Genomic DNA, 56,841 nt, shown 5'->3' on the forward strand with positions numbered 1-56,841 from the left:
ATGGAACAGACGGATGAGTGGCTGCGCCACAGAATCCGAGCGGTGTACTGGAAACAATGGAAGAAGGTACGCACAAGATATAAAATGTTGCGGGCGTTACATTTACCAGAGTGGAAGGTGCATGAGATGGCGAACTGCCGAAAGGGAGTGTGGAGAGCGGCGGGAATGCTCAACTCGGCACTCACCAAAAGAATCATAGTGGACAGACTTGGTTATCCCGATATGACTGCCCACTATCTGAAAGTCCGAGTAAACTATTGAACCGCGTAGTACCGAACGGTACGCTACGTGGTGTGGAAGGGGAGGTTAAAATCTCCCCTATCCGATTGCACGCATTCCGAAGGACATGTATTGCACGTGAGCGGCCAAAATACGGCTGCTAAGTGTTCATAACTAGGAGGATAGGAAAATGAAACAGAATCATTTACTCAGTGTAAGGAATGTAACCGTCATGGCCATGTTTGGCGCTCTGGCGGCAGTGCTCATGATTTTTGAGGTGCCTCTTCCGTTTATCGCGCCGTCGTTTTATGGCATGGACATCAGCGAGGTGCCGGTGCTGGTGGGAACCTTTGCCCTGGGTCCTGTGGCAGGCGTTGTCATGGAGCTGGTGAAAATCCTGGTGAAGCTGATACTGAAGCCCACCAGTACGGGATTTGTGGGTGAGTTTGCCAATTTCTGCTTTGGGTGCTCCCTTTTGCTTCCGGCCGGTATCATCTACAGGCTTAAGAAGACAAAAAAAGGGGCTGTCATGGGAATGGCGGCAGGAACCGTAATTATGACAATCGTGGCAGTGATACTCAATGCAGTTGTCATGCTTCCTTTCTATTCCCATTTCATGCCCCTTGACACCATCATTGCAGCAGGCGCAGCCATCAATCCTGCCATCAGCAACGTATGGACATTCGTAATCCTGGCTGTGGGGCCCTTCAATATACTGAAAGGAGTTATCGTAAGCCTGCTCACCGCCCTGGTCTATAAGAGGGGCAGCGTCATCATCCATTCGGATTCAGGAAGACGGGCGGTTAAGGCTTCTTAAGGATAGGCGGCAGGATGGGCCTGCCGGTAAAGACCAGCGCCCTGTATTTTGCTCAGATGGTATTTTGAATAATTTGCCTGCCTTGCAATCCCGTGTACGTTCCTTGGTTACAGTGGGATGATTTCCCCGTCATCCGGCACCAGCAGGTTGCCGTGATAGTATTCCCTGCCCTCGGCCGTATAAAGGGATTTGCGCTCCGCCAGGTGTTTGTCCTCCGTATGCCATAGTACAAGGTTGGGGATGGAGAGTTCCTCCGCCAGCTCGCAGGCCTCCTTTACCGTGCTGTGGTGCTTTTCGTAGGGTTCGAAAATCTCACGGTCGCGGTACAGGCAGAAGGCCTCGTGAAGCAGCCAGTCACTGCCTTCCACGTAGGGGCGGCACTCCGCGTTATACGGCTCGTCGCCTGCGCAGGTGAACCGGCGGCCATTTTTCAGGGTGGTGGTAAATCCGAACTGCTTGGCCTTGGTGGACATGATGTCAAAGAAGGTGACGTCATAATCCAGGATATGGACTGTCTCGCCGTCCTCCACCGGCACCAGGAAAATGCGGCTTCCAATCATCTTATAGAACTTGCCCTGAATGGTCAGACGGCAGATGGTGGAGATGGTATCCACCAGCCCCTGGTGGCAGTAAATCTGCAGCTTGCCTTCATACTTTCCCTTTTTCATGGCGGCAGCCACCATGCGCACCATCCACACAATGCCCATGATGTGGTCCGTGTGCTCATGGGTGACGAAAATGTTGTGGATATGGCACAGGTCCACATTCATATCCTCCAGGATGCGCAGGATGCCGTTTCCTCCTCCTGCATCCACCATGAAATATTCATCCCCGCCCTTTATGGCAAAGCAGGTGTTATAGCAGCGTGTGGCCTGGGCGTTTCCTGTTCCAAATACGTATAATTCCTCCATTGGCATCTCTTCTCCTTAGAAAAAATTTAGATAATCTTAAACCTTTGTTCAGTTGGAAAAACTTTTCATTTCATTAAGAATATGTTACTATAACTTTAAATAAAATGCAATTGGGATTGGGGGAACATGATGGTGAGGGATTTGGCATATCTTAAGCTCCTGGCAAAAGAATACCCCACAGTTAAGGAAGCTACCAGCGAAATTGTCAATCTGACAGCAATTTGCAGCCTTCCGAAGGGAACAGAATATTTTTTCAGCGATTTGCACGGGGAATATGAGGCATTCATACACCTGCTGCGGTCTTCATCCGGTATCACCAGGGAGAAAATCAAGGAGACCTTCGGCCACCTGATTCCGGAGGAGGAGCAGGTACAGCTGGCTAACCTGATTTATTATCCGGAGCGGAACCTGGCCCGTATGATGAAGCAGGGGCACTACACCGAGGATTGGCAGAAAATCACCATCTACCGCCTGGTACAGAGCTGCAAGGAGGTGTCCTCCAAGTACACCCGCTCCAAGGTCCGCAAGAAGATGCCGCGGGAATTTGCCTACATCATTGACGAGCTGCTTCACGTGGACTACAACGACGATAACAAGAAACTGTACTATAACGAAATCATACATTCCATTATTGAGAATGATACGGCGGACAAGTTCATCATTTCCCTGTGCCATCTGATTCAGAACCTGACCATTGACAACCTGCATATCATAGGGGACATCTATGACAGAGGCCCCAGGGCGGACATCATTATGAATGAGCTCATGTGCTTCCACGATGTGGACATACAGTGGGGGAATCATGACATCTCTTGGATGGGAGCGGCCACAGGGAATCTGGCCTGTATCTGCAATGTGCTGCGCATTGCCATCAGCTACAACAGCTTCGATGTGCTGGAGGACGGTTATGGCATCAACTTAAGGCCCCTCTCCATGTTTGCGGCCAAGGTGTACCAGGACGACCCCTGCACACGGTTCATGCCCAGGATTCTGGACGAGAACATTTACGATGCGGTGGACCCTGGCCTGGCGGCCAAGATGCACAAGGCCATTGCCGTGATTCAGTTCAAGGTGGAGGGCGCCATGATTAAGCGCCATCCGGAGTATGAGATGGACAACAGGGTCCTGCTGTCCAATGTTGATTTTGATAAGGGAACCGTGGTTATAGATGGGAAGACATTTCCCATGATGGATATGAATTTTCCCACCGTGAACCCCAAGAATCCTCTGGAGCTGAGCCGCGGGGAGAAGGAGCTGCTGCGCACCCTGCAGGCGTCCTTTAAACATGGGGAACTGCTGCATAAGCATATAAGGTTCCTGTACTCCCATGGGGCTATTTATAAATGTTATAATTCCAACCTCCTTTACCATGGCTGTATTCCCATGAAAAAGGACGGTACTTTCGATACTATCACCATGAACGGGGTATCCTATGGAGGGAAGGAGCTGATGGACTTCTTTAACCAGCAGGTGCAGAATGCCTATTTCATGCCCGAGGGGACGCCCGGAAAGGAGACGGCCATGGATATGATGTGGTATCTGTGGTGCGGGGCAAAATCCCCTGTGTTCGGCAAGGATAAGATGACTACCTTTGAACATTATTTCGTGGAGGACAAATCCACCTATAAGGAAGTGATGAACCCCTACTACCAGCTGAGCCTGAAGGAAGAATTCTGCAACCGCCTGCTGGAGGAATTCGGGCTTCCCGTTGAGGGCTCCCACATCATCAACGGCCATGTGCCGGTTAAGCTTAAGGATGGGGAGAAGCCCATGAAGGCGGGCGGTAAGCTGTTCATCATTGACGGTGGTCTGTCCAAGGCCTACCAGAGCACCACGGGCATTGCGGGGTATACCCTGATTTATAATTCCCATCACCTGGCCCTGGCGGAGCACAGGCCCTTTGACCCAAAGAAGGAGAGCACGCCCAGGGTATCCGTGGTGGAAAAGGTAAAGAGCAGGGTGATGGTGGCTGATACGGATAAAGGAAAAGAATTAAAAGGACAGATAGCAGATTTGAAGGAGCTGGTAGCTGCTTACAGAGAGGGAACGATTAAGGAAAGGGTTGAGTAATGAGCAGGACAGAATTTTTGCAGGGACTAAAAAGTGAGCTGGAAGGACGGGTACCCTATTCCGTCATACAGGAGAATTTGCGGTATTATGACTCCTATATTATGGAGGAGGCTGCCAAGGGCCAGACAGAGGATGAGGTCATAGAGAGTCTGGGCGGCCCAAGAATCATTGCCAGGACCATAGTGGATGCTGCCCTTGACACCGAGGACAGGCCGGATGGGTTTGATTCCTTTGAATCAGAGTCCGCCTACCGGACAGGGGCAGCAGGAAGCAGCCAGGAAGAACGGGAACCGTTCAGGGGAAGAAAACCGGAGGTCCATTATGTGGACTTCAGCAAGTGGTATGTCAGACTCATTGCCGGGCTGGTAGTATTCCTGGTCATATTCCTGGTGATGACCGTGTTCTTTGGCATCATGGGACTAGCTGGCTGGATTCTGTCCTATATATGGCCGGTGCTGCTGGTTATGCTGGCCGTGTGGATGTTCAGGGGACCCAGAAGATAATCAGGAGCTGACATTACGCTGATATGGCAGAAGCATATGGCAGGGTGCATATGGCAGGAGCTGTTAAAAAACAGCTCCTTTTTCTTGACAAAAATGTGAATAAATAATATACTGATTTCAATAAACGTAATATTTGCGTAATATTTACATTATCAGGAAAATAGATAAAAGTTAGGAGAATCAGCGTGAACATAAGGGGATTAAGGAAAGGAATCATAAAGGCATCAGGGCTTATGTGCCTGTGTGTAGGACTGTGGGGGATGAGACCCATGGACAGCCAGGCAGCTGTAAAGCAGGCAGAGGTCCAGACTCGGTCCTCCTATGTAGTGAAGATAGAGGCGCCCTCCGTGGACGTACACAGAAGTGCCAGCCAAGATTCGGCCAGACAGGGCCAGGTCATGAGGGGCCAGACCTATGAAGTGCTGGGAAGAACGGAACAGGGCTGGGTCAAGATACGCACCGGCGGAAGAGAAGGATACATTAAGACCTCCGGTAATGCCACAGTGGTGGAAAAAGCCCATGAAACCGTGGATGAAGACGCCAAGATGCGCCGTCAGGTAGTGGAGTATGCCCTTCAGTTCGTGGGAGGACGCTACCAGTACGGCGGAGTGGATCCAAATAAGGGAGTGGATTGCTCCGGCTTCACCAGATACGTGCTGGGCAAGGCTGCTTCCATCAATCTGCCCCATTCATCCACCGGACAGTCCTCTTACGGAAAGGCCGTGACAGAGGACCAGATGCAGCCGGGTGACCTGCTGTTTTATGCCGGGGGCGGCGGTATCAACCATGTAGCCCTGTACATAGGCAATGGGGAAGTGGTACATGCATCCACAGAGAAAACGGGAATCAAGACCTCCCCGTATGATTACAGAAAACCAGTTAAGATTGTAAGCCTGCTGTCCTGAGACAGCGGGCTTTTTTGCGGTATGGGCCGGCAGAGGAGCCATTTGAGGGCGGGATTTCATTTTTAATTCAAATTACTACATAAAATGTTAAAATACTTAAGGAAATATTAAATATGTCTAAAATTGTTGACGTAGGACAAAATTGTGATATAATGCATTTGTAATGAATGTAACAATTATGTAATAAATAAATCTCCGGCTACATTTAGTATAAAACCATGATGGGAGAGTTTCTTCAATGAGAAAAATGTTAGGCAGCCTTTTAAAGGCAGGAGCTGTATGCGGGATGCTGATGGTCATGAATCCATTTACTTCCCTGGCTGCAATCGGTCCTGGATTCACAGCAGGTACATACGTTGCCACTATTACAGCGGAGAGCGTCAACATTAACAAAAGCCAGGACAGTGAAGAAGTACTGATGACAGCCAAGACAGGGAATGTATATGAAGTTCTGGAGGATATGGGAAACGGATGGATGAAGGTTCGGGTCAATGACTCCGAAGGATTTTTGCCTGTATCCGGTAATGCTACCGTGGAGCAGGTAGGAGAAAATGAGATGGCAGAGGTACAGCAGGATGCCGTTGAGTCTTCAGATACATATAAGCGCCAGCAGGTGGTGAATTACGCCATGCAGTTTGTAGGCGGAAGATACAAGTACGGCGGCAGCGACCCGCGTACAGGGACGGACTGTTCCGGATTTACCAGATACGTGCTGCAGAATTCAGCAGGCATATCCATGAACCGCTCTTCCGGCGGACAAGCCCAGCAGGGAATTGCCATCAGCGCTGACCAGATGCGGCCCGGAGATTTGATTTTTTACGGAAGCGGAAGAAGTATCAACCACGTAGCCATGTATATTGGCAACGGACAGATTGTTCATGCTTCAACAGAGAGGACAGGCATTACAGTGTCCAACTGGGATTACAGGAATCCGGTGAAGATAGTGAATGTGCTAGGATAGGATTTTCAATATAAATAAGCAGGGCCTGCCGGAGTAATCCGGCGGGCCCTTGTGCTGTCCGGCGGGTCTGGATTAAAGGACATAAAAAGGGACCGTTTACCCGCGTTTTGCGGCTGAGGTCAAGGAGAATTAAAAGGAAGTAACAGCAAAGAGAAGTCTCCGGATAGGGGAGCTATCCGGGGACTTCTCAAGGGGAGTATAAATAATTAATAAGGATGAGGTCATGGTTTAAGGGAAACCATTTTACCTCATATTATTTATAATATATTTTATGGAAAAAAGCAACCTTTTTCATCAGCAACGGTAAATTAATTTGATATGACGAATGTCCACTCCATCCAGACAGACCGCTCCTGCAGACACTTCATAAAATCTCGGTATCAGACTGCACAGAGTTGTATCCACTAACATACCGCTAAAAATTCTTGTGCTCCTCTTTTTTTGTTTTAACTACCAAACAGTTTTTTTCATCCTTGTACGTGCTCGGACTCATTCCAAAATGCTGCTTGAATACTTTGGAAAACGCAAGCTGATCCGTATAGCCTACCGCATTTGCTACTGCGCTGATGGATATATCTTGTTTTTTTAAAAGCACCTTTGCTTTTTCCATTCGCAGATTCACCAGGAATTCCTGTGGGGAACATCCAAACGTCTTCTTGAAGCTACTTGCAAGGTAACTTCTGTTTACACCAATATAATCTGCCAGTTCATTGATTTTTAGGCGTTCATTATAGTGATAGGTGATATACTCCATCGCATGTTGTGCATACAGCGCACCAGAATAATGATGAACCGTATTGGCTCCCCTTGCCGTTTGCTGATAATCACCGATCAATTCTGCGAGAACAAGTCGAAGGAAAGCATTTCGCCTTAATTCATTGGCATAGGTCAATTGGTGGGCTTCCAGCATCTGACTGATGTACGTCCACACCTTCTCTACACAGTTAATCTTACGAACCGGATTTTTCAGGCTAAAACCTGCACTACTGACATATTCCTCCGCATTAATTCCGATAAATCCGACCCACATATAACACCATGGTTCTTCCCAATCCGCTTCATACCACGCTTCCACTCCGGGAGGCAAGAAGAATGCATCGCCAGCTTTCAATTGGTATACCTTTTTATTGATTTCCAGGGTACCCTTTCCTTTCTGAATCACGTGCAATACACTGGACGCTCTTTGATTCGGACCGAACCTGTGGGCTGGGTTACAAGATTCCCACCCGCAGTACGTCAGGCACAGTTCAAGTGAACCTTCCTGCATATCCCCGAGACATTTATATGTTGCTGAATTCGTAAATTCTATTGTATGATTCAATGCATCTTCTCCTTTACACAAACAGAAGTTATTTTTCAGCCTCCTTGAGTACATAAATCAACGACGCGAAATCTCCTCCTTTTTTATTTAAACGCTCTCTGTCCAAAGGTATTCCGACATACATGAGTTCATCACCATACGCCTGATATATGGTTTCTTCACATTGTACATCATAGAGTCTTTCTTTGTCCAACCCTTGAAGCTTTAAACGCAGCCAAGACGCATTTACTTTATTCAACTTTTGATAAAATCCGGCAATCGCTTGTTTTTTGTCCTGTGAAACTACCATCCATGCTGTATCATTTCCCTCAAACGGGCTGCGTAATCTGTAGAAATCGCCATCCATTTGAATCAATTCTCTGTTCTCCTTCATGAATTCAATCTGTTCTTTGACCATCTCCATCTCTCTATCACTTAACAAATTGAGATCCAATTCATACCCGAATGTGCCAAAATATGCAACATTTGCTCTTGTTGAAAGCGGAGTAACTCTGTAAAGCTGATGATTCGGCACTGCGGATACATGGGTCCCCATACTTACAATTGGATATACATAGGAAGTTCCATACTGAATTTTTGTTCTTTCATTGCCATCTGTGTCATCACTTGTCCATGTCTGTGGAGCAAAGTACAACATCGCCGGGTCAAATCTTGCACCTCCACTTGCGCAGGATTCAAAGAGAATTTCCGGAAATTCTGTTGTAAGCCTTGTATATAAATCATACACTCCAAGGATATATTTATGCATGACTTCCCCTTGCGAAGAAGCATCCAATCCTCTGCTATACGGTTCTGTCATATACCGATTCATATCCCATTTGATGTAAGAGATTGAAGACTCCCGGATGATTTTGGAAACCATCGCGTAAATGTAATCCACTACTTCCTTTCTGGAGAAATCTAATACATGCTGATGTCTGGAATGCGATTCAAACCGCTCCGGAACCCCTATGATCCAATCAGGATGTGCCCGATACAAGTCACTGTCTTTATTTACCATCTCAAGCTCTACCCAAAGACCAAATTTTAACCCCATTTCTTCCACTTTGTGAGAGAGTCCTGAGATACCATCCGGCAGTTTTTCCAGATTCACATACCAGTCACCTAACCCTCTGTAATCATCATTTCGGGTACCAAACCATCCATCATCCAAAACAAAAAGCTCTACCCCTGCTTCTTTTGCCTTTGCCGCAATATTTAGTATTTTCTCTTCATTGAAATCAAAATAGGTAGCTTCCCAGTTATTTAGAAGAATCGGTCGCGCCTGATCTCTCCACATCCCTCGCATCAACCGTTTCCGGTACAATTTGTGATACGTCTGGCTCATCTTGTTTAATCCCTGACTGCTGTAGACCATAACAACTTCCGGTGTCTGAAACTCTTCCCCTGCGCTCAATTCCCAGTGGAATCCTTCTGGATGAATTCCCATCATAACTCTGGTTATATCAAAAGTTGAAACCTCTATTTGCGCCAGAAAATTTCCACTGTAAACAAGACTGAATCCATATACATCTCCCTGATCTTCTGTTGTGTGAGGCCGCTTCAGCGCAAGGAACGGATTGTGCTCTGCACTACTACATGTCCCGGTCAGACTCTGTACCGCCTGAATTCCCATTTCCAACTTCCTGTTTTTCACATAACGCTCTCTGGCCCAAGCGCCGGAAAGATGCACCATTTCATAGTCCATATCCGGAAATTCTACACTTGCACTCATCGCACGTTCCAGTACGATTTTCTGATTTCCTTTCTGAACAATCCTGCTATTTCTTGTAAGAACGGGCATCTCTGCAAATACTGTATAAGAAAGCACCAGATCGGTATCCATAAGAGAATCATGAAGCAGAATCTCTAATGTCTGTGCTTCCTCGTCGTTTTCAGTATAAACAGCCGGTAACGGTGTAAGGTTTTTTTTGCCACCATAGATTTCATGTGACCGATAGGTGAAATTTACAATTCTGCTTCCATTTTCTTGTCTTACCGACAATGCGGGACTTCTGTAATCCCCTGTCCCATATACCGGATATTCCTGCTTTGTGTAATGCATAGACAGCGTTCCCGGTTCCGGTATGCAAATCGACATATGCGAACGTATACATTCTTCGTGAAGATAAGTAAAATCTTCTTTATCCCGAACCGCCTTTCCATAGTACAGGTTCTCCAGTTGACCATTCTCCATAATATGGATAATATAACTCACTTCTTTGTTGAAAATGTGAAATGTTTTTGTTTTTTCATGATACTTTATCGCCATAATTCTCTCCTTGTTTAAAAAAAGGCTGACGTAATCACTGTTACGCCAGCCAAAAATGTCTACGGTTATAATTTACCACCGCTGGTAGCAATTCCTTCAATAAATTGTTTCTGGAAAATCACATAAATGATAATCATCGGTACACATGCAATCAAAGACGCTGCCATCAGTTCCGGGAACTTCGCTACATACTGTCCCTGCATCTTTGCCAGTGCAGAGGAAAGAACTAACATGTCTTTGTCTGTGTTAACAATCATCGGCCACATCAGGTCTTTGAATGCAAAAACTGCTGTAAAAATTCCAAGTGCCACCATGCCAGATCTCGTCAGCGGTGCCATGATATAAAGAAAGGTTTGACCGATGTTACATCCATCCAGTCTTGACGCTTCTTCCAGATCATTTGGCAACCCCATATATCCCTGACGCAAAAGGAACGTTCCAAATGCTGTTACCATACCTGGGAATACCAATGCAAAAATGGTATTCAGCATCCCCATTTTACTAATCATCAGATACTGCGGAATAATGAAAATTTGCACTGGAACCATCATCTGAAACAATACCAATGAGAAACAAAAGTTCCTTCCTTTAAAGTGAAGCCTTGCAAATGCATACCCTGCCATCGTTGCCGTCAAAACCGCACATAAAACACGGAAGAGGATTAACAGAAATGTGTTTTTATACAGCATCAGGAAGTTCATATTATTCAAAACTGCTGTGAACGCCTCTGTTCTCCATAACTTTGGAAAAATTACAAAAGGATTAATTGCGGTGGCTTCTGTGACCGATTTAAAAGATGTCAGTATCATCCATAAAAAGGGGACCATCATCGTAATCGATATAAGAACCAATACAATGTGTATTACAATTGTAGATATTTTTCTTTTTGTTTCCATACTAGCCATTCTGCCCCCCCTAATTATAGAATACCCATTTTTTCTGTCCAATCATCTGGAATACGGTAAGAATCATCGTAAGAACAAGAAGGAGAACAACAATCGTTGCGCCATATCCCATATTCTTATTAATGAATGCGTATTTATAGAATAAATATACCAGTGACTGTGTCTTTTCAAGTGCCGGATTCGTCTTATCTATTACCATGTAAATCAAGTCGAATACCTGAAGGGAACTAATTACGCGGGTTACCAGCACAAAGAAAATTGTCGGGGACAATAAAGGAATTGTGATGTAAAAAAAGCTTTTCACTCCTGTTGCCCCGTCAATTTCTGCCGCCTCATAATAATCATGGGGAATCTCCTGCAGCCCGGAAAGAAATAGTACCATGTTGTATCCAAGTATTGACCAGACACCAATCACTGCAATCGAAAATACCGCGATCCTCGGATCAGAAATCCATTTTACATGAATATGGAACAGATTATTAATCAATCCAAAATCTGAGTTGAATAACCATCGCCATACCATAGCCACTGCTGCCGGAGCCGCAACCATCGGAAGGAATATGATGGTTCTATATACAGAACGTCCTCTCATCTTTCTGTTCAGAAGAACTGCCAGAACCAGTGCGATAGCAATGGAAAACGGAACTTCCACAATCGCATATTTTAATGTATTAATCAGAGCCTGCCATACTTCTTTATCTCCGAATACCTTCACATAATTATCCAATCCAACAAAAATATTTCCTCTTCCAAAGTCCCCTGTTTTGAAGAAACTTTGGTAAATTGTCTGAAAAATAGGAATGAGATTCAAAATAATCAACCCTACCATCGTTGGCAAAATAAACAGCCAGCCCCATAGAAATTCACTGCGCTCTCTGCTTGTTCCCATAAGTTTTCTCTTTTTATCCATGCAAACCACTACTTCCTTTAATACAGGCAGATTCAAAAGAATCTGCCTGACAAATTGAAACGTTTTAATGTGCTTCTTCCTCTAGCTTATTGTTCATCTGATCTGCCATCTCTTTGCACACATCTGCCATACTCTTTTGGCCTGTGTAAACACTCTTTAACAACTCACTGTCCTCATTCTCCCAAGTTACGGTAGATCTTGAATATGGCCTGATTTCCATATCATCCATCATGTTCAAATAAGCCTGTAAATTGAAGTCTGCTGAATTTTTCCATGCGTCAGATGTTCCCTTGTATGCGGACATCGTAACACCAAGTTCTGCCTGTTTTTCCTGTGCCTCTTTGGAACCCAAATATTCAATTAACTTCCATGCATTTTCCGTATTTTTGCCGTTGGCTGATGCAGCCCATCCAAGCCCATTGTATACGGAAGCTCTTCTTCCTGTTGTTGCATTTTTCGGAAGTTCTACAACATCACAGTTCTCAGCCGTGTACTCATTAGACTTATAGGCTGGAAGCATCCAGGAACCCTGGCATACCATCGCAACTTTACCCGACTGGAACAAAACATCCTCACTGTTTTCAGACATCGTCTCCAGAGAAGGCATCACACCATCCTGAATCCAACCTTCTAATGTTTCCATTGCTTCAATTGTCTTCGGATCATCCCAGCCTGATTTTGTCCTGTCATCATTAATGATATACCCGCCGTTATCGAAAACCATATTGTAATAACCAGCCTGATTGGTGTCATTTCTCATTGCAAGCCCATACTGACTTCCATCTTCTTTTGTCAGCTTCTTTGCCGCTTCTGTCACATCGTCCCATGTCCAGTCTGCAGTAGGATATGCAAGCCCTGCTTCATCAAACATCGTCTTATTGTACCACAGAGCGATTGTATCCACGTCCTTTGGCACTGCGTAATATTTATCTTTATATGTGTACAATCCCCAAATATCCTCTGGATAATTTTCAGGATCAATGGTATCACTTTCCGCAATTTTATCTGTTAAGTCTAGAAGCATACCGTTAGACATGTATCTTTCACTTTCGTTCGAGTGCATCCAAAATACATCTGGAAGAGAGCCGCCCTGTGCACCTGCTTCCAGCATGGTCCAATACTCGTCCCATTTTACCACAGTAAGCTTTGTTTTAATTCCTGTCTCTTCTGTGAAATCTGCGAGAATCTCTTTGATTCCAGGCTCCTGATAAGAATCCCAGATAGAAACAGAGAGTTCTCCACTGTTTGATTTTTCCTTGTTGTCATCTGTACTTTCACTGTTTCGGTTTCCTCCGCATGCTGCCAGTGAAAGTGCCATAGCCCCTGCCAACACCATAGCCAACGCCTTCTTGAATTTCATATTTTTCCTCCCTTATTTTTTTGTCATATTACTTGATTTAGCATCTGTTTCATATGTTGTTTTTTATTATAATTTCACATGGAATAATGTTAAATGGAGATTTGTCTGCATTATATGGAAAAATGTTATTTTTATGTATTTTTTCTTGTTTCCATAACATTCTTCTTAATTTTTCAGCATTTTACCAATTACAATACCCTTTTTTTTGAATTACAAGATAATTTTTCAAAATCACCCCAACATTTTTCTATATTTCTTTTGCTTTTCTTCGTTCAGAACAAAACCTTTTGCAATCTGTACAAATCGATGTTAGAATACCTAATAGAATTGATGCTCATAAAAACGAGAAAGTCGAGGAAACCTATATGAATCTATTGAATGAAAACAACGTAGTCCATATCTTTTTAAATAAAATCGGCGATATTGTAATTGCGAATCTGCTCTTCCTTCTGTGCTGTATTCCCATCATCACTATCGGTCCCTCCCTTACTGCACTGTATCATTGTATGCTCCGTTCAATCAAGGGAAATGACTATGGAACAATCCGCACCTTCTTCCACGCCTTGAAGGAAAACTTTGTGCAGTCTTTGATTGTCTGGCTTAGCATGATTGCCGCAGCCTTTATCTTAATCACGAACATTGGATTTTTGTGGTCCTCCCCATCCATCACAGGACAACTCCTACTCTGCGCATCATTTGGAGTGGCTGTACTACTGCTCATTCTGGCGCTTTACATATTCCCAGTGATTGCAGTATTTTCTAACACTACCAGACAGCTTGTCAAAAATGCGTTTGCTTTCGCCTTTATGCACATTCCATCTACTTTAGCGATTGTGACAATTTCAACGCTCCCTATGATTATGACTTATTTAGACTTAAAACTTTTGCCACTTTATGCCTATTGCTGGTTCTTTTTTGGATTTGGTTTAACCGCCTACATCAATTCCCTTTTGTTTTACAGAATGTTCAGGCCTTACTTGTAAAAGAGTAGCGCAGCCTTGCAAAGCTTGGGCGGGATTGTCTAACTAAACGACATTATACAGAAAGCCGCCCCTTTCTTATTGGAAGCCTCTGTATAACATCCTTGAATCCTCAGACCTGAATGCTATGGTGGTCAATGCCCGCCATATGAAGGCTGTCCCCTCACGCCTGGCATCCATCCCGGAACCCATAACGCTGGATCCAATCACAGATATCCCGGATAATGGGCAGAGGAGTTCCCCGCCGGATCACAATAGTATTCTGGTAATGGAAGGGCGGATTTAAGCTGGAGCAGGCCAGGCCTGTTCCGCGCACCAGGCTTTTTGGGATCAGGGCGGCGCATTCCCCCATTTTGGCTAAAGCGATGGCGGAACGCAGGTCCTCCGGTTCGGCGTAGATGGGCATCAGCTGTTGGGCGTTCCCGCAGGCTTCGTCGGCCAGCTGACGCAGATGGGTGTCCGGTGCCGGGAGAGCCAGAGGGAGGGGAGCGCCTTCCAGGGCGGGGAGGAAGGCAGTGACCAGCTCATCCTCCTGCAAGGGGATGTATTTTAAAAATTTGTTTCGTTGCCGGGAGGCGAACAGGGCCAAGTCGATTTCGTTGTTTTCCAGCAGGTTGCGGACTTGCCCTAGCTTCGGGGTGACTGCGGTGACTTCCACATCCGGGTAAGAACGTTTCAGCCAAGGCAGGATCCGCTCATAGTATAAAGGCTGAAACAGCCTGCAGACACCGATGTGGATGTGGTGGATTTTTGCTTGGCTCAGATCCTTTAAGGCTTCTTGCGCATCCCCCTTGATTTTCAAAATGGAGCGGGCTCCGTTGATATAGATTTTCCCGGCATCAGTGAGCTGCATTTCTCCCTTGTGCCGGGTAAAGAGCGGCGGCAGTCCCTCGGCCTCCAGCTTGGAGAGCTGCTGACTGAGGGCGGACTGGGTGAGGAACAGTCGGTCCGCCGCCCGGGATAAGTTTTTTTCTTCTGCAATGGTAAGTATGTATTCTAATTGTCTGGTGTCCATCCATCTTCCTCTTCGAATTCTTTTACCAGCTCCATAGTAAGCTCATTAAAGTCCACTCCCCATGGGTTGACGGAAAACATCTGCGCTTTTGCGATCAGGTAAGCGAAATAGCGCTGGGGCCGGGTGAGCGGCTCATTTTTTCGGTAAATCGTTCCGATGGCGCAGGTCAGGGGCGGATTTAATGAAAAATACACTCGGTGCTGGTTCGGCCTGCAGTAAGCATCCGGCAAAAACCCCACCCCCACTCCACCCTGGATCATCTGGTCGATCAGAAGAACGTTATTGCTTTCGTATACAATGGTAGGTTCCATGCCGACTTCCGACAGTCGGCCCAGGACAACCTTCCGGTTGGTGGTGTCCGGCCCCCACATGACAAAAGGCGTATCCTGAAAACGTTCTACATTGATCTGGGCCTTGGGTGCCGTGGGCGGGCTTGCTAAGGAAGCCAGAGGGTGGAAATCGGGGACACAGAGATAAAGCTCGTCAATGCTGTTCTGCATGACATTGTAAGTAATCATATCCTCTTTCGTGACGGATCCTAGGACAAGGTCTGTCTCGTGGTTGTCCAGGGCCTGCAGGAGAGAAACCAGGTAGCCTTCTTTTATATCAATATAAATATTCGGATAGCGGCGATAGAATTGGGCGAAGGCCTTGCTGAATACAGTGCTCCCCCGGTGCGGGGTAACGCCGACCGTAAAACGGTCTGTGTACTGACTGCTTAAAGAAATCATGGACTGGTAGGTCCGGTTCTTTACCTGGATTATTTCCCGACAGGCTTCCAGATAGATCTGTCCAGCCGGGGTCGGGACAAATTCTTTTTTCTGCCGGGTGAAAAGTGTCTGTTTTAAATTCCGTTCCGTATTGCTTAAAAAGGAAGATAATGTGGGCTGGGAGATCCCTAGGCTGGCCGCTGCCGCAGACAGGTTCTTTTTTTCTGCAATCGCCACAATGTATTCGCAGGCTTTTGTATTCATCACACACCTCATCATAAGTTTGTAATGGATCAGTTCTTTTGTAGTTACATAAATTTTACTAATAGTATACATAGTTTTTTAATCCTTGTAAAATGTTTTTTTGCCTAATATAATAAAAATATCTTAGAAAGTAATTGTGCAATTCGCGGATTGCTTTCGAAAATTCTGCGCAGGGTTAGGAACAGTAACTGTTAAAAATACTAATAGTTCTATTAGAAAAATGTTGAGAACTATAAGAGAAATTAATGAAACTCAATACCAAAGAGAGGGAGAATTACTATGAAAAAAAGACATGTATTAGCGGCAATAATGACAGCGGCAATGGCAGTCAGCGCTTTATCCGGCTGTGCGGCGGCAAACAGCGCCCCCACAACTGCAGCGGCGAAGGAAGCAGCAGCTCCGGCAGAATCCAAAGCAGATGCGGCTCCGGCGGCAGAGGCTGGTTCCGGCACATGGCCCAACGGCGCTGTCCAGCTTTTGGTTCCGTCCAAGGCTGGCGGTGTAACGGATATTTATACCAGAAATATCCAAAATTATCTTCAGTCCGCCACCAATGGCAATTTCGCTACTGTAAACTATGATAATGAGACCGTAGGCTACGAGAATCTGCGTTCTGCAAAGGCGGACGGTAGCACCCTGCTGTTCCAGCACAGTACCATGATCTGCAAATACCTGACGGGAGCCATTGATTACAATCCCCAGGATAGCTTCCGGGTGGTAGGCGTTGCGGCTAACATGGGAAGTCAGGCAATAATCTGCGGGCCGGATGCTCCCTACAATACCTGGGCGGAATTTATTGAGTACGCGAAAGCAAATCCGGGACAGGTTACCACCGCAATTTCCACAAACGGTACCACCCATTTTATTTTCGGTCAGGTTCAGCAGAACTGCGCAGTTGAGTTAAATATGGTAGAATGTTCTTCCGAAGCAGATAAGCTGACGAACGTGGCGGGCGGCATTATTGATGTGGCAAACTGCTCTCTGGGCAATGCGAAGGAGTACGAGACGGCGGGCAAACTGAAAGTTCTGGGTGTCCTTGGCTCCGGCCAGCCGGAAGCGAATTATCCGGAATGGGAGCCGATTACGGATGTAATCTGGGAGTCCTATATTTACACCTTTGCACCGGCTGAGATGGATGATGCCACAGCGGAGGCTGTCAATGCAGCGCTGAAGGGGATCCCGGAAGATGCTGCCTACTGTGAGGCTGTGGAGAAGATTGGCGGAACAGCCATGTACCTGACCGTGGAAGAGGCCCAAAAGCATTTCGATGATACCATGGCATCCTTAAGTGAGGTGGCTGCGGGTCTTGGCATCAATATCCGATGAGCAACCAAACAAGGGATTTCCCCTTGCGCATAATAGAAGGCGGCGGCCTGGGCTTGCCCCTGCCGCCCTTTGTTCGTCTTTTCGGGCAATTAAGATGTCTCTTGCGGAAGTATTACAAGCATAAAATATCATGGAGGATGAGCTTATGAAGAACAAGGACCGGATCGGCGGTATTATCTTTGCTATTTTTGGGGCGCTGGTAACCAGCATGGCTTCAGGCATTCGTATGCCTGCAAATTTGAGCGAGCCGGGGCCAAGATTGTTTCCCTGCATCGCGGGCGTGGGCATGCTGATTTGCGGACTGGGGATGGCGGTTACCGCAAAGAGCAGCGGCGATGAGGCGCCTTTTTTGGAAAAGGCAGGCTGGAAGCGGCTTGGGATTGTGGCGCTTACCTTGGTTTTGTATTATTTTGGTCTGGAATATATCGGTTTTTTGATTATGACTCCCATTTTCGCCTTTGCCGTAATTATGATTCTTTCCAGCGGGAAGAAAATTAACAGGATTCTGGCGGTGATTGTGGCAGTCCTGACCACCGTTATCCTGTATCTGCTGTTCCAGAAGGTATTCGTGATCCTGCTTCCGGCGGGAAAGCTGATTTCATTCACATTGTAAAGGAGGATTTCCATGTTTTTTACACAGATGATAGCATTGTTTAATCCCCTGATGATTTTGATTATGCTGGTCTGCACCATTGTGGGCATTGTATTCGGGGCAATTCCGGGGCTGTCGGGCGGGCTGGCGGTATCCCTGCTTCTGCCGCTGACCTTCGGCATGGACGATCTGCTGTCCTTTGCCATGATGATTGCGGTGTGGGTAGGAGGGATTTCCGGCGGCTTTATTTCCGCAACACTGGTGGGCATCCCAGGCGCTCCGGCTTCCATCGCTACTTGTTTTGACGCATATCCCATGAGCCAGCGGGGCGAAACGGTGCGTGCCTTGGGTATCGGTATCCTGGCATCCTTTGCAGGTACGTTTTTGTCCTGTATCGTGGCCACATTCTTAAGCCCGTTTATTGCGGATTTCGCCATGAAGCTGGGGCCGTGGGAATATTTCTCCCTGTGCTTCTGCGCAATCACGCTGGTTGCCGCCTTGTCAAAGGGTTCTATTTTCAAAGGGCTGTTCGCAGCTTTTCTGGGTCTGTTTTTGTGCTGCGTGGGTGTAGCGCCTCTGGACGGCGCGTATCGCTTTACCTTTGGAAATATTTATCTGGGCGGCGGTTTGGATATGGTGGCTTTGATGCTGGGCGTTTACGCTATCAAGCAGGTTGCCTGCGATTATGCGAAGGGTCAGCAGGAGCTGCCGGATGTGAATGTGGGCAAAATTTCCGGCTTTGGCGTCAAAATCACGGATATTACACAAAATATCGGTATTATCCTGAAATCCTTTTTTATCGGCCTGTGGATCGGTTTCCTGCCAGGGATGGGCAGCGGGCTTTCGAATATGGTGGCCTATGCGCAGGCCCAGTCTGGCAGCAAGCATCCGGAAACCTTCGGGAAGGGCGAGCCGGGCGGCATCTGGGCATCGGAGTGTTCAAATAACGCCTCTGTGGGGGGCGCATTGATTCCGATGATTGCTCTGGGCATTCCAGGAGACGCGGTTACGGCGCTGCTGCTGTCGGGCCTGATGATTCATGGCCTGCAGCCTGGCCCTCTGCTGATTTCTTCCAATCCGCAGATCGTGTATCTGATTTTTGCGGCTGTTATGGTGTCTGCGGTTTTTGTTTTGGTGGAGCAGTTTTTCGGCATGAGGTGGTTCCCCATGCTGCTGAAGCTTCCGTATCATTATCTTTATGGCGTGATTCTGGTGATGTGCTTTATCGGCGCGTTTACCAGCACCAATACTACCTTTAACGTGCTCTGTGTGCTGGCCTTTGCGGCTCTGGGGGTGATGCTGGATGTGTTCAAGATTCCTGCCAGCCCGCTGATTCTGTCCTTTATTCTGGGCGGCAAGCTGGAAGAATATTTCCGCAAGGGAGTCAGCTATTCCAAGGGTGATTACAGCAGCTTTATCACCCGTCCGGTATCCCTGCTCTTTTTGCTGGTGGCCGTGTTCTGCGTGGTCAGCCCGTACATAAAGCCGCTGCTGCAGAAAAAGAAAACAGCATAAGTTCTGTATATACAGGATAAGGGAAGGGAGGATTTCTGGTATGGAAGAAAAAATGGAATTGACCGAGCTGAAAGCGGAGAAGGTGATGACCATCCGCGCCAATTGTCCGGACGATATGAGGATTCCGGTGGGGAAAAATGATTTCGGCCTTCTGCGGGCGATCTATATTACCGGTGGCGAGTTCCACGGCGCACGCATTAACGGGACAGTATTTCCTATGGGCGGCGCAGACTGGAATACGGGATTCGGCGGTGATGACCCAGAGCATTTTACCAGCGTGGACGTTTACGCGAGGTATCTGCTCCAGACAGATGATGGTGTGTTTATCGAGATACAGAATTCCGGGAAGCGTGATAAACGGGGCGGGCAGCCTTATATTGTAACAACGCCCAGGTTTTTTACCCCGGCGGGCAGGTATGAGTGGCTGAATTACGGTGCGTACGTGGGCGCTCTGTCTGGGAGCGTGAAGGATGGAGTTGGCGGCGTGGATATCGTCATTTACCGAATGCTGTGATTTGCCTGGATTAGGTGCTTGCCAACAGAATCTTACGCAAAATGCACAAGTGATTGATGGACAGTTCATTAGGAACAAGAGAAAGTGGAAAGCCGGTTTGCAAAAGCAGGCAGGCGAAGGAGGAGAAGCGAATGGCATTAAGTAAAGAAAGAAAAGAGCAGCTGGCAGAGCATTTGCGAGGAACCAGCGTTGCAAAGGAAAATATCACCCCGGAGTACCGAAAGAATCTGGAACTAGCGGACAAAGAGACTGTGATAATTCCGGTGGGGGAAAATGATGAGGTCACCTGCTATATTTTTACGGCGAAGAACCGGACGGCCAACTGCCCGGTACATATCAATGTCCATGGCGGGGGCTTCGTCCGTCCCCATGTGGAGCGTGATGAGATATATTCTGCCAAGGTGGCGGACGCGATCCGGGGGATTGTGGTGGATGTGGATTACAAACTGGCACCGGAATATCCGTTTCCCACGGCTTTTGACGAGACGTATGAGGTATGCCGCTGGACATTTTCCAAGCTGGGCGAATGGGATGCGGATGAAAAACGGGTTTCCATGGGAGGACACAGCGCGGGCGCGAACCTGACTGCGGCAGCGGTTCTGAAAGCGAAGCAGACTGGGGATTTCGCTCTGTGCCTGCAGGTGCTGGATTACGGCGCTTTTGATATGGCTACGGATCCCGCAGACAAAAAGGAAGCGAAAACGAACATGATCCCGGTGGAGCGCGGACGAATGTTCACCGAGGCATACACCGATGGGGAGCTTGAGAAAGCGAAGAATCCGTACTGCAGTCCCCTCCTGGCAGATGATGAGATGCTGAAAGGCCTCCCGGAGACTTTAGTGGTGGCGGCGGGTTATGATAATTTCCGCTTTGAGGATTTCGATTATGCAGTGCGCGTGGCGGCCATGGGAAATAAAGTAACACTTAAATGCTTCACCCAATCCAATCACGGTTTTATCATACACTGCACGGAAGAGTGGGAGGCGGGCCAGGAATTGGTGATTTCGGTGATTCAGCAGGCAAGGCTGAATTAAAGAAGGCGAAATAAGAGCAAGCCCTGAACCCAGCATAAACACTGGTACTATGGGGCTTTTATCATCATTTTGCGGAAAACGGGATTTTATGGAAAAAAGAAACCTTTTTTATTTTATCGTATAAAAGTGGTGCAATTCTGCCATACTAAGGCTGTAACTAAATAAGAATGTTTTTAGGAGGTATTGAAGATGTCTAATAGGAATAACTTCAACAACGACATGGAAAACAACTCAAGAAACTACAGCCAGCAGAATAACAGCCAGAACAACTCTCAGAACAGCTCCAGGAACAGTTCTCAGAACAATTCCCAGAACAATTCCCAGAACAATTCTCAGAACAGCTCCAGAAACAGTTCTCAGAACAGCTCTCAGAACAGCTCTCAGAACAGCAGCCGCAACAGCAGCCAGAACAACAACTTCTAATATTATCGAAAAGGCTGTAGCGCACTGAGTACAGTTGATGGAAGGAGCCTGCTTCGCATGACGCGGAGTGGGCTTTTTCTTGTCCTCACCCTGTTGAAATGCCTGCATATATTGGTAGTAGGACACATATGACAGACTTTGGCCAGGACAGAACGTGACAGAAAGGGAAGGTGAGTGGGAAATGACGACATTTCCAATGATATCATACAGACAGTTTGACCAATGGATGGAACAGGGAAAGATTGCGCAGCTGGTGGACCTGAGGGAACCCTGGATGTTTGAACAGGACAGGATATGGGGGAGCGTGAACATTCCCTATGATGAGCTTGAGGACCTGATGGGGGAAATCCGCAAGGACGGGACCATTGTATTTTACTGTGACAGAGGGGCCAAAAGCATGGTGGTCTGCCGGGACCTGTGGAGGATGGGTTATCATGCCGTGGACCTGGCGGGCGGAATGTTGAATTACAGGGGGAAATACATTGACAGGAGGCCGCTTTCGGCTTTAGAATAGAAACGTGATTATTCTATTTTAGAGGAGACAGACCCATGAAGATAATGTTTGCATCTGATATACACGGTTCTGCATATTATTGCAGGAGGATGCTGGATATATACAGTGAATCGGGAGCCGGACGGCTTGTGATTCTGGGAGACATTCTGTATCACGGTCCCCGCAATGACCTTCCAAGGGAATATGCCCCCAAGGAAGTGATTGCCATGCTGAATCCCCTTAAGAACCAGATATATGCAATCAGGGGAAACTGCGACACCGAAGTGGACCAGATGGTCCTGGAGTTTCCCATACTGGCTGACTATAGTCTGTTGGTATTGGAGGAGAAGGCTTTTTATGCCACTCACGGGCATGTATACAACCAGGACCACCTTCCGCCAATGCAGGACGGAGACATCCTGGTCCACGGTCATACCCATATACTGAAGGCCGAGACCATTGAGGCGGAAGGGGGCAGGCACATTACCGTGTTAAACCCAGGTTCTGTGTCCATCCCAAAGGGAGGCAATCCCAATACCTATGCCATGCTGGAGGATGGGGTGTTCTCCATACGGACCCTGGAGGGTGAAGTGGTCAAGGAACTGAAGCTGTAAAAAAGAGAGGCTGATTGAGAGGAAAATTGATTGAAAACATTCGAATTAATTGCCCCCTGCCATTTTGGGCTGGAGGCAGTACTTAAAAAAGAAATATTGGACCTGGGATATGAGATATCCCTGGTGGAGGACGGCCGAGTCACGTTTATAGGAGATGGCGAGGCCATTTGCCGCTCCAATGTGTTCCTCCGCACGGCAGAGAGGGTTCTTCTCAAGGCGGGAAGCTTTAAGGCGGAGACCTTTGAGGAGCTGTTCCAGGGCACCAGGAATATACCGTGGGAGGATTTCATACCGGAAGACGGGAAGTTCTGGGTGGCAAAGGCTTCTTCCATCAAGAGCAAGCTGTTCAGCCCGTCGGATATCCAGTCTATTATGAAGAAGGCCATGGTGGAGCGGCTGAAAAACCGTTATGGAGTCACCTGGTTCCCTGAAAATGGAGCCAGCTATCCGCTGAGGGTATTCCTCTATAAAGATATGGTGACGGTTGGCATTGACACCAGCGGGGAGTCCCTGCATAAACGCGGGTACAGGACACTGACCAGCAAAGCGCCTATCACAGAGACTCTGGCGGCCGCCCTGATTCTCCTGACGCCCTGGAACCGGGACAGAATTCTGGTGGACCCCTTCTGCGGAAGCGGTACATTTCCCATTGAGGCAGCCATGATGGCCGCCAAGATGGCGCCGGGTATGAACCGTTCCTTCCTGGCAGAGGGGTGGAGGAACGTGATCAAGCGCAAATGCTGGTATGAAGCCATGGATGAGGCGGGTGACCTGGTGGAAGAGGATGTAGAGGTTGATATCCAGGGGTATGACGTGGACGGTGATATTGTGAAAGCAGCCAGGTCCAATGCCCAGTCAGCCGGAGTGGACCATATGATTCACTTTCAGCAGCGCCCGGTCAGTGCCCTGAGCCATCCCAAGAAATACGGCTTTATCATATCCAATCCCCCTTACGGTGAGAGAATCGAGGGAAAGGAGAACCTTCCCGCGTTATACCGGGAGATAGGGGAGCGCTTTGAGGCGCTGGATTCCTGGTCCATGTACCTCATTACTTCCTATGAAGATGCACAGAAGTACATTGGGCGGAAGGCGGACAAAAACAGGAAGATATACAACGGCATGCTGAAAACCTATTTCTATCAGTTCATGGGGCCAAAGCCGCCCAGGCGCAGCCGGGAGAACGGTTCAAATTGAGAGGACGGCCATGGTTGTTGTATCAGATATAATTAGATATGCAATAAGGAAAAAAGCAGCGGTCCTGTTTCTGGTTGTCACGTTGTCTTTGGGGACGGCCGGATGCGGCCCGACGCAGAATCCTTCTGAGACACAAAACCCAGGGGGGACACAGAATACAAACGGAAGCCAGAATCCTGCCGGCAGCCAGAACCTTGGAGGAACCCAGAACCCTTCCGAAACAGAAAATCCCGCGGCAGCAGGAGGCCTGGGTACATCAGGGCACGTAAAGAATGCCGCGGAAAACGGCGTAGCCGGCGTGTACCAGTGGAACAGGCGGGATATGGCCAATGTAAAGCTTCCTTCTGCCTTTGACTACCGAAAGACGGGCAGGGCGCCCCAGATTGGAAACCAGGGATCCCTGGGAACCTGCTGGGCCTTTGCGTCCCTGACGGCCCTGGAATCCTCTCTGCTTCCGGGAAAGCCCATGACCTTTGCGGTGGACCATATGTCCATGCACAACAGTTTTCTCCTGGGACAGGACGAGGGCGGAGAGTATACCATGTCCATGGCCTATCTTCTGGCATGGCAGGGACCGGTGCTGGAAGCCCAGGACCCATACGGGGACGGAGTTTCGCCGGACGGCCTTACGCCCAGCGTACATGTACAGGAGATTCAGGTCCTTCCCTCCAAGGATTACGGGGCCATTAAACGGGCCGTGTACCTGAAAGGGGGGGTACAGAGCTCCCTGTATACATCCATGAGGGATTACCAGAGCCAGTCCGTGTACTATAACAGAGAAACCAACTCCTATTGTTACATCGGAAACGAAAAGCCTAACCATGATTCTGTCATCGTGGGATGGGATGATAATTACTCCAGGGAGAATTTTAATCTGGACCTGCCAGGGGACGGCGCATTTATCTGTACCAACAGCTGGGGAGAGGATTTCGGTGACCAGGGATATTTTTATGTATCCTATTATGACAGTAATATCGGTGTCCATAATATTGTATACACAGGTGTGGAGCCGGTGGACAATTACGACTACATTCACCAGAGCGATCTGTGCGGATGGGTGGGGCAGATTGGCTACGGGCAGGAGGAGGCCTGGTTTGCCAATGCCTACAGGGCAGATAAGGGAGAGAATCTGGCAGCCGCGGGTTTCTATGCAACGGACAAGAATACGGAGTACGAGCTGTATTTGGCCCGGAACCTGCCGGACGCAGGAGCCGGGGAAATGGAGCGTGCCCTGGATAAGCGGATTTTCCTGGCAAAGGGCAGACTGGACAATGCCGGTTATTACACGATTGTGCTGGATAAAAAAATCCCCTTGGAGGACAACGAAAAATTTGCTATAATAGTTAAAATAATAACGCCCGGCACCGTACATCCGGTGGCCATTGAATACGACGCAGGGGACGGCATTGCCCAGGTGGACTTAACAGACGGCGAAGGGTATCTGAGCCATGACGGAAAGGTGTGGGAACATGTGGAGGAAACACAATCCTGCAATCTGTGCCTGAAGGCATATACAAAGAAATAACAGAAGATTATAAAAGGAACAGAAGGCAGAGGGCTTTAGATATGGGACACAGAATTATATTTGCAACGGGCAATGAGGGAAAGATGCGGGAGATACGCCTTATACTGGCTGATTTGGGGCTTCCCATACTTTCCATGAAGGAAGCGGGCGCTGAACCGGAAATCGTGGAGGACGGTTCCGCCTTTGGGGAGAATGCCGAGATTAAGGCAAGGGCTGTGTGGAATCTGACCGGGGATATTGTACTGGCGGATGACTCCGGCCTGGAGGTGGATTATATCGGCGGGGAGCCCGGTATCTACTCTGCCCGGTATCTGGGCGAGGATACGCCCTATGAGGTTAAGAACCGGAGTATTATAGAGCGTCTTAAGGAGGCCAGGGGCCGGGAGCGCAGCGCCCGGTTTGTGTGCAACATCGCGGCCATTCTGCCGGACGGCCGGGTACTCCACACAGAGGCTGTGATGGAGGGGCTTATCGCCGGGGAGCCGGCTGGAAAGGGTGGTTTTGGGTATGACCCCATTCTCTATCTGCCTCAGTTCGGCAAGACATCCGCTGAAATCACCATGGAGCAGAAGAATGAAATCAGCCACAGGGGGAAGGCATTAAGGGCCATGAAGGAAGCCCTGGAAGGTGTGCTTAAGTAAGAGACGGAGAGGACGAAGGATGAGGATATTAATTGTCAGTGACACCCATAGAAGGGATGAAAATCTAAAAGAGGTGATCCGGCGCACCGGACCGCTTGATATGATGATTCATTTGGGAGACGCAGAGGGGAGTGAGCATGCCATTGCCACCTGGGTCAATGAAGACTGCGATTTAGAGATGATTTTGGGGAACAATGACTTTTTCTCATGTTTAGACAAAGAGAAGGAACTGATGATTGGAAGGTATAAGACCCTTCTGACCCATGGACACTACTATAATGTCTCTGTGGGGGCAGAGTACCTGAAACAGGAGGCCAGAGCCAGAGGCTTTGACATCGTCATGTTCGGGCATACCCACAGGCCCTTCTACGAGGTGGAGAAAAAGGAAGGGGATAAGGATTTGATTATGCTGAATCCGGGAAGTCTGTCCTATCCCCGCCAGGACGGACATAAGCCCTCTTTCATGCTCATGGAAATTGACAAAGAGGGAGAGGCTCATTTTTCGCTGAATTTTCTGTAGGATTTTTGTTGACATTTGTGTAGGCATAGTATATAATAATCCTTGCGTCGAGAGACGGGATTGGATGACAGGTTATACTATGCCGATGCCGGGGTGTGGCTCAGCTTGGCTAGAGCGCCTGGTTTGGGACCAGGAGGTCGCAGGTTCGAATCCTGTCACCCCGATTAAATAGATTGATTCATATGCAGGTGTAGTTCAATGGTAGAACACTAGCCTTCCAAGCTAGATACGTGGGTTCGATTCCCATCACCTGCTCTCTTTTTTTGTCAGGGAAGCCTTTTTGCATTGGGGCTTCCTTTTTTGCGCTTTTCTTTTTGTGCTTTCCTTTTTGCGCTGCCCTTTTTACGCTTTCCATTCATCTATGTTCTGCAACTGTAGCATGCGGACAAGCTCTGTTTGTCCGTATCCTTTTTGCAATCTGATTCGTCGAATATTACAGAGTGGAGCATGGGAGCATTTCCTGATGCTCCGCCCTGTCTCCTCTTTTTGCATGGAGCCGAGAACAGGAAGCAAATTTTGTTTTAAAAAATGGTTGAAATGCCAAAAAATATCTGATAGAATAGACGAATTCTTAGAAAAAACAGACAAAAGTTGTGGAGCGATGCGGAAAGGAGAAGGAAATAAGGGGAAATGGAACAGAAGTTTTTTTCAATCGGAGAAGTGAGTAAAATCTGCAATGTCTCGAGAAAGGCATTGCGCTATTATGATCAGATCGGGCTGATTTCACCAGACTATATCAACGAGGAGAACGGCTATCGGTATTACAGTGAGGACACTTTACTGTACGTACCGGTGTTGAAGTATTATAAACAGATGGGGTTTAAGCTCGAGGAGATGCAGGGGCTTCTCGATGATGTGGATTTTGCAGGAATCAGAAAGTGGTTCCCGGAAAAGATCAGGGAATTGATGGAGGAAGGACGCAGGATTCAGGAGAGTCTGATCTCGATTCAGGACTGGTATCAGCTGATTCGGGAGGCACAGATGGTTTTGCGCTACCAGACCTGTGAGATCTCCGTGAAATATTTTCCGGAGATGGATTTTTGTTACATGGATCAGGAATTTGCATACGATTATCCTCCGGCAGTTATCAACATTTCGTGGACGAATTATCTTGAGGCGCATGGGGAGGAGATCACCGGTGCGGTGATCTTGCACTATGATTCGTTCAAGGACAAGATGGAGGGCAGATGCAAAAGCATGCGGATTATGCAACAGGCAGTGAGACCGGATGCGCGGAGTCCGATCCAGTTAAAGCGGCGGCGCGGAATGGCGGCATGTGTGTATCACATCGGTCCCCATGAGACGATTGACGCGGAGTACGAGAGAATCCGGGAGTGGGCGAGAAAGCGGGGATGTCGTCTCGCAGAGGATTCGTATGAGCGTTTTGTGACGGATTACTGGTCGACGAAGAAGGCGGAAGAGTTCGTGACGGAGATCATGGTTCCGTTTGAGGAAGAAAACGAAGAATAACGAAAAATTTTTCAGGCAAAAACCTTCCCCCTAAGGGAAAGGGCAAAGCGGGCAGATCAGGGATGATTTTGTCCGCTTTTTGTATTTCTCCGGAAGAGAGGATAAAAATTTTGTTCAAAAGATTGGTGATTCTGCTGTAAAATTGTTCTTATATTTGTACAAAGTGCAAGAAAATCCGGGGGTGGAGGTAAAAATAAAAGTGTGAAAAAAATATCGAAAAAAGGGGTTGACATTCCGCTTTTGGGAAAGGGATATACTAAGTGTACAGAAAAGCATGAGCAAGAAAAATTTTTTTGCGCATGCTGCGCGCGCTTTAAATTCAAAATGAGCTCAGAAATTAAAGTTCCCAACCGCCCATGATAAATAGTTGGTGAGAAAGATCAGAGAGACACCTGAAAAACAGACAGGAAAAGTTGGGAGAGAAACGGAGAAGGAGAGAGACAACATGAAGTATGATGCACTTGGAATGATTGAGACAAAGGGTCTTGTGGCTTCCATCGAGGCAGCCGATGCAATGGTAAAGGCAGCAAACGTAACGCTGATCGGAAAAGAGAAGGTCGGTGGCGGACTGATCACTGTTCTGGTGAGAGGTGATGTCGGTGCGGTCAAGGCGGCGACCGATGCAGGTGCCGCTGCTGCCCAGAGAATCGGTGAGCTGGTATCCGTTCACGTTATCCCGCGTCCGCATGGAGAGGTAGAAACCATCCTTCCTGGTGGAAAAACAGAATAAAAAACATCAAAGGAATAACGTCAAAGGAGAAATGAATCGATGAACGGAGGAAACGCATCCGTAGCGGATGCCAAGATGAGACAGGTCAGCAAGAGTTTCCGCAAGACGGGACTGATGACCGGAGCACTTTCCGGCCTGACCTATGGAATTTACACCACGCTGGTTATGGTGGCTGGCTATTACGAACCACTTGCCGGAGCGGCTGGCTTCCTTGCAGCTCCCTATGTGTGTGCAGGTTTGAATGATCTGTTCGCCGGACTCTGGCTGTTGATCTACAACGCCAAGATGGGACGTCTGGCAGAGATCGGAAGAACCTTAAACACCTTCCCGGGAAAGATGATGCTTCTCGGTGCCTTTCTCGGTGGCCCGATTGCAAACGGAGCTTACCTCGTGGGACTTGCACTTGCAGGTGCCTACGCAATCCCGATTTCCGCAACCTGTGGTCTGTTTGGAGCCATCTTTGCATGGATCTTCCTGAAGCAGAGACCGACAAAGCGAGTAGTCGCCGGAATGGTGATCTGTGTGGCTGGCGCAATTGTCATCAACTGGGCGAAACCGGAAGGCGCTCCGAACTTTACACTCGGAATTCTCTGTTCCCTTCTTGCAGCGATCTGCTGGGGACTTGAGGGAACACTCTCAAGCTACGGCGGAGCCATGGTAGATACCGATGTGGCAACAAACATCCGTGAGCTCTTCTCCGGACTTGTCAACCTTGTTGTCATCGTTCCGCTTGTCGGCGGTCTGGGACTGCTCGGCGGTACCATGGCAGCCGGAATGCCGATCGTATGGCTTGTAATTTCCGGACTGAGCGCAGGTGCTTCCTACCTGCTGTGGTATCAGTCAAATGCGACCGTCGGATGTGCAATCGGAATGTCCTTAAATGTCACCTATGCATTCTGGGGAGTTCTCTTCTGCGTCCTGTTCTTAGGTCAGGCAGTTACCCCGACGATTGTGATCGGATCGATTGTAATCATCGCAGGTGCGATTCTGGTTACGATGAATCCGCTGGATTTCTTTAAGAAGGAGGAACACTAAGATGCTGCTTCCTGCAAGAATGGCTGTGCTGAATTATTTAAACAAAGTGAAAGATGCAAGCGTAGAAGAGATTATGACTGCCATGAAGCCTCAGTACGGCAGAGAGGGCCAGTTTACAAAAAAAATGTATCTGAATCACGCAATGGCATTGGAGGCAAACGGAATGTGCGATCTGGCTGGATATGAGCTGGATAAAAACGGACAACTCTTGATGCGCTTTGCGATTAACGAGGCAGGACGGGATGCCGTAAATAAGTATGTGCCTGCAAAGTTTCGGTAAGAAAGAGAGAACATGAGAGGATGCGGAATCGTTACGAGAAGGAGAATCGGAGAATGAGATATTACGGTGAAGAAGCCCTCGGTCTTGTGGAAACCCTCGGTCTGGTTCCGGCGATGGAAGCTGCGGATAAGATGCTCAAGGCAGCAGACGTCGAGCTGATTTCCTACGAGAATGTGGGTTCCACCCTTGTCACCATCATGGTGAAGGGAGATGTGGCTGCTGTGCGCTCAGCGGTTGAGGCGGGAGCCGAGGCAGCGGCGGCAATCGGAAAGCTGACAGCGAAAAATGTGATGCCGAGACCGATCCGTGCAGTTGGTGAGATCGTATCGGTCCACGATATTGATGCGTAAGATGCAGGAGAGAGAATGTATGGAGAGATATGAAGCCATTGGAATGATTGAAACCTTTGGTCTGGTATTTGTTCTGGAAGCGGCGGATGCGATGTGCAAGGCAGCAGATGTCGAGCTGATCGGTTATGAGAATGTTGCTTCCGGATACATTTCCGTCATCGTTCAGGGCGATGTCGGAGCGTGCCGTACCGCAGTGGATGCCGGAGCGAAGGCGGTTGAGAATATGGGAGCGGAAGTTTACAGCTCTGTCGTAATCCCGAGACCGCATCAGGATCTGGGAAAGATTGTGGCACGTTACAGCCTGACGAATCTGCTGCCGGAGGAGTAAAACACGCAGGAGGATCGTAAGATGAAATTTGTTGACAGAGACCTAATGGCGGTTCAGGAGGCTCGTGTTCTTATGGAAGAAGCGGGCGAGGCGAGAATTGCACTCGGAACATGGAAGCAGGAAAAGCTGGATCGGGTTGTCCGTGCGATGATGCAGGCATGTTCCGAGAGAGTGGAAATGCTGGTGCAGATGGCGGTCGGAGAGACCGGTTACGGAGATGTCTCCGATCAGGTGAAGATATGCCGGTTTCTGATCTCATCGCTTGAAAAGGCGTATGACGGAATGCAGTGCGTGGGGATTCTCGAGAGCTGTGAGAGTGTGGGCGTTTTGGAAATCGGAGTTCCGCTCGGCGTGATCGCGGTGGCGGTTCCGGCACTCAGCCCGGTATCGGCAGTGATCTTTACCGCACTCACTGCGGTGAAATCGGGAAATGCGGTTGTGTTTGCCCCGCATCCGAGAGCCGTCGAGACGACGAAGAAGACGGTTCAGATTTTAAGAGAATCGGCGCTTGCCGAAGGCTTCCCGGACGGAGCGATCTCCTGTATGGAGACATCGGCGAAGGAGGGAGCTCTTGAGCTCTTCACTCATCCGCAGACTTCGCTGATCTTAAACATCGGCGAGGAAGCGCTCTATAAGGAGACACCGGCGGGAAAGCCAGTGATCTATGGTGGAATCGTTCCTTCTCCGGTTTTTATCGAGAGAAGCGCAGATGTAAAGACGGCAGTGACAGACATTGTCGCAGGACGCAGTTTCAACTGCGGAATCGTCTCCGGTTCCGAACAGTATGTCGTTGCAGACAGCCGGATCGCAGAGACGGCAAAGAGGGAGATGGTCGCCTGCCAAGCTTACTTTATGAGTGAGGAAGAGGAACGCAAGCTGATCCGACTCCTTGGAATCGGGGAAAAGCAGGGATGTGCCGAGAAAGAGTACATCGGAAAGAGTGCAGAGTGGCTTGCGGGAAAAGCGGGATTTTCAGTTCCAAAGGGAACGAGAGTGCTTGTGTCCGAGCAGACCTACATCACGGATTTCAACCCATATGCGAGCGCCCTGCTTTGTCCGGTGATGGTCTTTTATATTGAGAACGACTGGATGCATGCATGTGAAAAGTGTATGGAACTGCTGATGGGTGAAAATCATGGAAATACGCTGGCGATTCACTCGACCGATGCCGAGGTCATTCGCCAGTTTGCACTGAAAAAACCGGTGGGACGGGTGCTTGTGAATACCTCATCATCCGCGGGAGCGATGGGAGTGACGACGAATCTCTTCCCGTCAGCGGTACTCGGAAGCCTGAGTGCCGGAATGGGAATCACCGCAGAGAATGTTTCACCGATGAATCTGATTTACCGGAGAAAGGCGGCCTTCGGGGTGCGCAGTTTCCAGAAGATGATGGAACAGCACAGATAATGCTGTTCTGGAAAGAAAGAGAGGAACCATTTTGGATATTCGTGAATTTTCAGATAAAATTGCAGAAGCCACCAAAAATATGACTCCTGAGGAGAAGGCTTCTCTGATGAAGATGTTTGAGTCGGTTTCTGAGGAGATCGCAAAAGACGATGCAGGAAAGAAAGCGGAGGAGGCAAAGAGCCTGGCTGATTTCCCGGCAGAGGGTACCGACATTCCGGACGGAATGACAAGAAGACTGAAACTGTTGAAGGAGAACTACTTAAAGCAGAAACCGTCGATCACGACTTACCGTGCGAGAGCAATCACCAAGATTGCAAAAGAGAATCCGGGAATGCCGAAGATCGAGCTGAGAGCAAAGTGCTTCCGCTACTGCTGTGAGACTGCTCCACTTGTGATTCAGGACAATGAGCTGATCGTCGGCGCACCGTGTGGCGCACCGAGAGCAGGCGCTTTTTCTCCGGATATTGCATGGCGCTGGATGGTGGACGAGATCGATACGATCGGAACAAGACCGCAGGATCCGTTCTACATTTCAGAGGAAGACAAGAAGATCATGCGCGAGGAACTCTTCCCGTTCTGGCAGGGCAAATCTGTTGACGAGTACTGCGAGGATCAGTATCGCGAGGCTGGTGTCTGGGAGCTGTCCGGCGAGTCCTTCGTATCAGATTGTTCCTACCATGCAATCAACGGCGGTGGAGATTCCAACCCGGGTTACGACGTGATCCTGATGAAGAAGGGCATGCTTGACATCCAGAACGAGGCGAAGGAGCATCTGGTAGCACTTCACTATGACAATCCGGAGGATATCGACAAGATCTATTTCTATAAGTCGATCATCGAGACGACCGAGGGCGTTATGATCTATGCGAAAAGAATGTCTGAGTACGCAAGAGAGCTTGCTGAGAAAGAGACTGATCCGAAGAGAAAGGCAGAGCTGTACAAGATCTCTGAGGTCAACGCAAAGGTTCCGGCACACAAACCGGAGACGTTCTGGGAGGCGATTCAGGCAGTGTGGACAATCGAGTCTCTGCTTGTTGTTGAGGAGAACCAGACCGGTATGTCCATCGGACGTGTCGATCAGTACATGTATCCGTTCTACAAGGCAGATATCGAGTCCGGACGCATGAACAACTTTGAGGCATTTGAGCTTGCTGGATGTATGCTGATCAAGATGTCTGAGATGATGTGGATCACAAGTGAGGGCGGTTCCAAGTTCTTCGCAGGTTATCAGCCGTTCGTCAATATGTGCGTCGGCGGTGTGACGAGAGCCGGTCACGATGCGACAAACGACCTGACCTACCTGCTGATGGATGCGGTTCGTCACGTAAAGATTTACCAGCCGTCTCTGGCTTGCCGTATTCACAACAAGTCCCCGCGCCGTTATCTGAAGAAGATTGTTGATGTCGTACGCGCAGGAATGGGATTCCCGGCATGTCACTTCGATGACACTCACATCAAGATGATGCTCGCAAAGGGCGTTTCGCTCGAGGATGCAAGAGATTACTGCCTGATGGGATGCGTAGAACCGCAGAAGTCCGGTCGTCTGTATCAGTGGACTTCCACCGCTTACACCCAGTGGCCGATCTGTATCGAGCTTGTGCTCAACCACGGTGTTCCGCTGTGGTACGGCAAGCAGGTTTGCCCGGATATGGGAGATTTAAGCCAGTTCAAGACTTTCGAGCAGTTTGATGCAGCAGTCAAGGAAGAGATCAAGTACATCACAAAGTGGACGGATGTTGCAACCGTGATCTCCCAGAGAGTTCACCGCGATTTAGCTCCGAAGCCTTTAATGTCCGTTATGTACGAGGGATGTATGGAGCACGGAAAAGACGTATCTGCAGGCGGAGCCATGTATAACTTCGGACCGGGTGTTGTGTGGTCCGGTCTTGCAACCTACGCGGATTCGATGGCAGCAATCAAGAAGCTCGTATTTGATGCGAAGAAATACACGCTTGAACAGCTCAATGAGGCACTGAAGGCAGACTTCGCTGGTTACGAGCAGATTCGCACCGATTGCCTGAATGCACCGAAGTATGGAAATGACGATGATTATGCAGATAACATCGCAGCAGATTTGATCAACTTCACTGAGCATGAGCACAGAAAGTACAAAACTCTGTACTCCGTTCTCAGCCACGGTACCTTGTCTATTTCAAATAACACCCCGTTCGGTCAGATGACAGGTGCTTCCGCAAACGGACGTCACGCATGGATGCCGTTGTCCGATGGAATCAGCCCGACCCAGGGTGCTGACTTCAAGGGCCCGACCGCAATCATCAAGTCGGTTTCCAAGATGTCAAACGACAGCATGAACATCGGTATGGTACATAACTTCAAGATCATGGCAGGTCTTTTAGACACTCCGGAGGGCGAGGAGAGTCTGATCACTCTGCTGAGAACTGCGTGCATGTTCGGAAACGGTGAGATGCAGTTCAACTACCTCGACAACAAGACGCTGATCGAGGCACAGAAACATCCGGAGCAGTATCGCGACCTGATCGTTCGTGTAGCTGGATACAGCGCATTCTTCGTTGAGCTGTGCAAGGATGTACAGGATGAGATCATCAGCCGTACCATGCTGACTCATTTCTAAGAGTCTCTCTGAAGATACAGATTTTCCTCTGTCTGGCAGGTCGGAATCCGATGAGAATGACCTGCCGGGCAGATGGAGATCAAACGGAGAAGAAGGAGAGAAAACATGGAGAGAAAAGCTCTGATCTTTAATGTACAGAAATATAACATGTACGACGGCCCGGGAATCCGGACGATCGTGTTCTTCAAGGGATGTCCGCTCCGCTGTAAGTGGTGTGCGAACCCGGAAGGTCTGGTGCGAAAGCATCAGGTCATGTTGAAAAAAAACTCCTGCGCAAACTGCGGTGCCTGCGTGGAGGTCTGTCCGCAGAACATTCATGTGATCGATCCGGAGACAGGACTCCATCGGGTTCGCCGGGATATAGACTGCATCGGCTGTCGGAAATGTAAGTGTGTCTGTCCGCAGACAGCACTTGAGATTACCGGAGAGACAAAGACGATCTCAGAACTTCTGAAGCTCGTCGAGGAGGATGCAGCATTTTACAGTATGTCGGGAGGCGGTGTGACGCTCAGTGGCGGGGAATGTACTTCCCAGCCGGAGGCGGCGAGAGATCTTCTGATGGCATGCAAGGGAGAGGGCATAAACACCGCAATCGAGACCTGCGGTCACATCAAGACCGAGAAACTGCTTGAGATTGCACAATATGTCGATCTGTTCTTGTTTGACATGAAACATATGGATCCGAAACGCCACAATGAGCTGACGGGAATCGGAAATGAACAGATTTTAAAGAACCTCAGCGAACTTTTGAAGCGTCGATACCGCGTAAAAGTGCGGATGCCGATGTTAAAGGGAATCAATGACAGCAAGGAAGAGATCGATCAGGTCATCCAGTTCCTTCTGCCTTATCGGGATGATCCGAATTTTCAGGGAGTTGACCTTCTGCCCTATCACAAGATGGGAGTAGGAAAATACAGTCAGCTTGATCTTCCCTACCAGATTGACGGGGATCCGAGCCTGAGCAAGGAGGATCTTGACCGAATTGAGGGCTGGATGAAAGAGTATCAGTTTCCGGTAACCGTAGTCCGGCATTGACGGACGTCTGCCAGAATGGAGGAGAACAAAGTGGAGAAAACGCTTATGCCGACAAGTCGGGTCGTGGAGGAATCTGTTCCCGGCAAGCAGGTCACGATTGCTCATGTGATCGCTTCTCCGGTTCCGGAGATCTATGAATCTCTGGGAATTGAGGGCAGGGGAGCGATCGGAATCTTGACGCTCTCTCCTTATGAGACGGCGATGGTTGCGGCAGATCTTGCGGCAAAGGCGTCGGATGTGGAAATCGGATTTCTGGACCGCTTTACCGGTTCGGTGGTGCTCTCCGGAGATGTGGAAAGCGTGGATGTGGCGCTTCATGCGGTGACGGATACGCTTGAGAGAGTTCTGGGATTCACCGTTGCCGAGATTACGAAGACATGAGAAAAAAACGAATTATGATTGTCGGAGCGGGAAGAAGCGGAAAGACGACGCTCGCCTCTTTTCTTGAGGGTGGCGGAGCCATCCGCAGATTTCCCAACATGGTTTACCGCCCAGTGACACTTGACACACCGGGAACGTATCTTGAGAGTCCTTGGATGCACAGTCACCTGATTGCAGCGGCACAGGATGCGTGCTGTATCGCGATGATCGCAGATGCAACCGAGCAGAGTTATTCCTATCCCCCGGAATTTGCAAAATCATTTCGGGTGCCGGTATTCGGAGTGATTACAAAATGTGACCTCGCGGAGGCAGACAGGACAACGGCAATGCAGGATCTTAGGCATGCGGGGGTGAAACCACCCTATTACGAGATTAACGGTCAGGATCCGCAGAGCATGAGAGAACTCAGAGAGAGATTGATTTCTCTTCTGCATAAAGCGTCGACTTAAAAAATTGAAAAAAAACTTGTGAAAGAAGAAAATTGGAAGAAAGGAGGGCCAGAAGATGGGACAGTTTCTGATGAGCACCCGTGTTTACATGGGGGAATCCTCGATGGAGGAGGTGAAGGGACTCGGCATCCGCAGAGCCTATATCATCTGTGATCCATTTATGGAAAAATGCGGAAGAGCCGGAGAGCTGGCAGGACTTCTCGCCGAGGCGGGAGCCGAGAGTGAAATCTTTTCAAAAGTAGTTCCGGATCCGTCGATTGAGGTCGTCACAATGGCGATTCAGGGGATGAAGGCGATGAAGCCGGATGCAGTCCTTGCACTCGGCGGAGGTTCTGCAATTGACACGGCAAAGGCGGCAAGCCATCTGTATGCGTCGATGAACAGCGGAGAGAAACCGATGCTGATTGCAGTTCCGACTACGAGCGGAACGGGAAGCGAGGTGACTTCCTTTGCGGTGATCTCGGATACCCAGGCGAAAGTCAAGTTTGCCCTTGTGGATCAGGCGCTTGTTCCGGATGTCGCACTGCTCGACCCGGATCTGACTGCATCCGTTCCGCCGTCAATCACGGCAGACACGGGAACGGATGTGCTGACACACGGTCTTGAGGCATACGTCTCCACGAAGGCAGATGATTTCACAGATGCCTGCGCAGAGAAAGCGATCAAACTTGTGTGGGAGTATCTGGAGCGCGCAGTTGCAGACGGATCGGATATGGAAGCGAGAGAGCATATGCACAATGCCTCCTGCCTTGCAGGAATCGCATTCAGCAATGCTTCGCTTGGAATCTGCCACAGCCTTGCACATGCACTCGGCGCACATTTCCACATTCCGCACGGAAGAGCAAATGCGCTTTTGCTGACGCACATTATCGGCTACAATGCAGGACTCGAGCTTGTGGAGGACAGCGAGACACTTCTCCGCTATGAAAAGATTGCAAATATGCTTGGAATCGGAGGAGGAACGCCGAAGGCAGCTGTTTACGGTCTGATCCGTCAGATCAAGAACCTGATGCAGAGAATCCATATTCCGGCATATGTGACAGATCTTTCTGTGGATCGGGAGGCATTTGAGACGGCGATTCCGGAGATGGCAGGACGTGCGATGGAAGACAACTGCACGGTGACAAATCCGAGAACCCCGAGTCAGACAGAGCTTGAGAACCTTTACAAGAATCTCTGCAAAGGGGGACCTGTATGAAATTCATTACCGAGGAAGATTTGAGAGCGCGTTATCAAAACGAGCACTTTACGTCTTACCGGCTGGAACCCGGGAGCCGGCTGACGCCAGGAGCGAGACAGTATTTAAGCGACCTCGGAATCCGGATGCCGGAAGAAGAACAGGGATTTAAGAAACGATTTTTTACAAGTTTTACAGGCGAGAAGAAAAGCAGTCAGGAAGAGACAGACGGGAAAAAGATGGAACAGACCGATCAGACCGGTCAGAATAAGGTCTCAGATACGAAAGAATCTTTGACTCAGAGTACTTCAAACTCCGTGATTGAAGATCAGGAGTGGAGATATACACTCAAGAGTATTCAGGCTAGATTTCTTGAAACGGGAATCGATCTTCTCTCAGTGGATGTGCTGATGGTGCAGGAAATCTTCGAGCTTGAGCGGGTTCTTTCCGAGATTGGAAGGGAAGAATCCGAAAAAGAAAAAGCAGGACTTGCCTGGGAGGGCGAAAAGAAGATCTGCCGGATGTGCAGTGGAATTTCGCCGGAGCGGGCAGGGGAGGCGATGCCGGACTGCTTTGAGGTGACCGGGTTTCATGCTCAGTCGCCGAAAGGAAGAGAGATTGTCAAACTTCACATTTTGCGCTGTGCGCTGAGAGAGTTTGCACTTCATCTTCCGGATGAGAGAAAGCGGATAGCCAATCAGGTGATCAACCGGCTGTCTCAGATGATATGCCAGTCCTTTGGAGGAAAAATATGTCAGAAGAATTAGCATTTGCAGAGTGTGACCGTCTGGTGCGGGAATTTGAAAAGGTGGTAAAAAAGCCGATAAAAAAGAAATCTTCTATTTATTATACCGGCGTGGATCTCGGAACAGCCTGTGTAGTCCTTGCGGTTCTGGATGAAAACCGCCGTCCTGTGGCAGGCGCATACCGGTATGCAGATGTGGTGAAAGACGGCATGGTTGTGGACTATATCGGTGCGATCCGCCTAGTGCGCGAGATGAAGGAGGAACTTGAGGAAAAGCTCGGAACCGAACTCATCTATGCGGCAGCGGCGATTCCTCCGGGAACTGATGCACTCGATGGAGGAGCAATCAAGAATGTCGTGCAGGGAGCGGGATTTGAGATCACCGCCCTGCTTGATGAGCCGACTGCAGCCAATCAGATTCTGAAGATCAAAAACGGTGCCGTCGTGGACATCGGAGGCGGAACGACCGGAATTTCCATTCTCGAGAACGGAAAAGTCGTGAACGTCGATGATGAGGCAACCGGCGGAACCCATTTTTCTCTTGTTTTGGCAGGGGCATACAAACTTCCTTTTTCCGAGGCGGAGATCTACAAGAGAAATCCGAAAAATCACAAGGAGATTCTTCCGGTCTTAAAGCCGGTGATAGAGAAGGTGGCAGCGATCATCAGCCGTCAGGTGCAGGGCTATGAGGTTCATGGTCTTTATCTTGTTGGAGGAACCTGCTGTCTGTCTGGAATCGAGACGGTGATTCAGAAAAAGACCGGAATCCAGACTTACAAGCCGGAGAATCCGATGTTTGTAACCCCGCTTGGAATTGCAATGAGCTGTACCGATCAGGAAATGGAGTGAGAACCGTATGGAGTATCGGATCATCAAATCGCCCGGTCAGGGCACCCTGGAGCTCCTCTCGAGGAGAAAGGGAACCGGAAATGCGAAACCGCTTGAGCGTGTGGATGCAATCGGACTCGTTCAGGGAAGACTGATCGACATGGTCTGTGCGGCGGATGTGGCGGAGAAAGCCGTGGGCGTGACTGTGGAGGATATCCGCGGAAGCTGTCCCCAAAATATGATTATGTTGGCAATCTTTGGAGATACCGCTTCGGTTGAGGCGGCGATCGAGGAGATCCGTCAGCGGGAAAAGGAGGGCCGGGAAGAATGGTGACGGCGAGACTGATAGACAACATCTGGGCGACCAGAAAGGCAGATGCCTTGAACGGGTGCAAGCTGATGCTGGCTGAGATTATCGGCGGGACGAGAGCCGGAGAGAGGCTTGTCGTCGTGGATATGATCGGTGCCGGAATCGGAGACCGGGTCCTCGTGACAACCGGATCCTCCGCAAGACGCATGATGGAGAACGATGAAAGTCCGGTCGATGCGGCAGTAACAGGAATTATAGATGAGGACTGCACCTTTGAGGAGTAAAAACTTCAGGGAGCAGACAGATAGATGGAGAGGAGTGAAGTCATGAAGCGTCTGGTTTGCGCCGGAGACATTGAGGCTCTGAAAAATGAGGGGAAGACGGTCTGTGTGACAGGACCACAGACGATTGTGACACCGGCAGCGCGGGATGCGGCAGATACATTTGGAATTACATTCTGTGAGGAAGAACCGAAAGCAGAGCCGGCAAAGACCGTGGTTTCGGCAGAAAAAGCACCGGCAGAGATCTGCGGGGCGGATGAAATCACAAGCGATCAGATCTACCAGATGCTGAAAGTTCTGATGGACAAGGGTCTGTTCGGAGAACTGTTAAAGTGCTGTAACACCAAGCCGTATGAGTCTGAGTCTTATGCGAACGGCCTCAAGGTTGTGCGCGGAAAAACAGTGAAGATGGATGTGTTTGACACAGGTGATCCGAATGCAACTGCCTATTATCAGGAACTTGTGAGCAAGGATGAGTCACATATGAGCGCGGGTTTTCTTGTGATTGACCACTCAGAGTTTGCCTGGGAGCTGACTTATGAGGAGATTGACTATGTAATAGAAGGAACGCTGACGGTCACGATTGACGGAAAGAAATATACGGCAAATGCCGGCGATGTTCTCTTTGTTCCGTCCGGATCAAAGGTGATCTGGGGATCTCCGGATAAGGCAAGAGTCTTCTATTCCACATATCCGGCAAACTGGGCGGATCTTCTGTAAGGGGGATTTGACACATGCAGGCACTTGGAATGATTGAGACGAGGGGAAGTGTTGCGGCGATTGAGGCGGTAGATGCGATGCTCAAGGCGGCGGATGTGACCCTTGTAGAAAAGACGCTGATCGGCGGTGGTCTGGTGACCGTCACGGTGACCGGGGATGTGGCTGCGGTGCGTGCGGCAGTTGATGCCGGCACGGCTTCCGCAGAACGTTTCGGAGCGGACCATCTGGTGACAAGTCATGTTATTGCACGACCGCATGAGGAAGTGGCAGGGATGTTTGATCCGAAGGATCCTTCTGGCAGTGAAGTCCCTTCCGAAGATTTTGAAGAGACGGAAGAGAGAACAGAACTTTCTGAGAAAGAGGTGGATGAGATCACTTCGATGAGTCCGGCAGAACCGGAGAATGAGCCGGTTCCGGAGCGGAAGAACGGAGAACTGAACCGGGAGTATTGCGACTGGCTGATGAAGAGGGAGGGAAAAGAGGCACTTCTTTCTGAATTGGAGCACACTCATGTGACGAAGCTTCGCAGTCTGGCAAGAAACTATCCAGAGCTTGGAATCGCGGGCAGAGAGATCTCGAGAGCAAACAAGTCAAAGCTGATTGAGGAATTGAGACAGTGGTATCAGTTATAGAAAATATGATCCGTTATAAAAAATGTGAGAAGAAAGGATAAAACAATGGAAAATTTTGATCTGGATTTGCGTTCCGTTCAGGAAGCAAGAAATCTGGCGCGTCAGGGTGCTGAGGCAGCAAAGAAGATGGCATGTATGACAGCAGAGCAGATTGACAAGATTCTGCGTAGTATGATTGAGGCAGCAGAGGAGCATGCCGCATGTCTGGCAAAGATGGCAGTGGAAGAGACCGGATTTGGAAAGGTGCTTGATAAGACCTACAAAAACCATGCCGCATCCACCCTGCTTTATGAGGATATCCGCGATATGAAGACTGTCGGAATTCTCTCCGAGGATAAGGCGAGAGGAATCCTTGAGGTTGCAGCACCGGCTGGACTGATCATGGGAATCGTTCCGTCAACCAACCCGACTTCCACTGTTATCTACAAGTCGATGATTGCAATCAAGGCAGGAAATGCAATTGTATTCTCCCCGCATCCGTCTGCAGCAAAATGTACCCTGCGCGCAGCAGAGGTGATGAAGGAGGCTGCTTTGAAGGCAGGTGCTCCGGAGGGCGTGATTGGCTGTATCTCCACTCCAACGATGGCAGCGACAAATGAGCTGATGCACTGCAAGGAGGTTGCTCTGATCATTGCAACCGGTGGTCCGGGCATGGTAAAGGCAGCTTACTCTGCAGGAAAACCGGCAATCGGTGTCGGCGCAGGAAACTCTCCGGCATACATCGAGCGCACGGCTGATGTGAAGGCAGCGGTATCCGCAATCATGGCAAGCAAGACTTTCGACAACGGTACGATCTGCGCTTCCGAGCAGTCCATTATCTGCGAGGAGTGCAATCACGATGAGGTTGTCGCAGAGCTTCAGCGCCAGGGCGCATACTTTATGACCCGCGAGGAAACCGAGAAGGTTTGTTGCCTGCTCTTCAAGAACGGCGGTCATGCAATGAATGCAAAGTTTGTCGGACGCACCCCACAGGTGATCGCACAGGCTGCCGGAATCAGTGTTCCGCAGACTGCAAAGGTGCTGATCGGCGGACAGGACGGCGTTGGTGACGGATATCCGCTCTCCTATGAGAAGCTGACAACGGTTCTCGCTTTCTACACCGTAAAAGACTGGCAGGAGGCATGTCATCTGAGCATGGATCTTTTACAGAACGGCATGGGTCACACAATGAGCATCCACACGAAGGATGATGAGATTGTCCGCAAGTTTGCTGTGAAGCCGGCATCTAGAATCCTTGTCAATACCGGCGGAAGCATGGGCGGAACCGGAATCAGCACCGGACTGAATGTTGCATTCACACTCGGATGCGGAACTTGTGGCGGAAGTTCCGTATCGGAGAACGTCAGTCCACTGAACCTGATCAATATCAAGAAGGTTGCATACGGACTGAAAAACTGTGCGACTTTGATCGAGGATGACTGCACTTTCCATCATCCGGAGCTGACAGGCAGACCGGCATCCGCAGTATCATCCTGCTGTGAGACCGCACCGACCGCATCGACCTGTTCCCATGAGTTCAGCCCAGCAGATATCGTGGCTTCCTTTGAAAAGAAGCAGAGCTGTGGCGGTGGATGCGCAGCATCCGTGGAGCAGTCGCTCACCAGCCAGAACGAGCTGAAGGCTGCCACAGCAGGATTCACAGATGACGCTCATCTGGCAGATCTTGTTCGCCAGCTTATCTCATCCATGAACAAATAAGAAATACAAAAAAGAATGAGACATTCTTCTAAAGTCTCCTGCAAACACCCCTTTAACTTGAAATTAGAGAGGACAGGGGCACATTTGACAGGGCGGGGGATTTTGGAGGGATAAGCACAACAGGGAGGAAATTATCCATGGATCAGTGCGAGGCACTTATGAAACTTATTATGGAAGCGGTCAAAAACGGAACAGACGCAAAGACGGATTCTGAGAAGAAGCCGGAAGCCGGAACGATTCCGGTCGGCGTCTCCAATCGCCATGTTCATCTCTCCGCAGAGGACTTGGAGACACTTTTCGGCGCGGGATATGAGCTGACAAAGCTCAGGGATCTCTCACAGCCGGGACAGTTTGCGTGCAAGGAGACTGTGACGGTATGTGGCCCGAAGGGGGCAATCGAAAAAGTCCGGATTCTCGGACCTGTCCGCAAGGCGAGTCAGATTGAGATTCTGGCAGGTGACAGCTTCAAACTGGGAGTAAAGGCACCTGTGAAACTCTCAGGAGATCTCGAGGGAACTCCGGGAATCACCCTCGTCGGACCGAAAGGTTCTGTTCAGACGAAAAACGGTGTGATGGTGGCACAGCGCCATATTCACATGTTGCTTTCCGATGCGGAGCGCTTCGGTGTGCATGACGGCGAACGCGTCTGCCTTGAGGTGGATGGTGAGCGTGGAGGTGTTCTGAGAAATACGGTGATCCGTGTGACGGATCAGTCCGCTCTGGAATATCATCTGGATATGGATGAGGCAAATGCAATGGGACTTGGCTCTTCTTCTACCGTGAGAATTGTGCGTTAGGGCATTTTTCAAACTAAAATTAAATTTAAAAAATAATTGAAAGAAAATCAGGAGGAAACAAACATGAAGTACGATGCACTGGGAATGATCGAGACAAAGGGACTGGTAGGATCTATCGAGGCAGCAGATGCGATGGTAAAGGCAGCAAATGTAACCCTGATCGGCAAAGAGTTTGTCGGCGGTGGTCTGGTAACCGTTATGGTTCGCGGTGATGTAGGTGCTGTAAAGGCAGCAACCGATGCAGGCGCAGCAGCAGCTCAGAGAGTCGGCGAACTGGTTTCCGTACATGTGATTCCGCGTCCGCATGCAGAGGTAGAGACCATTCTTCCGCATGTAAGCGAGAACTAAGAGATTGTAAATACAAAAAATACCATAAATTCCTTCAACCAAAACTAATTTTTCACTGATGTGATGTCAACCCAAACTGCTATGTAAATTGATTGACGAGAGACAGGTCGCTTCCCCACAAATGAGCGCCTGTCTCTTTTGGGTGTGTGCCGAGCATGGCTCTAATCTTACTGGTGAAAGTAAGCTTTGCATAGTTTTTAAGGAAAGAACCGGAGGTGGGTTGAATAAGAGGGCAATCTTTTCTGCCCCGGGAGGGGAGAGAAAATTTATTCTCCCTCTACCCTATTGGTTTTAATCCCACCTGGATTTGTTTATCACGGAGCGTTATCTGTTTTCCCTCATAACCCGGCAGGGATTTCCGTATGCAATGGTATCGCTGGGAATATCTTTTGTAACCACGCTCCCTGCCCCTATTACCACGTTGTCCCCAATGGTGACGTCCGGCATAATAATGGCTCCTCCGTCAATCCAACGAAACATGAAGCCTTATAAACATGAAGCGTTGTATTGTAACGGTGTTACCGGTTCAGATAACGCCACAAGGTAGTCCTGCTGATACCCAGCTTTTTTGCCGCGGATGTCTGGTTGCCCCCGCAGGTATTCAGCACGTAGTGCACGATGTCCCGGTTCATTTCATCCAGGGACTGGCTGGTATCCAGGCAGAATGGAGAGGGATGGGGGACTGGAAGCCTGGCATTTCCCGGGGCAGTATCCGCGTCCTTTTTGGAGGGCGCAGAGGATGCCTGGGCCGGGAAGGGAAATCCGGAAAACAGGACATCTTCCCTCTGGATTACCTCCTGTATGGTTTTGGCGCAGATATAGGGCCCTTCTGTCCGTATGACGGCCTCCTTTAGAATCCGTTTGAACTGGGTCCTGTTGTAGGGGTAGTCGTATTGCTCCAAAAGCGCGGCAGCCTCGTCGTCAACCCCCACAACCTGACGGCCCAGCTCCTGGTTCAGGGTATTGATATAGAGGCCGGCGGATGAGATGATGTCCTCCTTTTGTTCCCGCAGCGGCTTGATGGGAACCAGGATGCATCCCAAGGCATTGGTGTATTCGAACACCACATGGGGAGTGGCGCTTCCCGCGGGCTGGGTGCAGGAGAATATCAAATGATTGCGGACATGCATGTTTGTGTCCAGTATGATGGAGAGCAGCTGTTTCTGCTTTGTTTTTTGCAGTGCGTCCAGGTTGGAAATATAGATGGTATTTCCATTGTCCGTAAAAGGAGAGTTGTAATGCTTTGTGATGAAGTCCCAGCTTTTATCACTGATAAGGGAGCAGTTGATGACGTAGAGGGGATTGTCACACAGAGGGCTTTTGGCGTAATAGATATGGGCCACCCGGTCCTTTCCGGTGCCGATTTCCCCGGTTATCATTAGGCTTAAGGGGGAAGGGGCCGCATCCTCGGTGTTGGTGAGGATTTCCCGTGCCAGCTCCGTATTGCTGTAAAAGCTGTCCATGAAGCTGTTCTCCGCACCCTGCTTGTCCATGATGGTCACACCGTATTTTGAGTAGGCCAGGGGAATCTCGGAGCGCATGATATGGAAAATGATGTAGGGGCTCAGGGTCTCATCCACCAGATGGGAGTTGATGGAGTACATCTGGTTGTTTACTGTAATAAAGAAGGAGCGCTTCCGTCCGGTGCAGCATTGCTCCAATTCATTCTTAAGCTTTGCCTGTATGGGGACGGCGATTTCATCCTCCAGCGTGGTGTAAATGCATTCGCCTGTCTGGGACAGCACAAGGAAACGGTTGGCGCTGCTGTCCAGAAGCTGATGCATAAGGGACAGGGAATGATATAAATCCCTGTGGGTCTGCCATGTATAGACTGCCTGGTCAACAGCTGCCTTCAGGCTTTCCATGCTGGAGGTGAGAAGGATGGGGGTAATGCCAATGAGTTTGGCATAGTTGTAGGGCACTGTATCGCATATGACGGTCTTGTAGCCCTGTTCCTTTAATTTGTCCAGCAGGGAGCTGGCCTCGGACGTGGTGTTGATGGAAAATATGTCCGTAGGCATCTTCAGAACATTGCATATGCTTTTCGCAATGGTGGTCAGGGAGCGGAATCCCAGGACTGCAAATTTTGTCTTTGTGTTCTCCGCTGTTTTCAGGCAGAGAAGTACGTCGTAATAATCAATTCCAATATCAATGACAGGAATGGGCACGCCCTTTGCAATACGGCTTGCGGTGTTGGCTCTTGAGATGATGATGTCATAGTTCCTGTAATGTTCCTTTGCCAGGGAAAGTCCTGTCTCCACATTTCCCAGCATGGCTGTCAGCTGGATATCATCCCTCTGGCTTCCGTATCGTTTCATTAATGTTACCAATCCCTTATAGGGAGCAATTCCAAGTATCCTGACTTTTTCGCTCATTCTGCCTCCTCTGGAATATAGATTCTCTGAATGTTACAAATTTAAACATATTATACAACATTTTCCTTGAATTGAAAAGGCCCTCTATATTACAATAAACTACGGAGCTGATGAAAGAAACTGATATGTTTCGAAAATGAACAATAAAGGGAAGTTGGGAGCCAATGGAAGAGAGATATCTGATTATTGCGGATGATTTTACAGGGGCAAATGATACGGGAGTGCAGCTGAAGAGGAGAGGGTATCCGACGGAAGTCCTGTTTGCGGGAAAACCGGTGGATTCACAGAACTCCATTGTGATTGATACGGAGAGCAGAAATGCCTTGCCTGGTCACGCCTATGAAATCGTGCGTCATTCATTAGAACAGGTAGATTTCGGACAGTTCCGCTACATAATAAAGAAAGTGGATTCCACGATGAGGGGAAATATCTCCCAGGAAATAAAGGCAGTGGATGACGTATTTCATCCGGAGCTTTTGGTGTTTGCTCCTGCCCTTCCCGCCTTGGGAAGGACCACCATGGACGGTGTGCAGTGCTTAAGGGGCGTGGAAATCTGTAAGACAGAGTTGTCCAAGGACCCAAAGAACCCGGTGATGGAAGACAATCTGGTAAAGCTGCTGGAGCAGGTTTATGAGGAGCCGGTACAGTTAAAATATCTGCCGGATGTAAGAAGCCAGTCTTTCTCCCTTGACAGGGGACGGATTTTTGTATGTGACGCTGAGTCGGATGATGACCTGAAACGAATCATTGCTGCGGCCAGACAGGACGGGCGGCGGACCCTGTACGTGGGGACCGCGGGAATGGCGGACAATCTGATGGAACTGGAAAAGCCTGCCCTTCCGTCCCTCGGCGTGGTGGCCAGCATCAGTTCGGTGGCCAATGAACAGATGCATTACTGTGAAAGGGTCGGATACGCCATGGTCAAGGTGCCTGTGGCCCAAATCATGACGGGAACAGCCAGGCCCGATGAATACCGCGACATGGCAGTGGAATATTTAAAGAGCGGAATGGATACCATACTTCTTACGGATACGGCTTATGACAGGGAATTAATTGAGCTTTCCCAGGAAGTGGGGGAGAAAAGCGGTATGGATTTGACTGAGGTGGGGGATTATGTGCGTTCCCTTATCGGCAGGATGGCCAAAGAGGTACTGGACGCTGCAGAGGTATCCGGCGTGTATCTCACCGGCGGGGATACAGCCCTGGGAATGCTGATGAACATCGGGGCAGACGGCGCGGAGATATTGGCTGAAATCCTGGTGGGCGTCCCTCTGGTGCGGGTGAAGGGCGGAGCGTATGAGGGGCTCAGACTGGTAACAAAGGCAGGAGCCTTCGGCACAGAGGATGCGGCGGCTTTTGCCATGAGAAAAATAAAAGAAAGAGGAGGAATATAACGTATGAAAGAATTTTTACTGCCTTACGGAAAGGAAACATTGAAAGCGGAGATTGAGGACGCGCACCTTGCCGGTGTGCTTGTATCAGAACTCCATGATTACAAGGCGCCCATGGGCGGAAGCGAGCTGGTGCAGGAAGCCCTGGAGCATCCCATCGGGACTCCCAGGCTGTGCGATATGGCCATTGACAAGAAGAAGGTGGTGGTCATTTCTTCCGACCATACAAGACCTGTGCCCAGCCACATCATTATGCCTCTCATCCTGAAGGAAATCCGCAGGGGGAACCCGGATGCTGAAATTACCATCCTTATCTCCACAGGACTTCACAGGGAGACTACCAGGGAGGAACTGGAGTCAAAGTTCGGCCATGAGATTACGGAACATGAAACCATCATAGTTCATGACTGCGATGATACGGACAACATGGTCTATCTGGGCAAGCTGCCCTCAGGCGGAAACATGTATATCAACAGGCTGGCAGTGGAGGCGGACCTGCTGGTTGCAGAGGGTTTCATTGAGCCTCATTTCTTTGCCGGATTTTCAGGCGGAAGAAAGAGCGTGCTTCCGGGCGTGGCAAGCCGTGAAACAGTTATGTACAACCATAACTCAGCCTTTATTGATGATTCGCACTCCAGGACCGGCATCATTGAGGGCAACCCCATTCACAACGACATGCTGTACGCCGCCAGGGTGGCAGGACTGGACTTCATCGTCAATGTGGTGATAGATTCCGCCCATGACCCTATTTTTGCGGTGGCAGGCGACTGCGACCTGGCACATCGTGTGGGCAGGGAGTTCCTGGCTTCCAAGTGCCAGGTGGATGCTGTTCCTGCGGATATTGTCATTTCCACAAACGGCGGCTATCCTCTGGACCAGAATATTTACCAGTCCGTAAAGGGCATGACGGCTGCAGAGGTAACGGTAAAGGAAGGCGGCGTCATTATCATGCTTTCCAAGGCGGCTGACGGCCACGGCGGCAAGTATTTCCATGAGACCTTCCGGGACGAAAAGGACTTGAACCGCATGATGAAGACCTTCATGGACAGAAAGCCGGAAGAAACCATCATAGACCAGTGGCAGTCACAGATTTTTGCCAGGGTTATGTTAAAGGCCAGGATTGTGTTCATATCTTCCTGCGACGACCAGCTGGTGGAGGAGCTTCATATGATTCCGGCCCACAGCATGGAGGAGGCCCTGGAAAAGGCAAAAGCAATGGTGAATAAGGAGGATTATAAGGTAACAGTGATTCCGGACGGGGTGTCTGTTATCGTAAGAGAATGAATTATCATTGTAAGGGAATGAATTGTCATCGAAAAAGAATAAAGAGGGATATGGCATTGAAGTTCATTTTAATACCTGATTCGTTTAAGGGAACCTTAAGCTCCAGCCAGATATGCGGAGTGATGGATGAGAAAATAAAGAAGCATTTTCCTGACAGCCGGACTGTCTCCATACCGGTGGCAGACGGGGGCGAGGGCTCTGTGGACGCCTTTATCACGGCTGTGGGCGGTGATAAGGAGTATGTAACGGTTAAGAATCCCTACTTTGAGGACATGCAGTCCTATTTCGGACTGATAGACGGAGGGCAGACAGCTGTTATCGAAATGGCGTCCTGCGCCGGACTTCCTCTGGTGGAGGACAGGAAGGACCCAAGGCTCACCACCACCTATGGGGTGGGACAGCTGATTCTTGCCGCGGCGGGCAAGGGCGTTAAGAAAATCATAGTGGGGCTGGGCGGCTCGTCCACCAATGACGGAGGCTGCGGCGCTGCTGCCGCGGTTGGCATTAAGTTTTATGACAGGGACGGCAGGGAGTTCATACCCACAGGCGGCACCACGGTTGATATTGACAGAATCGACCTGTCCGGAAGGAACAGCCTTCTGGAGCAAGTTGAAATCGTAACCATGTGCGATATTGATAATCCCATGTACGGACCAACGGGAGCCTCCTGTATCTTCGGCCCCCAAAAGGGCGCGGATGAGGCCATGGTCCTTCAGCTGGACGAGGGAATCAGGAATCTGAGCAGGGTCATTGCCCAGGCAACAGGGACAGACATAAGCCAGGTACCGGGAACCGGCGCCGCCGGAGCCATGGGAGCGGGCATGATTGCGTTCTTTGGTTCCAGGCTTCAGATGGGTATCCAGACCGTGCTGGATACGGTGCGGTTCGGTGAAATCATTGGCGATGCGGATTATATCCTTACAGGCGAGGGAAAGCTGGATTCCCAGAGCCTCCGGGGCAAGGTAGTGATTGGAATTGCGGAGCGGGCCAAACAACAGGCCAAGTCCGTGATTGCAGTAGTAGGCGGGGCAGATGACGATGAGATAGGAAAGGCCTACGATATGGGCGTGACAGCAGTGTTCCCCATCAACAGGCTTCCCCAGGATTTTTCCGTCAGCAGGCACCTCAGCCAGGAGAACCTGGCTTATACGGTAGATAATATTATCAGGCTTATAAAAGCCGGACAGGGGGAACATTAAGTATGAAGATTTTACAGGCAGTTAAGAAGATTCCGGGAGGATTGATGGTGGTACCGCTGCTTCTGGGAGCAATTGTCAACACCTTTTTTGGAAATGTATTGTGGAGCGCATTTGACGGCACCTTTACGACCTATTTATGGAAATCAGGAGCCATGCCCATTCTGGCTGTGTTCATTTTCTGTAATGCCACCACCATTAATTTTAAGAAGGCTGGTGTCACTGTATACAAAGGCGTGGTCATCACCGCGGTGAAGGTTGGAATCGGCATTATCATCGGACTGATTTGCGGCACCCTTTTTGGCGAGAAGGGATTCCTGGGACTGTCTACCCTGGCTATTGTAGGCGCTCTGGCTAACTCAAACGGCGGACTGTATGCGGCCCTGGCCGGAGAGTACGGAGATGCGACCGACGTAGGCGCCGTTTCCATTCTTTCCATCAATGACGGCCCCTTCTTTACCATGGTTGCCCTGGGAGCCGCCGGTGTTGCCAAGATACCCATGTCTATCCTGATAGGCTGTATTGTCCCTGTTATCGTGGGATGCATACTGGGCAACCTGGACGAAGATATCCGCAAGTTCTGTGAACCGGGCGCCACCATGCTGATTCCCTTCTTCGCATTTCCTCTGGGGGCGGGACTGAACATCATGAACCTGTTAAAGGCAGGAGGCCCCGGAATCCTTCTGGGCGTTGCCTGTACCCTGATTACCGGTCTGGCGGGCTATCTGGTTTATAAGCTGCTGCGCATGGACCACCCGGAAGTGGGCGGAGCCATTGGAACCACAGCCGGCAACGCGGCTGCCACGCCGGCGTCGGTAGCAGCTGTGGACGCCACACTTCTGGCGGTGGCGGAAGCCGCCACTGCACAGATTACCGCTGCTATCATTGTGACAGCTATCCTTTGTCCCGTATTAGTTTCTTATCTGCATAAAATAGAGGTGCGTAAGCGTGGAAGATAGAAAAATAATAGGTATTACCATGGGTGACCCGGCCAGCATAGGCCCTGAGATTACCGTGAAGGCCCTGGCCGACCAGTCCATATACGAAGCATGCAGGCCCATTGTTGTGGGAGATGCCTGTGTCCTGGAAGCCGCGCTGAAAATCGTGGGACATGAGGAAATGTCTGTCCGGGCAGTAAAGGATGTGAGGGATGCTGTTTTTACCCACGGTACCATAGACGTACTGGACATGGGTCTGGTTTCCATGGATGAACTGGTGCGGGGGCAGGTGTCCGCCATGTGCGGGGACGCCGCGTTCCATTATGTGAAGAGGGTAATTGAACTTGCCATGGACGGACAGGTGGACGCCACTGTCACCAATGCCTTCAATAAGGAAGCTGTGAACCTGGCAGGACACCACTATTCCGGCCACACGGAGATTTATGCTGATTTGACCGGAACCAAAAACTATACCATGATGCTGGCCCATGAGAACGTGCGGGTGGTCCATGTGTCCACCCATGTGTCCCTGCGGGAGGCCTGCGACCGGGTTAAGAAGCAGCGCGTGCTGGATGTGATCCGGATTGGGGACAGGGCATGCAGGGAGATGGGATTTGAGAACCCCAGGATTGCAGTTGCCGGGCTGAATCCCCACAGCGGGGAGCACGGCCTGTTCGGGCAGGAGGAAATCCAGGAGATCATTCCTGCCATTGAGGCTGCCAGGGAAGAGGGCATTCAGGCGGATGGCCCTGTGCCTCCTGATACCGTTTTCTCCAAGGCCAGAGGCGGCTGGTATGACATCGTGGTGGCCATGTACCATGACCAGGGGCATATCCCCCTTAAGGTGGTGGGCTTTGTCTATGACCAGGAGAAGCAGGCCTGGGATGCGGTGGCCGGTGTCAATATCACCCTGGGACTTCCCATTATCCGTGTGTCCGTGGACCACGGAACAGCCTTTGACCAGGCAGGGACCGGAACAGCCAGCGAGCTGAGCCTGAAGAATTCCCTTGAGTATGCAGTTATGTTTGCAAGGAACCGGAAACCGGCTTAGGGATACACTTGAAGTGTTAACATTGGTGCTGGTGATTTTTACCGCATTGGCCTACATAGATAATCATCATAACAAAAAATGAGCTATCCTCTACCAGCCATAGAGGATAGCCCGTACTATAAATTACGTCTTTATCCAAAGTGCAATCATCAGACCCAAAAATGTCTTATGATTACCTCTAAATTGATTATACATGGGGTACTTGGATTTTTCAAGTACTCTTTTTCAGTTTCTTATTTGATTTATACCTGAATCAAACACGCTCCAGCCATCCCCGGTTACAGCACAAACATCCTGGCTGTCATCAATTCATTGATGGAGTGGGCCGTATAGGAAACCGTAAAATCATCGGTCATAACCATTCCGGGATAATAGGAAGCCCTAAGCGCCTGGAAATGGTCCTTGAAGTTGATTTCCATGGTAATGGTTTCAGGCACCTCCATATGGCAGATATCCTTTGACAGAAGGGCATTCTTTGCACCCTCCTCAATCAGTTCCCGGGCCATCTCAGGGGACAGGTTGACGGTGGCTGCGCCCATGCCTTCCTTTACCGCCACAGCCGTGATGCGGGGGTCGTATTCGTGGACATGGCCGCAAAGGTTCTTGTCGCCGCTGATGAATACGGAGGGAACGCCCAGGGAAGCGCCCACATAGGCGTGCATGAGGAACTCAGAGGCCAGTCTGCCGTTGAATTTAATGTAATTGGTCTTGCGGTTCATGGTATGGGCCAGCGGGCTTCCGTTGGTACCGGCAGGAGAGTGGTATCCCACAAACATGAGGGCGTCAAAGCTTTCATCCAGGCCGCAGACCATGGAATCCGGGGAGTATTTCCAGCCCAGGATAATTTTGGCCTCCTTGGGAAGAAGGGAGATATCCATGTTTCTGCCGGAGTCATGGGCATCCTTTATATAGATTTCCGTTGCGCCGGCTGCCAGGGCGCCTCTGCATGCCGCGGCTGCCTCCAGGGTCATTTCCCTGGCTAAGGGGCCGTGTTCCAAATCACCTAAGTTGGTTGAGTTCCAGGAAGTGGAGCCGGCCACCCCCTCAAAGTCTACACTGATATAAACCTTCATAAATGTCTTTCCTCCTGTATTGTGGTTTTTCTAAACAATATCCCGTTTTACGAATCTGCACCAGCTCGGGGTATAATTCTTCTGTCCGTTGTTTTATATTCACCGGTCAGGTCAATCATGCACTGGTCCATGCATACGACGCCAATCACCGGCACCTGTTTTCCTCTGAGGGTGACCACGGCCAGAGAAAATGGCATCCATCCTGCTCCAGGGCATTGACAGCGTCCATGAAGCGCCGGAACTGAACCTGGTTGGACTCGTCGTCCTTCAGGGCCAGATGGGAGTAAATGCCCTCCGGTTTCAGCCAGGGCATGGAGTGATTCATACCTTCTTTCCGTCTTGCGGCCGGTAACAGAGGTGAAAATTCCTTTCAGTTACAGAGCCCGGCTGCCTCAAATTTAATTATAGGTATTTCTGCCAGAAAATGCAATGTGAAACTGAGCCCTTTTTATTGACTTTTAACCTGCCAGTAGGTATAATTTTTAATTAAGTACGTCGGGCGAAGGCGCAGTGAGCTTACTGTTCTTTAAGTCGCCTTTTTTTTATACACAGGGCGGTTCAGCCCGATTTCAGCTTATCTAAGATAAAGGTGGGTATGGCAATGGCAAAATACATAATCAAGCGGTTGGCAGCAGGCGTGTTATCTCTATTTATTCTTATTACCATTACATTCTTTCTGATGCATGTCATTCCGGGAGGTCCTTTCAGTCCGTCTGAGCAAAGGAACGTGCCGGAAAAAATCCTGGAGCAGATTTCCGAAAAATATGGTCTCAACGACCCGCTTCCGGCCCAGTATGTCAGGTATCTTGGCAATCTCCTTCACGGGGACATGGGGACTTCCTTTAAAAAACAGGACACCACGGTCAATGAGCTCATAGCCAACGGCTTTCCGGTATCGGCAAAGGTGGGGGCGCTGGGAATCGCGGTGGCCCTTGCGGCGGGAATTCCGCTGGGAATCGTGGCGGCCGTGAAGCGGGGAAAGCTGGCGGACGGGGCCTCCATGGTGCTGGCCACCATCGGCGTTTCGGTGCCCAGCTTTGTGCTCTGCGTGCTGATGATGTATGTATTCTGCGAGAAGTGGAAGATATTCCCCTCCTATGGACTGACTTCGTGGAAGCATTATGTGCTGCCGGTGTTCTGCATGGCATTCTCCCAGGTGGCCTATATCACCCGTCTCATGCGATCCAGCATGCTGGAGACCATGCGCCAGGATTACATAAGGACAGAGCGCTCCAAGGGAGTGCCGGAATGGGAGGTCATCAGCAAGTATGCCCTTAAGAACTCCATACTTCCGGTGGTGACCTATGTGGGCCCGCTGGTGGCAACGCTGCTCACCGGTACGTTCATCACTGAGAAGCTGTTCAGCATCCCGGGACTGGGACGCTATTTCATATCCGCCATCACGGACAGGGATTATTCTGTCACACTGGGACTTACCGTGTTCTTAGGCGTAATGATTATTGGCTGCAACCTGATTGTTGACATCATGTACGCGGTGATTGACCCAAGAGTAAAGATTACGGAGTAGGTGAATAGGATGGAAGAGAGAGTTGAATTTACCATGTCGGATATGATTCCGGAAGAACTTCTGGCGGGACTTTCCGACGCAGAGCGGGAGATGGAATCCATTAACCGGCCCAGTATCTCCTACTGGAGAAACTGTTTCATACGGCTTAAAAAGGATAAGCTGGCCATGCTGGGCATTGCCATTGTGGTCATCATGACATTGGCGGCCATATTTGTCCCCATGTTTTCACCTTATACATATGACCAGACGGATTTTGGAAATGCCCTCCAGTGGCCCAACAGCGCCCATTTGTTCGGAACAGACAAGATGGGACGCGATATTTTCGTCAGGACCATGTACGGGGCCCGAATCAGTCTGTCCATTGGTTTTGCGGCGGCAGCCATCAACATGGTCATTGGCGTGCTTTACGGAGGCATATCAGGCTATGTGGGAGGAACCACGGATATCATCATGATGCGTGTGGTGGATATACTCACCGGCATTCCCAGCCTGATTTATATGATTTTAATTATGATGTTTCTGGGAAATACCATACAGAGCATCCTGATTGCCATGTGCCTCACCTACTGGATTACCACGGCCAGGATGGTCCGGGCCCAGATACTGACGCTGAGGGAACAGGATTTTGCCCTGGCGGCAAAGGTCTGCGGACTGAGCAAATGGCAGATTCTGATACATCATCTCATACCCAACAGCATGGGCTCCATTATCGTGACGGTCACGTTCCTGATTCCGTCGGCCATATTCCAGGAGGCGTTCTTAAGCTTTCTGGGCATCGGCATCCAGGTGCCGAAGGCCAGCTGGGGAACCCTGGCCAATGACGCCATAGAATATCTGTTTTCATATCCGTACCAGATGCTGTTTCCGGCGCTGGCAATCAGTATTACCATATTTGCCCTGAACTTTATCGGCGACGGGCTGCGGGATGCTCTGGACCCAAGACTTAAGAAATAGGTGGATGAACATGATGGAAGATACAATTTTAGAGGTAGAGAACCTGCGCACCAGTTTTGCCACAGACGCAGGCGGCGTGCAGTCCGTAAGGGGTATCACCTTCCATGTGGGGAAGGGAGAGAGCCTTGGAATCGTGGGGGAATCCGGCTGCGGCAAAAGCGTTACCATGCTGTCAATCATGGGGCTGCTGGAGGACAATGCCTCCCGCCAGGCGGATGCCCTGCTCTTTGACGGCGAGGACCTGCTTAAGAAGTCTCCAAAGGAAATGAGGAAGATTCAGGGAAACCGGATTGGCATGATATTCCAGGACCCCATGACCAGTCTAAATCCCCTGTTCACGGTGGGGGAGCAGATTCGGGGTCCCCTGATGCGCCATCAGAAGCTTTCCAGAAAGGAAGCAGATGTAAAAGCCCTGGCCATGCTGGAAGCAGTGGGGCTTCCCAGTCCGGAGCGCAGGCTGAAACAGTATCCCCATGAGCTTTCAGGCGGTATGCGCCAGAGGGTGATGATAGCCATTGCCATGTGCTGCAAGCCGGAGCTTCTCATAGCAGACGAGCCTACCACGGCGCTGGATGTGACCATACAGGCCCAGATTCTGGAACTGATGGCCCATATGAAGAATGAGTTTAACACCTCCGTCATATTGATTGCACATGACCTGGGTGTTATATCCAGCCTGTGTACCAGGGTTATTGTCATGTACGGGGGATTAATCATGGAGGAAGGGGATATCGAGGATATCTTTTACCGGACCGGCCATCCCTACACAGCGGGACTTCTGGCCTCCATACCCAAGAGGACAAAGGAAAAGCTGGTGCCAATTTTCGGCACGCCGCCTGACCTTTTAAACCCGCCAAAGGGATGTCCCTTTGCGGCCAGGTGTTCCCATGCCATGAAGCTCTGCGCGGCCCATCAGCCGCCCTTTTGCGACCTGGGAAACGGACATGTCAGCGCCTGCTGGCTT

At 49.7% G+C, this 56,841-nt stretch carries 59 protein-coding genes, 2 tRNA genes and 2 pseudogenes (1 of these 63 only partly in view); 50 read left to right on the forward strand and 13 right to left on the reverse strand.

The window, feature by feature from the left end; all coding sequences use genetic code 11:
- Both G614_RS31675 and G614_RS0102970 read left to right on the forward strand, forming a co-directional pair.
- Positions 1-261 (forward strand): annotated as a pseudogene (locus tag G614_RS31675) (maturase); the annotation flags it as partial.
- Positions 262-409: 148 nt separating this feature from the next.
- Complete coding sequence (locus G614_RS0102970; protein ID WP_027640730.1) at positions 410-1,036, forward strand: ECF transporter S component; 627 nt, start codon at positions 410-412, stop codon at positions 1,034-1,036.
- A 107-nt stretch (positions 1,037-1,143) separates the two neighbouring features.
- Here the strand turns inward: G614_RS0102970 and G614_RS0102975 are convergent, their stop codons facing one another.
- A complete protein-coding gene (locus G614_RS0102975; protein ID WP_027640731.1) occupies positions 1,144-1,953 on the reverse strand; it encodes an MBL fold metallo-hydrolase in 810 nt (269 codons plus the stop codon).
- Positions 1,954-2,076: 123 nt separating this feature from the next.
- Between G614_RS0102975 and G614_RS0102980 the strand changes: the two genes are divergently transcribed.
- The 4 genes from G614_RS0102980 to G614_RS0103000 all read left to right on the forward strand — a co-directional run bounded on the left by G614_RS0102980 (position 2,077) and on the right by G614_RS0103000 (position 6,386).
- Positions 2,077-4,017: a fructose-1,6-bisphosphatase gene (locus G614_RS0102980; protein WP_207637837.1), complete on the forward strand. Its 1,941-nt coding sequence runs from the start codon at positions 2,077-2,079 to the stop codon at positions 4,015-4,017.
- A complete protein-coding gene (locus tag G614_RS0102985) occupies positions 4,017-4,520 on the forward strand; it encodes an HAAS signaling domain-containing protein (RefSeq protein ID WP_027640733.1) in 504 nt (167 codons plus the stop codon). The genes G614_RS0102980 and G614_RS0102985 overlap by 1 nt, the downstream gene beginning before the upstream one ends.
- 164 nt (positions 4,521-4,684) lie before the next feature.
- Positions 4,685-5,425 (forward strand): C40 family peptidase, encoded by a 741-nt coding sequence (locus G614_RS0102995; RefSeq protein ID WP_027640734.1) that lies wholly within the window; start codon positions 4,685-4,687, stop codon positions 5,423-5,425.
- 238 nt (positions 5,426-5,663) lie between these two features.
- Positions 5,664-6,386, forward strand: a complete 723-nt coding sequence (locus tag G614_RS0103000; protein ID WP_022200254.1) for an NlpC/P60 family protein — start codon at positions 5,664-5,666, stop codon at positions 6,384-6,386.
- Between the two features lie 415 nt (positions 6,387-6,801).
- Here G614_RS0103000 and G614_RS0103005 read toward each other — a convergent pair whose 3' ends face one another.
- The 5 genes from G614_RS0103005 to G614_RS0103025 all read right to left on the reverse strand — a co-directional run bounded on the left by G614_RS0103005 (position 6,802) and on the right by G614_RS0103025 (position 13,133).
- Positions 6,802-7,707, reverse strand: a complete 906-nt coding sequence (locus G614_RS0103005) for an AraC family transcriptional regulator (protein ID WP_027640735.1) — start codon at positions 7,705-7,707, stop codon at positions 6,802-6,804.
- A 28-nt stretch (positions 7,708-7,735) separates the two neighbouring features.
- Entirely contained in the window at positions 7,736-9,958 is a 2,223-nt protein-coding gene (locus tag G614_RS0103010; RefSeq protein WP_027640736.1) for an alpha-galactosidase, read from the reverse strand.
- A gap of 65 nt (positions 9,959-10,023) precedes the next feature.
- Positions 10,024-10,863: a carbohydrate ABC transporter permease gene (locus G614_RS0103015; protein WP_044917373.1), complete on the reverse strand. Its 840-nt coding sequence runs from the start codon at positions 10,861-10,863 to the stop codon at positions 10,024-10,026.
- 10 nt (positions 10,864-10,873) lie between these two features.
- A complete protein-coding gene (locus G614_RS0103020) occupies positions 10,874-11,773 on the reverse strand; it encodes a carbohydrate ABC transporter permease (protein ID WP_027640738.1) in 900 nt (299 codons plus the stop codon).
- Positions 11,774-11,837: 64 nt separating this feature from the next.
- Positions 11,838-13,133, reverse strand: a complete 1,296-nt coding sequence (locus tag G614_RS0103025; protein WP_027640739.1) for an ABC transporter substrate-binding protein — start codon at positions 13,131-13,133, stop codon at positions 11,838-11,840.
- Between the two features lie 365 nt (positions 13,134-13,498).
- Here G614_RS0103025 and G614_RS0103035 point away from each other — a divergent pair, with 365 nt between their 5' ends.
- Positions 13,499-14,116, forward strand: a complete 618-nt coding sequence (locus G614_RS0103035) for a YesL family protein (protein ID WP_027640741.1) — start codon at positions 13,499-13,501, stop codon at positions 14,114-14,116.
- A gap of 160 nt (positions 14,117-14,276) precedes the next feature.
- On the opposite strand, the gene G614_RS0103040 is transcribed toward G614_RS0103035, so the two are convergent.
- Positions 14,277-15,128, reverse strand: a complete 852-nt coding sequence (locus G614_RS0103040) for a LysR family transcriptional regulator (RefSeq protein WP_022200727.1) — start codon at positions 15,126-15,128, stop codon at positions 14,277-14,279.
- A complete protein-coding gene (locus G614_RS0103045; protein WP_242827989.1) occupies positions 15,110-16,102 on the reverse strand; it encodes a LysR family transcriptional regulator in 993 nt (330 codons plus the stop codon). The genes G614_RS0103040 and G614_RS0103045 overlap by 19 nt, the downstream gene beginning before the upstream one ends.
- A gap of 279 nt (positions 16,103-16,381) precedes the next feature.
- On the opposite strand from G614_RS0103045, the gene G614_RS0103050 reads away from it, so the two are divergent.
- The 35 genes from G614_RS0103050 (at position 16,382) to eutM (G614_RS0103225) (ending at position 44,087) form a co-directional block, all read left to right on the forward strand.
- Positions 16,382-17,428 carry a Bug family tripartite tricarboxylate transporter substrate binding protein gene (locus G614_RS0103050; RefSeq protein WP_027640743.1) on the forward strand — a complete coding sequence of 349 codons (1,047 nt, stop codon included), beginning with the start codon at positions 16,382-16,384 and terminating at the stop codon, positions 17,426-17,428.
- A 145-nt stretch (positions 17,429-17,573) separates the two neighbouring features.
- Positions 17,574-18,041, forward strand: a complete 468-nt coding sequence (locus G614_RS0103055; protein ID WP_002586017.1) for a tripartite tricarboxylate transporter TctB family protein — start codon at positions 17,574-17,576, stop codon at positions 18,039-18,041.
- 12 nt (positions 18,042-18,053) lie between these two features.
- Complete coding sequence (locus G614_RS0103060) at positions 18,054-19,535, forward strand: tripartite tricarboxylate transporter permease (RefSeq protein ID WP_027640744.1); 1,482 nt, start codon at positions 18,054-18,056, stop codon at positions 19,533-19,535.
- A 40-nt stretch (positions 19,536-19,575) separates the two neighbouring features.
- Positions 19,576-20,049 (forward strand): DUF3237 domain-containing protein, encoded by a 474-nt coding sequence (locus G614_RS0103065; protein ID WP_027640745.1) that lies wholly within the window; start codon positions 19,576-19,578, stop codon positions 20,047-20,049.
- A 131-nt stretch (positions 20,050-20,180) separates the two neighbouring features.
- Positions 20,181-21,083, forward strand: coding sequence for an alpha/beta hydrolase (locus G614_RS0103070; protein WP_027640746.1), 903 nt, complete (start codon positions 20,181-20,183; stop codon positions 21,081-21,083).
- A 189-nt stretch (positions 21,084-21,272) separates the two neighbouring features.
- Positions 21,273-21,506 (forward strand): hypothetical protein, encoded by a 234-nt coding sequence (locus tag G614_RS0103075; RefSeq protein ID WP_027640747.1) that lies wholly within the window; start codon positions 21,273-21,275, stop codon positions 21,504-21,506.
- 181 nt (positions 21,507-21,687) lie between these two features.
- On the forward strand, positions 21,688-22,020 hold the full coding sequence (locus tag G614_RS0103080) for a rhodanese-like domain-containing protein (protein WP_002577645.1): 333 nt from the start codon (positions 21,688-21,690) through the stop codon (positions 22,018-22,020).
- A 35-nt stretch (positions 22,021-22,055) separates the two neighbouring features.
- Positions 22,056-22,613 carry a phosphodiesterase gene (gene yfcE, locus G614_RS0103085; RefSeq protein WP_027640748.1) on the forward strand — a complete coding sequence of 186 codons (558 nt, stop codon included), beginning with the start codon at positions 22,056-22,058 and terminating at the stop codon, positions 22,611-22,613.
- Between the two features lie 30 nt (positions 22,614-22,643).
- Positions 22,644-23,807: a THUMP domain-containing class I SAM-dependent RNA methyltransferase gene (locus tag G614_RS0103090; RefSeq protein WP_027640749.1), complete on the forward strand. Its 1,164-nt coding sequence runs from the start codon at positions 22,644-22,646 to the stop codon at positions 23,805-23,807.
- A 10-nt stretch (positions 23,808-23,817) separates the two neighbouring features.
- On the forward strand, positions 23,818-25,332 hold the full coding sequence (locus G614_RS0103095) for a lectin like domain-containing protein (protein WP_027640750.1): 1,515 nt from the start codon (positions 23,818-23,820) through the stop codon (positions 25,330-25,332).
- 41 nt (positions 25,333-25,373) lie between these two features.
- The gene (rdgB, locus tag G614_RS0103100) at positions 25,374-25,973 is read left to right on the forward strand and encodes an RdgB/HAM1 family non-canonical purine NTP pyrophosphatase (protein WP_027640751.1); all 600 of its coding nucleotides are present in this window, start codon (positions 25,374-25,376) and stop codon (positions 25,971-25,973) included.
- Between the two features lie 19 nt (positions 25,974-25,992).
- A complete protein-coding gene (locus G614_RS0103105; protein ID WP_027640752.1) occupies positions 25,993-26,493 on the forward strand; it encodes a metallophosphoesterase family protein in 501 nt (166 codons plus the stop codon).
- Positions 26,494-26,582: 89 nt separating this feature from the next.
- A tRNA-Pro gene (locus G614_RS0103110) sits at positions 26,583-26,657 on the forward strand.
- Positions 26,658-26,677: 20 nt separating this feature from the next.
- Positions 26,678-26,748 (forward strand) — tRNA-Gly (locus tag G614_RS0103115).
- Positions 26,749-27,123: 375 nt separating this feature from the next.
- Positions 27,124-27,963, forward strand: coding sequence for a MerR family transcriptional regulator (locus G614_RS0103125; protein ID WP_027640753.1), 840 nt, complete (start codon positions 27,124-27,126; stop codon positions 27,961-27,963).
- Between the two features lie 445 nt (positions 27,964-28,408).
- A complete protein-coding gene (gene eutM / locus G614_RS0103130; RefSeq protein ID WP_027640754.1) occupies positions 28,409-28,693 on the forward strand; it encodes an ethanolamine utilization microcompartment protein EutM in 285 nt (94 codons plus the stop codon).
- A gap of 39 nt (positions 28,694-28,732) precedes the next feature.
- Positions 28,733-29,728, forward strand: a complete 996-nt coding sequence (locus G614_RS0103135) for a DMT family transporter (protein WP_027640755.1) — start codon at positions 28,733-28,735, stop codon at positions 29,726-29,728.
- 1 nt (position 29,729) lies between these two features.
- Complete coding sequence (locus tag G614_RS0103140; RefSeq protein ID WP_027640756.1) at positions 29,730-30,008, forward strand: hypothetical protein; 279 nt, start codon at positions 29,730-29,732, stop codon at positions 30,006-30,008.
- Between the two features lie 53 nt (positions 30,009-30,061).
- On the forward strand, positions 30,062-30,358 hold the full coding sequence (locus tag G614_RS0103145; protein WP_027640757.1) for a BMC domain-containing protein: 297 nt from the start codon (positions 30,062-30,064) through the stop codon (positions 30,356-30,358).
- A 19-nt stretch (positions 30,359-30,377) separates the two neighbouring features.
- Complete coding sequence (locus G614_RS0103150; protein WP_027640758.1) at positions 30,378-30,686, forward strand: BMC domain-containing protein; 309 nt, start codon at positions 30,378-30,380, stop codon at positions 30,684-30,686.
- A 21-nt stretch (positions 30,687-30,707) separates the two neighbouring features.
- Positions 30,708-32,093, forward strand: a complete 1,386-nt coding sequence (locus G614_RS26690) for an aldehyde dehydrogenase family protein (protein ID WP_044917375.1) — start codon at positions 30,708-30,710, stop codon at positions 32,091-32,093.
- 31 nt (positions 32,094-32,124) lie between these two features.
- A complete protein-coding gene (cutC, locus tag G614_RS0103160) occupies positions 32,125-34,686 on the forward strand; it encodes a choline trimethylamine-lyase (RefSeq protein ID WP_027640759.1) in 2,562 nt (853 codons plus the stop codon).
- Between the two features lie 105 nt (positions 34,687-34,791).
- A complete protein-coding gene (cutD, locus tag G614_RS0103165; protein ID WP_044917376.1) occupies positions 34,792-35,721 on the forward strand; it encodes a choline TMA-lyase-activating enzyme in 930 nt (309 codons plus the stop codon).
- A gap of 45 nt (positions 35,722-35,766) precedes the next feature.
- On the forward strand, positions 35,767-36,102 hold the full coding sequence (locus G614_RS0103170) for a BMC domain-containing protein (RefSeq protein ID WP_044917383.1): 336 nt from the start codon (positions 35,767-35,769) through the stop codon (positions 36,100-36,102).
- Positions 36,099-36,551 carry a EutP/PduV family microcompartment system protein gene (locus tag G614_RS0103175; RefSeq protein WP_027640762.1) on the forward strand — a complete coding sequence of 151 codons (453 nt, stop codon included), beginning with the start codon at positions 36,099-36,101 and terminating at the stop codon, positions 36,549-36,551. The genes G614_RS0103170 and G614_RS0103175 overlap by 4 nt, the downstream gene beginning before the upstream one ends.
- Before the next feature lie 55 nt (positions 36,552-36,606).
- Positions 36,607-37,749, forward strand: a complete 1,143-nt coding sequence (locus tag G614_RS0103180) for a 1-propanol dehydrogenase PduQ (protein WP_027640763.1) — start codon at positions 36,607-36,609, stop codon at positions 37,747-37,749.
- On the forward strand, positions 37,746-38,495 hold the full coding sequence (locus tag G614_RS0103185) for a hypothetical protein (RefSeq protein WP_027640764.1): 750 nt from the start codon (positions 37,746-37,748) through the stop codon (positions 38,493-38,495). Before G614_RS0103180 ends, G614_RS0103185 begins: the two co-directional genes overlap by 4 nt.
- Positions 38,480-39,322 (forward strand): ethanolamine utilization protein EutJ, encoded by an 843-nt coding sequence (eutJ, locus tag G614_RS0103190; RefSeq protein ID WP_027640765.1) that lies wholly within the window; start codon positions 38,480-38,482, stop codon positions 39,320-39,322. Before G614_RS0103185 ends, eutJ begins: the two co-directional genes overlap by 16 nt.
- A 7-nt stretch (positions 39,323-39,329) precedes the next feature.
- Positions 39,330-39,635, forward strand: a complete 306-nt coding sequence (locus G614_RS0103195) for a BMC domain-containing protein (RefSeq protein WP_027640766.1) — start codon at positions 39,330-39,332, stop codon at positions 39,633-39,635.
- Positions 39,629-39,895, forward strand: a complete 267-nt coding sequence (locus G614_RS0103200) for a EutN/CcmL family microcompartment protein (RefSeq protein ID WP_027640767.1) — start codon at positions 39,629-39,631, stop codon at positions 39,893-39,895. Before G614_RS0103195 ends, G614_RS0103200 begins: the two co-directional genes overlap by 7 nt.
- Before the next feature lie 42 nt (positions 39,896-39,937).
- Positions 39,938-40,612: a cupin domain-containing protein gene (locus G614_RS0103205; RefSeq protein ID WP_027640768.1), complete on the forward strand. Its 675-nt coding sequence runs from the start codon at positions 39,938-39,940 to the stop codon at positions 40,610-40,612.
- A 14-nt stretch (positions 40,613-40,626) separates the two neighbouring features.
- A complete protein-coding gene (locus tag G614_RS34915) occupies positions 40,627-41,244 on the forward strand; it encodes a BMC domain-containing protein (protein WP_027640769.1) in 618 nt (205 codons plus the stop codon).
- A gap of 45 nt (positions 41,245-41,289) precedes the next feature.
- The gene (locus G614_RS0103215) at positions 41,290-42,942 is read left to right on the forward strand and encodes an acetaldehyde dehydrogenase (acetylating) (protein ID WP_027640770.1); all 1,653 of its coding nucleotides are present in this window, start codon (positions 41,290-41,292) and stop codon (positions 42,940-42,942) included.
- Positions 42,943-43,079: 137 nt separating this feature from the next.
- Positions 43,080-43,739 (forward strand): phosphate propanoyltransferase, encoded by a 660-nt coding sequence (locus G614_RS0103220; protein WP_027640771.1) that lies wholly within the window; start codon positions 43,080-43,082, stop codon positions 43,737-43,739.
- A gap of 63 nt (positions 43,740-43,802) precedes the next feature.
- Positions 43,803-44,087, forward strand: a complete 285-nt coding sequence (eutM, locus tag G614_RS0103225; RefSeq protein WP_027640772.1) for an ethanolamine utilization microcompartment protein EutM — start codon at positions 43,803-43,805, stop codon at positions 44,085-44,087.
- Positions 44,088-44,411: 324 nt separating this feature from the next.
- On the opposite strand, the pseudogene G614_RS29650 reads toward eutM (G614_RS0103225), so the two are convergent.
- Both G614_RS29650 and G614_RS0103235 read right to left on the reverse strand, forming a co-directional pair.
- Positions 44,412-44,558, reverse strand: a pseudogene (locus G614_RS29650) (sugar O-acetyltransferase); the annotation flags it as partial.
- A 47-nt stretch (positions 44,559-44,605) separates the two neighbouring features.
- Positions 44,606-46,462, reverse strand: a complete 1,857-nt coding sequence (locus G614_RS0103235) for a sigma-54-dependent transcriptional regulator (RefSeq protein ID WP_027640773.1) — start codon at positions 46,460-46,462, stop codon at positions 44,606-44,608.
- Positions 46,463-46,626: 164 nt separating this feature from the next.
- On the opposite strand from G614_RS0103235, the gene G614_RS0103240 reads away from it, so the two are divergent.
- The 5 genes from G614_RS0103240 to pdxA are packed head-to-tail and all read left to right on the forward strand — an operon-like array spanning position 46,627 to position 52,322.
- Complete coding sequence (locus G614_RS0103240) at positions 46,627-47,856, forward strand: four-carbon acid sugar kinase family protein (protein ID WP_027640774.1); 1,230 nt, start codon at positions 46,627-46,629, stop codon at positions 47,854-47,856.
- A 3-nt stretch (positions 47,857-47,859) separates the two neighbouring features.
- Complete coding sequence (larA, locus tag G614_RS0103245; RefSeq protein WP_027640775.1) at positions 47,860-49,137, forward strand: nickel-dependent lactate racemase; 1,278 nt, start codon at positions 47,860-47,862, stop codon at positions 49,135-49,137.
- 56 nt (positions 49,138-49,193) lie between these two features.
- On the forward strand, positions 49,194-50,336 hold the full coding sequence (locus G614_RS0103250; protein ID WP_027640776.1) for a glycerate kinase: 1,143 nt from the start codon (positions 49,194-49,196) through the stop codon (positions 50,334-50,336).
- 2 nt (positions 50,337-50,338) lie between these two features.
- Positions 50,339-51,292, forward strand: coding sequence for a 2-keto-3-deoxygluconate permease (locus tag G614_RS0103255; protein ID WP_027640777.1), 954 nt, complete (start codon positions 50,339-50,341; stop codon positions 51,290-51,292).
- A 19-nt stretch (positions 51,293-51,311) separates the two neighbouring features.
- Complete coding sequence (gene pdxA, locus G614_RS0103260; protein WP_027640778.1) at positions 51,312-52,322, forward strand: 4-hydroxythreonine-4-phosphate dehydrogenase PdxA; 1,011 nt, start codon at positions 51,312-51,314, stop codon at positions 52,320-52,322.
- Positions 52,323-52,600: 278 nt separating this feature from the next.
- Here the strand turns inward: pdxA and G614_RS0103265 are convergent, their stop codons facing one another.
- Genes G614_RS0103265 through G614_RS32410 form a run of 3 tightly spaced genes read right to left on the reverse strand, consistent with a single transcriptional unit; the run spans position 52,601 to position 53,720 of the window.
- Positions 52,601-53,395 carry a M55 family metallopeptidase gene (locus G614_RS0103265; protein ID WP_027640779.1) on the reverse strand — a complete coding sequence of 265 codons (795 nt, stop codon included), beginning with the start codon at positions 53,393-53,395 and terminating at the stop codon, positions 52,601-52,603.
- Positions 53,396-53,442: 47 nt separating this feature from the next.
- The gene (locus G614_RS34920) at positions 53,443-53,592 is read right to left on the reverse strand and encodes an alanine racemase C-terminal domain-containing protein (protein ID WP_242827990.1); all 150 of its coding nucleotides are present in this window, start codon (positions 53,590-53,592) and stop codon (positions 53,443-53,445) included.
- Entirely contained in the window at positions 53,541-53,720 is a 180-nt protein-coding gene (locus G614_RS32410; RefSeq protein ID WP_027640780.1) for an alanine racemase, read from the reverse strand. The genes G614_RS34920 and G614_RS32410 overlap by 52 nt, the downstream gene beginning before the upstream one ends.
- A 276-nt stretch (positions 53,721-53,996) precedes the next feature.
- On the opposite strand from G614_RS32410, the gene G614_RS0103275 reads away from it, so the two are divergent.
- The 3 genes in view from G614_RS0103275 to G614_RS0103285 are tightly spaced (at most 10 nt apart) and all read left to right on the forward strand, a layout consistent with a single transcriptional unit that may run on beyond the window.
- Complete coding sequence (locus tag G614_RS0103275; RefSeq protein WP_027640781.1) at positions 53,997-54,923, forward strand: ABC transporter permease; 927 nt, start codon at positions 53,997-53,999, stop codon at positions 54,921-54,923.
- A 9-nt stretch (positions 54,924-54,932) separates the two neighbouring features.
- Positions 54,933-55,877, forward strand: a complete 945-nt coding sequence (locus G614_RS0103280) for an ABC transporter permease (protein WP_027640782.1) — start codon at positions 54,933-54,935, stop codon at positions 55,875-55,877.
- A 10-nt stretch (positions 55,878-55,887) separates the two neighbouring features.
- On the forward strand, positions 55,888-56,841 hold the 5' portion of the coding sequence (locus tag G614_RS0103285; protein ID WP_027640783.1) for an ABC transporter ATP-binding protein. Its footprint extends 45 nt past the window's final position; only the first 954 of its 999 coding nucleotides appear in the window; the start codon lies at positions 55,888-55,890; its stop codon lies off the right edge, out of view.

Source organism: [Clostridium] clostridioforme AGR2157 (assembly GCF_000424325.1).
In the GTDB taxonomy this organism is placed as follows: Bacteria; Bacillota; Clostridia; order Lachnospirales; family Lachnospiraceae; genus Enterocloster; species Enterocloster clostridioformis_A.

What these genes read in the sequence shown, in the direction of transcription:
- G614_RS0102970 (WP_027640730.1), top strand. Translation starts at nt 410, where the DNA reads ATGAAACAGAATCATTTACTCAGTGTAAGGAATGTAACCGTCATGGCC.
- G614_RS0102975 (WP_027640731.1), bottom strand. Translation starts at nt 1,953, where the DNA reads ATGCCAATGGAGGAATTATACGTATTTGGAACAGGAAACGCCCAGGCC.
- G614_RS0102980 (WP_207637837.1), top strand. Translation starts at nt 2,077, where the DNA reads ATGGTGAGGGATTTGGCATATCTTAAGCTCCTGGCAAAAGAATACCCC.
- G614_RS0102985 (WP_027640733.1), top strand. Translation starts at nt 4,017, where the DNA reads ATGAGCAGGACAGAATTTTTGCAGGGACTAAAAAGTGAGCTGGAAGGA.
- G614_RS0103000 (WP_022200254.1), top strand. Translation starts at nt 5,664, where the DNA reads ATGAGAAAAATGTTAGGCAGCCTTTTAAAGGCAGGAGCTGTATGCGGG.
- G614_RS0103010 (WP_027640736.1), bottom strand. Translation starts at nt 9,958, where the DNA reads ATGGCGATAAAGTATCATGAAAAAACAAAAACATTTCACATTTTCAAC.
- G614_RS0103015 (WP_044917373.1), bottom strand. Translation starts at nt 10,863, where the DNA reads ATGGCTAGTATGGAAACAAAAAGAAAAATATCTACAATTGTAATACAC.
- G614_RS0103020 (WP_027640738.1), bottom strand. Translation starts at nt 11,773, where the DNA reads ATGGATAAAAAGAGAAAACTTATGGGAACAAGCAGAGAGCGCAGTGAA.
- G614_RS0103025 (WP_027640739.1), bottom strand. Translation starts at nt 13,133, where the DNA reads ATGAAATTCAAGAAGGCGTTGGCTATGGTGTTGGCAGGGGCTATGGCA.
- G614_RS0103035 (WP_027640741.1), top strand. Translation starts at nt 13,499, where the DNA reads ATGAATCTATTGAATGAAAACAACGTAGTCCATATCTTTTTAAATAAA.
- G614_RS0103040 (WP_022200727.1), bottom strand. Translation starts at nt 15,128, where the DNA reads ATGGACACCAGACAATTAGAATACATACTTACCATTGCAGAAGAAAAA.
- G614_RS0103045 (WP_242827989.1), bottom strand. Translation starts at nt 16,102, where the DNA reads ATGAATACAAAAGCCTGCGAATACATTGTGGCGATTGCAGAAAAAAAG.
- G614_RS0103050 (WP_027640743.1), top strand. Translation starts at nt 16,382, where the DNA reads ATGAAAAAAAGACATGTATTAGCGGCAATAATGACAGCGGCAATGGCA.
- G614_RS0103055 (WP_002586017.1), top strand. Translation starts at nt 17,574, where the DNA reads ATGAAGAACAAGGACCGGATCGGCGGTATTATCTTTGCTATTTTTGGG.
- G614_RS0103060 (WP_027640744.1), top strand. Translation starts at nt 18,054, where the DNA reads ATGTTTTTTACACAGATGATAGCATTGTTTAATCCCCTGATGATTTTG.
- G614_RS0103065 (WP_027640745.1), top strand. Translation starts at nt 19,576, where the DNA reads ATGGAAGAAAAAATGGAATTGACCGAGCTGAAAGCGGAGAAGGTGATG.
- G614_RS0103070 (WP_027640746.1), top strand. Translation starts at nt 20,181, where the DNA reads ATGGCATTAAGTAAAGAAAGAAAAGAGCAGCTGGCAGAGCATTTGCGA.
- G614_RS0103075 (WP_027640747.1), top strand. Translation starts at nt 21,273, where the DNA reads ATGTCTAATAGGAATAACTTCAACAACGACATGGAAAACAACTCAAGA.
- G614_RS0103080 (WP_002577645.1), top strand. Translation starts at nt 21,688, where the DNA reads ATGACGACATTTCCAATGATATCATACAGACAGTTTGACCAATGGATG.
- yfcE (WP_027640748.1), top strand. Translation starts at nt 22,056, where the DNA reads ATGAAGATAATGTTTGCATCTGATATACACGGTTCTGCATATTATTGC.
- G614_RS0103095 (WP_027640750.1), top strand. Translation starts at nt 23,818, where the DNA reads ATGGTTGTTGTATCAGATATAATTAGATATGCAATAAGGAAAAAAGCA.
- rdgB (WP_027640751.1), top strand. Translation starts at nt 25,374, where the DNA reads ATGGGACACAGAATTATATTTGCAACGGGCAATGAGGGAAAGATGCGG.
- G614_RS0103105 (WP_027640752.1), top strand. Translation starts at nt 25,993, where the DNA reads ATGAGGATATTAATTGTCAGTGACACCCATAGAAGGGATGAAAATCTA.
- G614_RS0103125 (WP_027640753.1), top strand. Translation starts at nt 27,124, where the DNA reads ATGGAACAGAAGTTTTTTTCAATCGGAGAAGTGAGTAAAATCTGCAAT.
- eutM (WP_027640754.1), top strand. Translation starts at nt 28,409, where the DNA reads ATGAAGTATGATGCACTTGGAATGATTGAGACAAAGGGTCTTGTGGCT.
- G614_RS0103135 (WP_027640755.1), top strand. Translation starts at nt 28,733, where the DNA reads ATGAACGGAGGAAACGCATCCGTAGCGGATGCCAAGATGAGACAGGTC.
- G614_RS0103140 (WP_027640756.1), top strand. Translation starts at nt 29,730, where the DNA reads ATGCTGCTTCCTGCAAGAATGGCTGTGCTGAATTATTTAAACAAAGTG.
- G614_RS0103145 (WP_027640757.1), top strand. Translation starts at nt 30,062, where the DNA reads ATGAGATATTACGGTGAAGAAGCCCTCGGTCTTGTGGAAACCCTCGGT.
- G614_RS0103150 (WP_027640758.1), top strand. Translation starts at nt 30,378, where the DNA reads ATGGAGAGATATGAAGCCATTGGAATGATTGAAACCTTTGGTCTGGTA.
- G614_RS26690 (WP_044917375.1), top strand. Translation starts at nt 30,708, where the DNA reads ATGAAATTTGTTGACAGAGACCTAATGGCGGTTCAGGAGGCTCGTGTT.
- cutD (WP_044917376.1), top strand. Translation starts at nt 34,792, where the DNA reads ATGGAGAGAAAAGCTCTGATCTTTAATGTACAGAAATATAACATGTAC.
- G614_RS0103170 (WP_044917383.1), top strand. Translation starts at nt 35,767, where the DNA reads ATGCCGACAAGTCGGGTCGTGGAGGAATCTGTTCCCGGCAAGCAGGTC.
- G614_RS0103175 (WP_027640762.1), top strand. Translation starts at nt 36,099, where the DNA reads ATGAGAAAAAAACGAATTATGATTGTCGGAGCGGGAAGAAGCGGAAAG.
- G614_RS0103180 (WP_027640763.1), top strand. Translation starts at nt 36,607, where the DNA reads ATGGGACAGTTTCTGATGAGCACCCGTGTTTACATGGGGGAATCCTCG.
- G614_RS0103185 (WP_027640764.1), top strand. Translation starts at nt 37,746, where the DNA reads ATGAAATTCATTACCGAGGAAGATTTGAGAGCGCGTTATCAAAACGAG.
- eutJ (WP_027640765.1), top strand. Translation starts at nt 38,480, where the DNA reads ATGTCAGAAGAATTAGCATTTGCAGAGTGTGACCGTCTGGTGCGGGAA.
- G614_RS0103195 (WP_027640766.1), top strand. Translation starts at nt 39,330, where the DNA reads ATGGAGTATCGGATCATCAAATCGCCCGGTCAGGGCACCCTGGAGCTC.
- G614_RS0103200 (WP_027640767.1), top strand. Translation starts at nt 39,629, where the DNA reads ATGGTGACGGCGAGACTGATAGACAACATCTGGGCGACCAGAAAGGCA.
- G614_RS0103205 (WP_027640768.1), top strand. Translation starts at nt 39,938, where the DNA reads ATGAAGCGTCTGGTTTGCGCCGGAGACATTGAGGCTCTGAAAAATGAG.
- G614_RS34915 (WP_027640769.1), top strand. Translation starts at nt 40,627, where the DNA reads ATGCAGGCACTTGGAATGATTGAGACGAGGGGAAGTGTTGCGGCGATT.
- G614_RS0103215 (WP_027640770.1), top strand. Translation starts at nt 41,290, where the DNA reads ATGGAAAATTTTGATCTGGATTTGCGTTCCGTTCAGGAAGCAAGAAAT.
- G614_RS0103220 (WP_027640771.1), top strand. Translation starts at nt 43,080, where the DNA reads ATGGATCAGTGCGAGGCACTTATGAAACTTATTATGGAAGCGGTCAAA.
- eutM (WP_027640772.1), top strand. Translation starts at nt 43,803, where the DNA reads ATGAAGTACGATGCACTGGGAATGATCGAGACAAAGGGACTGGTAGGA.
- G614_RS0103235 (WP_027640773.1), bottom strand. Translation starts at nt 46,462, where the DNA reads ATGAGCGAAAAAGTCAGGATACTTGGAATTGCTCCCTATAAGGGATTG.
- G614_RS0103240 (WP_027640774.1), top strand. Translation starts at nt 46,627, where the DNA reads ATGGAAGAGAGATATCTGATTATTGCGGATGATTTTACAGGGGCAAAT.
- larA (WP_027640775.1), top strand. Translation starts at nt 47,860, where the DNA reads ATGAAAGAATTTTTACTGCCTTACGGAAAGGAAACATTGAAAGCGGAG.
- G614_RS0103255 (WP_027640777.1), top strand. Translation starts at nt 50,339, where the DNA reads ATGAAGATTTTACAGGCAGTTAAGAAGATTCCGGGAGGATTGATGGTG.
- pdxA (WP_027640778.1), top strand. Translation starts at nt 51,312, where the DNA reads ATGGGTGACCCGGCCAGCATAGGCCCTGAGATTACCGTGAAGGCCCTG.
- G614_RS0103265 (WP_027640779.1), bottom strand. Translation starts at nt 53,395, where the DNA reads ATGAAGGTTTATATCAGTGTAGACTTTGAGGGGGTGGCCGGCTCCACT.
- G614_RS34920 (WP_242827990.1), bottom strand. Translation starts at nt 53,592, where the DNA reads ATGCCATTTTCTCTGGCCGTGGTCACCCTCAGAGGAAAACAGGTGCCG.
- G614_RS32410 (WP_027640780.1), bottom strand. Translation starts at nt 53,720, where the DNA reads ATGAATCACTCCATGCCCTGGCTGAAACCGGAGGGCATTTACTCCCAT.
- G614_RS0103275 (WP_027640781.1), top strand. Translation starts at nt 53,997, where the DNA reads ATGGCAAAATACATAATCAAGCGGTTGGCAGCAGGCGTGTTATCTCTA.
- G614_RS0103280 (WP_027640782.1), top strand. Translation starts at nt 54,933, where the DNA reads ATGGAAGAGAGAGTTGAATTTACCATGTCGGATATGATTCCGGAAGAA.